Here is a 57,671-nt window from a genome sequence, read left to right as displayed (position 1 = left end):
CATGGATGGCTGATGTTAAAGATAAAGCTGGTGGTGATTACTACAATACTAACTACCCTCAGTCAACTTTCGTTTCTACACATAAGTACTTCTGTCACATGGATAGTACTGCATATATGGATTTTAACTTTAAGAATGATCATTTCCATGAATTAGAATGTTGGGAAATACCTCAAAATATAGTATTTAGAACAGCTGATAGTTATATTTCTCTACTAGAAAAACTAACAGAGTTTTTCGGTAGACAACCAGAGCTTCCGGAGTGGGTATATAACGGTCTAATTGTAGGTCTACAAAATGGTACAGAAACAGTATTAGGAAAGACTAATGATGTTATCAACAAGGGTGTAAAAGTAGCTGGTATCTGGGCTCAAGACTGGCAAGGCAAAAGAGTCACAAGTTTTGGCAAACGACTAAACTGGAACTGGCAATGGGATAAAGAAATGTATCCAAACCTAGATAAAGAAATCCCTAAGCTTAAAGAAAGAGGTATTAAATTCTTAGGTTATATTAACCCGTACCTAGTTAAAGGATATCCTTTATATAACGAAGCTTTTGAACTTAACTACTTTGCTAAATCAAAAGATGTTGGAGAATACTTAGTAGACTTTGGTGAATTCTACTGTGGTGTTGTAGATTTAACAAATCCTGAAGCGTTCGAATGGTACAAGAATAGAGTCATCAAAAAAGAGATGATTGATTTCGGTCTAGACGGTTGGATGGCAGATTTTGGTGAGTATCTACCTGTTGACTGTACTTTATATAGTGGCATAGATGCCAAAAAAGCACATAATGATTGGCCAAGACTTTGGGCTAAAGCAAACTATGAAGCGATTAAAGAAGCTGGTAAGCTTGGTGAGATCATGTTCTTCATGCGTGCTGGATTTAATGGTTTCCAACCATATAACACTCTTTTATGGGCTGGCGATCAATGTGTTGATTTTAGTCTACATGACGGTCTTGCTTCTGTTGTTCCAGCAGTATTATCAGCTGGCATGAGTGGCATGGGTCTACATCATAGTGATATCGGTGGTTACACATCTCTACACGGTTTAAAAAGAACAAAAGAGTTGTTTATGCGTTGGAGTGACATGGCAGCATTTACTTGTGTTATGAGAACACATGAAGGTAACAGACCTGATGAGAACTTCCAATTTGAACAAGATGATGAAGCTGTAGCCCATCTAGCAAAAATGGTTAAGACATATACAGCTCTTAAGCCTTACATAAAATCATTGGTAAATGAAAATCACAAAAAAGGAATACCTGTACAACGTCCTTTATTTATTCATTATGAACATGATGAAACTTGCTATGATATACAATATCAATATTTACTAGGTAAAGATTTGTTAGTAGCTCCTGTTCATAAAGAAAGTGTTGCAAACTGGGATGTATATTTACCTCAAGGTGATGACTGGGTACACATTTATTCAGATAAAGAATATAAAGGCGGTCAAAATGTAACTGTAGAAGCAAAAATTGGCTATCCTCCTATATTCTATAAAAAGGGTTCTGTTCATAGTGAGCTTTTTGCATCACTTAAAAATATAGCCTAAACCCCTTTTCTCAAAAACAACTATTTCTCTAAGTAAATTATTAACTTTTCTAGTTAGGCTCACACAACTTATTTAATTACCGATATATCAAAATATCTGAGCACACACAGAGATCTCATAGGGAATGCTAAATTAAGTTACATATATTTATTAACTTATTTCAGTGAGAAAATTAATTTATAGAAAATCTTGAATAACAAAAAGATTACATTAAATACTTTGCAAAACATAACTGATATTAAGTATTATACTTAAACAACATACATTTACACATCTAATCTTAGTTTTAAAGGGGGGTGTATCGCTAAGATCAGATGCATAAGTGCACGAGTACAAAAACAATTCTAACCTATTATAAATGACAATAAAAGAGTTAAAATAAAATTAATGATAAATTTTACTAAACTTAAGTTATTAATTATTTAACAAAAACTCTTCAGCTGTAACAACTTTAGCAACAGTAGATATACTTCTAAGGCTTTTTTCATGTCCTTCTTCAGTAGCAGCATTACAAGCATCTGAGATAACTGTTACACTATAATCTCTGTCATGTAACTCTCTCACTGAAAGCTCAACAACTTGCTCAGTAGATACACCAAAGACTATAACATTCTTAATCTTATTAGCTCTTAAAATAGCTTCACAATCTGTTGCATATACAAAACTGATTCTATGCTTTGTTATAACTATATCATCTTCTTGATAGTCTATATCTTTATGAAAATCTGTAGCCCATGTACCAAGTTGAAGAGCCTTATATTTAGGTGCTTGACTAAATATAGGAGAATCTTTTGGACATTCATGATAATCTTTGCTAAATCCTACTTTAACATGTGCAACTTTAATATCATTTTTACGAGCCCATGTTATAACCTTATTAGCATTTTGCATTGTATTACAGCTCTTAACCCTTTCTGCATTAAATGCCCCAAAAGCTCCCTTTTCATCAACTATCTCGTTAATAAAATCAGCTGCTATAACTATTGTATTCTTCATTTAAAAGTCTCCTTTATTTTTATTATTTAATATTAACTGATAATTACTCTCATATGATAAAGTACAGCAACATAAAGTAAAGCTATTTAAAGTTACATGAATGTAACTTATACATACACTATAAAGCAGCTCAATCAGATAAGCATGATATTTTATATTAGACTATAATACAGCTAAACTTAGATGTATAAATTCACACAGTATTTTTTAATTATTTTAATAGAAATAAGTTACATAGATATAAAATTAATTACTTGATAAGAACTCTTCAGCTGTAACAACTTTAGAAATGTGAGCTAAGCTCTCAAGACTCTTGTTGTGACCTTCTTCAGTACCTGCGTTACAAGCATCTGAAATAACTGTTACATTATAATCTCTATCATGTAACTCTCTTACTGAAGATTCAATAACATGCTCAGTAGATACACCAAAGACTATAACATTCTCAATCTTATTAGCTCTTAAAATAGCTTCACAATCTGTTGCATATACAAAACTAATTCTATGCTTAGTTATTACGATATCATGATCCTGAACATCTACATCTTTATGAAAATCTGTAGCCCATGTACCAAGTTGAAGAACTTTATACTCAGGTGCTTGACCAAAGATAGGTGAGTTTCTTGGACACTCATGATAGTCTTTGCTAAAACCTACTTTAACGTGAGCAACTTTAACATCATTCTTACGAGCCCATGCTATAACTTTATTAGCATTTTCGATTGTATGACAGTTTTTAACTCTCTCTGCGTTAAATGCACCAAACGCACCCTTCTCATCAACTATCTCGTTAATAAAATCAGCTGCTATAACTATTGTATTTTTCATTTTAAAGTCTCCTTTATTTTTATTATTTTTTCTTAATTACTGAGAATATACTTGCACCACAAACAATTAATATTCCCAAAACCTCAACTAGAGTTAAACTCTTATTATATATATATGCATCCATCACAGCCGCTACAACTACTGAGAAATACATACCTGGCGCCACAAAAGATGGATCTAGAGTGTATTTAAATGCTTTAACTCTAAAAAGCTGAGCGCTTACACCAAATATTACAACTCCAATGCCCGCCCAGATTAGAGGAGCACTAGTAAAACCATAATGAATACCAGCAAATGTAATATGAGTAAATGGCAAACCAATAAACATAAGTACACTTATTGCTGTAAATATCCATAGATTCATTGTAAATAAATTCTCTTTTTGACTAGCAGTATGTAATACCACTTGAGATCCAGCATTTAAAACACCAGCAACCAAAGCGCTTAATGCCCATACATCAGCATGTCCGCCTGACTTACTTCTCAGGATCAAATAAATCCCAAAGAAACTAATTATTAATAATATCCAAGTACTAATACTAATCTTAACTTTGTGAAAAACCCATCTAACAATTGGTATAAACAAAGGGCTAGTATTAAACAATAATATTGGTAACAACAATGATGAACTATGTAAACCCAAAAATAAAAAGTACTGAGCAGTAATACTCAAAACAACTCTAATTAAAATAGGCTTCCACTCAAGAGGAAGAATTCTGTCAAAAGATGAGATGCTAACAATCCACCACATTAATACAGCACTTCCAACAAAATACACTAGCATCACCGCATAGATAGAACAACTAGTCATTATAAATTTGGTACTATAACCCACTAAAGAAATAGCAGTAGCTGATAACAGCATTAATAACATAGCAATTGAATCACGCATCAATCTCATTTTTTAGATCCTAACCGTAATAAAACAATAACTAAATGATAGATCAAATTCATATAAAGTAAAACGATTTAAACTTACACTATTGTAACATTTTCTTACAATAACGCTGAAAGCTTTATAGAAGACTACTTTTACTCTTAATAAAATGTTTAGCCCTCAACAAAAAATCTCTTTAGGTATTAAACATAACAACTATAAGCGACATAAATTAAGATTTCAACAGGTCATATTCTCTAATATAAATAAGTAAAATCACTGGTTTAATAAATATCTAAAAGTAAACATAACTTACATCACTACATACACCTATTAGATTAGAGCCTTTGTACTTTTTCTATCTAATAACTTATAAAGTTTTGAACCCCATACACTTCTAACCTACTATATAAAATATTGTATATTTATTCAGAACCATTTATCATTCACATAAAGTAAGTTTAACTTACGGAAAATCATGATTAAGAGAAACGATTTACCTCCTTTAAATTCTTTACCTGTATTTGTGGCAGTAATGAAAACTAAAAGCTATACAAAAGCAGCTGAACAGTTATATATGACCCATTCGGCTGTAAGCCAATCAATAAAAAAGTTAGAAACATATTTTGATAAGAAACTTTTTCTAACACAAAAACGCAGACTTATAATTACAGATCTGGCAAAGCAATACTACTCAAGGATAGATCCTTTAATAACTGAAATATATCAATCGACCAACCTTTTTAAAGAACAACATATAAATAAAATATCAATTAACTGTCTTGCGACATTATGTGCAAATTGGCTAATACCTAGGTTTGATAACATTACTGAAGCATTTAAAGATATAGATATACAATTTATAACTAAAGGTAGAAGAGTTGACTTTGATAATGATGATATAGACCTAAGTATTGAATATGGCTCAAATGAAGAGTTTATTGATAATAATAAGCAAAAGCTAATTGATGGAGAGTTAGTTTTGATATCAAATAACAAACAAGCCGGTAAAACCCTTGAAGAAATCATTTCATCTCAAAAACTTATTTTTGTCGATGATGAGCTAAGATCTAATGACTATTTACAGTGGCTTAAGCATAATGATCTAAATGATATTGATAGCAAAAAAATAGCCTTAAAAAACTCTATACAAGCAATAAATGCATGCTCTTCAGGAGTAGGAGTTTTTGTTACAGAAAAACTTTTAGTCAAAGATCTCATTAGAAATGGACTACTCTACTTACCTGAACAAAGAAGCCTTCCCGCAAATAAGTCTTATTATTTACTATCTAGGGAACCTAATTCTAAAGCTTTTATAAAAATGAATGAACTATTACATTCATTCCTAAACGAGTAGCTTTACTTATAATTTGCAAGAAACTCTTCTCTAAACTCTGCAAATCTTCCCTCTTCTAAAGCTTTACGAATATCTTTCATAAGGTTTTGATAAAAAGTTAGATTATGAATAGTATTTAACCTTGAGCCTAGAATCTCTTTAGTCTTATCAAGATGGTGTAGATAACTTTTACTAAAGTTTTTACAAGTATAACAATCACAGTTAGGGTCTAATGCTGAAATATCTTCTTTATGCTTAGAATTTCTAATTTTAATAACACCTTCAGATGTGAAAATATGGCCATTACGCGCATTTCGTGAAGGCATAACACAGTCAAACATATCTACACCACGATATACTGCTTCAACTAAATCTTTTGGAGTCCCAACCCCCATTAGGTATCTTGGCTTATCTTCTGGCATTTGATGAGCTGTATGATCTAATATTCTAATCATATCTTCTTTTGGCTCTCCTACAGATAATCCACCTATAGCAAAACCATCAAAATCAATCTCCTTTAATGCTCTCAAAGACTCATCTCTTAGATGCTCATACATACCACCCTGGATAATACCGAATAATGCTGATGGATTATCTCCATGGGCATCTTTTGATCTTTTTGCCCAACGCATTGATAACTCCATAGAATCTTTTGCTTCTTTCTCAGTTGCTGGATATGGAGTACATTCATCAAAACACATCACAATATCAGAACCCAAATCTCTTTGAACCTGCATTGATATTTCTGGTGATAAAAATACTTTTGAACCATTTATTGGTGATTTAAAAGTCACGCCCTCTTCAGTAAGCTTACGCATTTTACCTAAACTAAATACCTGAAACCCACCTGAGTCAGTCAAAATAGGTTTATCCCAACCATTAAAACCATGTAAAGAACCATGTTTTTTAATAATGTCTGTACCAGGACGTAACCATAAATGAAACGTATTACCTAAAATAATATCAGCCCCCATCTCTTTTAACTCTACTGGAGATAATGACTTTACCGCCCCATAAGTACCTACTGGCATAAATGCTGGAGTTTGGATATCGCCTCTAGGAAAACTTATTTTTCCTCTTCTTGCTTTACCTTCTTTTTTAATTAAATCGAACTTCATTACAGTCATAAAATCAAACCTTTTGATATAAAAATTGACAAATATGTTTTTTTAAGCTATCAATCCTATAATAAAGCAACAAAAATAGCTAGCCAAGATATTGCCTAGATAGTATTATAATAATTTGTTTAGAAATTTTTTTAAAAAGAAATAAAAGGAATATTCATGATCTCTTTAAATTTTGGTGTTCTAATATTTGCATATTTATTAGGTTCAATAAATAGTGCAATTATAGTTTGTTATATTTTTAGGCTACCATCACCAAGAAGTGTTGGTTCTGGTAACCCTGGTACAACTAATGTACTAAGAATAGGAGGTAAGGTTCCTGCCGTTATTACATTAGCTTTTGATATTTTAAAAGGTTTAATTCCAGTAGTTATTGCAAAAATCCTAACTGGAAATGATTTTATAACAGCTTGTACTGCTTTGTATGCAATTCTTGGTCATGTTTTTCCAATATTCTTTGGTTTTAAAGGGGGAAAAGGTGTTGCAACACTTATAGGCACACTATTTGGCTTTAGTTGGATATTAGGTTTCATATTTGTAATCACATGGTTATGTGTAGCTGTAATAACTCGCTACTCTTCGCTATCAGCATTATTAGCTACTGTTATAGCAAGTTTATCTGTAATATTTACATCAGACTTTCAAACAGCTGCTCCATTTTTAATTATAGCTATTATTATCCTTATTAAGCATAAGGGTAATATCCAAAGGTTAATTAGTGGTCAAGAAAGTAAGATAGGTGATAAGGCTAAAGCAAAATGATACAAATTAAAAATCTAAAAAAAGAATATTATACCAATAATATAAGTAATCTTGTTCTTGATAATATTAATCTTGAAATAAAGCAAGGTGAAATTTTTGGTATAATCGGACATAGTGGTGCTGGAAAAAGTTCATTATTAAGATGCTTAAACTTACTTGAACAACCAACTGATGGCTCTATCTTCATAGCAGATGAAAATATCACTAAGAAAAATCCAAAACAGCTAAGAGAGTTTCGCAAAAAAGTTGCCATGATATTTCAACATTTCAATTTACTCTCTTCACGCAATGTCTATGAAAATATAGCTCTACCTCTTGAAATCCAAGGTGTTCCTAAAGTAGAAATTAAAAAAAGAGTACATAAACTTCTAGAGCTAGTTGAGTTGCCAAACAAAGCTACAGCATATCCCAAAGAGCTCAGTGGTGGTCAAAAACAAAAAGTTGCGATTGCTAGAGCATTAGCACTTGACCCATTAGTATTATTATCTGATGAAGCAACTTCAGCACTAGATCCAACTTCAACAAAACAGATATTAGCTCTACTTAAAAGACTAAATAAAGAGCTTGGTCTAACTATAGTTCTTATCACTCATGAAATGGATGTTGTAAGAAGAATCTGTGACAAAGTTGCTATTATTGACAAAGGTCATATTGCAGAGATGGGTAATACCCTTGATATTTTCTTAGATCCACAGACTGAAGTTACAAAATCTTTTGTTGAGACTAGTATTCATACAAAAGTGCCTGATTTCATAGCTAAAAAGCTTCATGATAACCCATATAGTAATGACCACATATATCCTGTTGTACAACTAACCTTTTATGGTGACAAAGGTAAAATGCCAATAATCGCCGAGATATCTCGCCAATTTAATGCTTCAGCAAGTATTATTCAGGCAAATATTGAGACTATCCAAGAGCAGATAGTTGGTATTGCTATTTGTCATATAACAGGTGAGCGTAAAGATTGGGAAAACGCTCTAAAATTTCTTTCAAATCAAGATGTTAATTTAAAGGTATTAGGCTATGCAACAGCAGACAATATTTAGTTTACATGAGTTTAACCAGATAGCTATATCGACATGGGAAACTATTTTTATGGTTTTCATTGCCACTTTAGTAGCTGTTATAGGTGGTATATTACTGGGTATTTTATTATATATTACTAAAGATAGTAAAAATATTTTAGTTAAAGGATTTAATAAAGGTTTTAGTGCAATAATTAATATAACAAGAAGTATTCCTTATATTATATTACTCATTTTACTATACCCTTTAACTAAGTTAATTGTCGGCACAACTATTGGCACAACTGCTTCAATAGTTCCCCTTGCTATAGCTGCTTTGCCTTTCTATGCGCGCTTAACAGAATCAGCTCTAAGAGAAGTCGATCATGGTCTTATTGAAGCTGCTAAAGCTATGGGCGCAACTAGAAACCAAATCATTTTCAAGGTCTTATTACCAGAGTCTAAAAACTTACTTATAGATGCAGCATCTTTGACTTGTATTTCGCTAATAGGTTTCTCTGCTATGGCTGGTATCGTTGGTGGTGGAGGTCTTGGTGATCTAACTTATTTCAAAGGATATAACTACGGTAATTATACATTATTACTTGGTGGTGTAGTGATGCTAGTTATACTAGTACAACTAACACAGTCTTTTGGTAATTATTTACTTGCAGCAAAGAAACTAACATCTCTTTGGATTATTACAGTTATTTTATTGATAGCTAGTGGAGCACAACTCTATGTAAATGCCTCAACTGCTATAAATCCAAACCAGATAACTATCGGTTATATAACCAGCCCTCCTCAAGATAAAATTATGCAAGAAAGTAAAAAAATTGCTAAAGAGAAATATGGTCTTGATGTTAAGCTAGTTTCATTTGGCGACTATAACCTTCCAAATAGAGCCTTAAATGATAATGAAATTCAAGCAAACGTTTTTCAACATATTCCTTTCTTAGAAAATCAAAATAAGAAATTTGGTTATCATATTGTATCTATTGGAAAAACTTTCCTTTATCCAATGGGTATATATTCAAAAAAATATAAACATCTTGATCAAGTTCCTAATGGCGCTACTATTGCCATACCTAATGATCCAACAAATCAAGGGCGCGCGCTTATGATATTACAAGATGCTGGATTACTTAAGCTTAAAAAAGGAGTTACGTGGAAAGCTACTCCAGATAGTATAGTTAGTAACCCTAAACATCTAAAAATAGTTGCTTTACAAGCAGATCAGATTCCTAATAACTTAGAAGTGGTAGCCTTAGGTGTTATAAATAATGACTATTTATCAAAAGCTGGACTTACTCACAAAGATGCTTTATTTGTAGAGCCTACTGATTCTCCATTTACTAATATTATCGCGGCAAATGCAGATCAAAAGAATAATCCTAAGCTTAAAGAATATGTTAAAGCATTCCAAAGCCCTGCTGTCAAAAAAGTAGGTGAAGAAGTATATCCTGATGGAGCTGCAATCGCTGGCTGGTAAAAATAAAATTATTATTTTATTATCTTATATTTATATGTTTTAATTACTCCTAAGTTAGAAAATAAAAAACCTATTTGTGACAACAAGTATAAATAAACAAATTGGATGTATTTTTTTAATAATTGGTACATCTTTAGGTGGTGGTATTCTTGCTATACCAATGATTCTTTCATATTTTGGCATTCTCATTGGCTGTATAGTAATGTTTCTAATGTGGCTTTTAATGACATACTCGACTCTAGCTGTAGCAGAAGCATGCTTACATTTTGAAAAAGGCATTAGTTATCTAGGACTTGCCCATAAGCTTTTTAAAAAACCTGGTATTATTTTAGTATATATTTGTGCTTTTGGTATACTTTATGGTATGCTCGCAGCTTATATATCGGCTATAGGGGCATCTTTTGAAAGCCTATTAGGTATTAATTATATAATCATAGAAATAGGTTTTGTTATTATCTTTGGAAGCTTTATTCTAAAGGGTACTGGACATGCTGAGTGGCTAAATAGATTATTCTTAACTTTAAAACTTATAATTATTTTATTTACAATTATTCAATTATTTGAATCTGTACAATTAGAGAATCTGGACAAATATGGTTTTAGCAACTTTAAAGAATTAATTATTGCTCTACCAATATTAGCAACAACATTTTCAGCTCATATAATAGTACCAACTGTTGTAAACTATGTAGGCCCTCACGCTAAAGATATTAGAAGAATTATTATAGTAGCTTCACTAATGATTCTATTAATCTATGTCTGCTGGATTGTAGCTATCTTTGGTAATATTGCTATTTATGGCGATAAAAATAGCTTTGCAACTATACTTAGTGGTTCTTTGAGTGATCAAGATAGCGTGACACAGCTTATCTATATTCTTAAGGCAAATATTAAATCTCATGAAATAATAACATTAATATATAGTTTTATATCAATATCTGTAACTACAGCATTTATTACACTTTCTTTAGCTTTAAAAGATTTAATTTTAGATAGATTTAAGATGAATAGCCTTTCAAAAATAAATAAAAACATACTTCTTGGCTTTTTACTTTTTATCTTACCAATTACTCTAAACTATTACTTTAAACAACTGTTTTTAATTGCATTATCTGTTGTAGGACTTTTCTCATTAATTATGCTTGTTTCTTGCCCTTTAAATATGGTTAGAATTTTACGTAACAAAAACTACAAGCTTATATACTCTTTTATGAAAAATAAGACTCTCAATATAGTCGCTTTAATTATTGCTATAGTTATTATAATATTCCAAATTATAAGTTATCTTTTATAAGATATTCTTTTTAGTTAAAGAAAAATATAAAATATCAGTTTAGATAAACATAAAAGTTAAGGTAATAAGGATGCAACACTCTCAAGGATTCCTAAAAAAAGTAAATGAAGCAAAAGCAAAGATACAAGAATGTACTGTTGATGATATTTATGAAATGAATCAAAATAACTCTCTCGATGGTATTTTGATAGACACTCGCGAAGAATCTGAATTTGCTAATGGTTATATACCAAATGCAATCCATATAAGTAAAGGAATTATTGAAAGTGCCATTGAATCAGCAATTCCGAATAAAAATCAAAAAATGTATTTTTATTGTGGTGGTGGTTTTAGATCTGCTTTAGTTGCTGAGACATTAAAAGAAATGGGATACGAAAATGTGGTATCAGTTGATGGTGGCTGGAGAGCATGGAATGTAAAGGGTTATCCAACTAACTCACCAAATAATGCTAGACCTGTAGAGTTTTTAAAACTTGTAAATAATGCGAAATCTCAAATCAAAGAATGTTCAGCTAGTGATTTATTTAACAAAATAGACTCAGATAAGCTTGATGGTATAATTCTTGATGTTAGAGAAGACTCTGAGTTTAATAGATTTCATATTCAAGGAGCAACACACCTAAGCAAAGGACAGATTGAAGTAAAAATTGAAAACCTAGTACCAAACAAAGATCAAAAAATGTACCTATATTGTGGTGGTGGTTTTCGTTCAGCTTTAGCAGCTCTTAGCCTACAACAAATGGGCTATACAGATGTTATTTCCGTTGCAGGTGGCATGCAAGGCTGGTTAAATAATAACTACCCTATTACACAAGGTTAAAACTATGTTTAGAATAGGTCATGGTTATGATGTCCATAAATTCACAGATCAAAAGCAAAATATCATTATTGGTGGTATAGAAATACCCTATCATCTTGGCTTAGAAGCTCATTCTGATGGTGATGTACTTATTCATGCATTATGTGATGCTATACTTGGTGCTTTAGGACTTGGAGATATTGGTAGGCACTTTCCTGATACTGATAGTCAATATAAAAACACCGATAGCAAATTCTTCCTAGCTGGAATAAAAAAAATGCTAGATGAAAAAAGCTACCATATTGGCAATATTGACTGCACTATAGTTGCTCAAGCTCCAAAGATGCTACCTCATATCGAAAATATGAAATCTTGTCTCGCTAATATGTTAGATATAGAAATCAATCAAATAAATATCAAAGCTACTACCACTGAAAAATTAGGCTTTGTTGGTAGAAAAGAAGGTATAGCTACTCATGCAGTTTGTTTGATTTATAAAAATAAATAAAAGGAAGATATTCCTATGAACAAAGCTCTTACAAAAATTATAGTTTCTTTAATACTTGGAATAGGTATATCTTTATCAGGATATTTTGTTGCTTCAAGTATTAGACATTTTCATGACTATAGCAAATTTATTTCGGTTAAGGGATTATCTGAGAAAAATGTTACTGCTAACAACGCCGTTTGGACTATTAATTATAGTGTTAACTCATCTTCGATAAAAAATCTTTATACTGAGCTTCAAAAGTCACAAGATATAATTAAAGATTTTGTAACAAGTAACGGTATATCAACTACTGCAATAACATACGGAGCAATCAACACAAGTAAAAACCAAAATGAGAAAACAAATCACTATCAATTTAATGCTTATGGAACAATAACTATAGTTACAAATAAGATTGATAGTGTTAAAAAATTATCACAAAAGACATTATCTATGATCTCAAAAGGTGTAATAATTACTGATAGTAATGTTGCTTATAACTATACTATTTTAAATACTATAAAGCCTGACATGCTCACAGACGCTATAAAAAATGCTAAAATTGCAGCTGAAAATTTTGCTACTAATTCTAATGTAAAGCTAGGCTCTTTAAAAGATGCAACACAAGGCTTATTTACAATCAAAAATAGAGATAATAGCTATGGAAACTCTGATAGCCAAAAAACTATTCGAGTTGTAGTAAATGCTAAATATCTTATAGATGAATAGTAACAATTACATAAGTAAAAATCTAAGTAATTTTTATTTTGTATCTATACATCACTATTAAGTCTTCTTCTTAATTATCCCAATTTAGAAATAAACTTATCCATTAATATTTTAAATTTTTCAAAATTTGAATCAAGTTCAGAATGACTGTAGAATCTTGCCTTATGTTTAAGAAAATTTTTCTAGATACTCAATAACATCAGGAACTTCTGCTTGGCAACATAAGATAGCCATATCATTATCTTCAAGCTTATCGATTATATATTTAACCCCTTCAAGCTCCCCATGAGAAACATATGTATTAGATATATCAAAGCCTTTGTCATCTAGATCTTTGCGGATTAATAAAGGTAACTCCATTGGTTCAGCGCCACGTAGATACATCTCTGTTTCTTTTAAAACAATAAAATCAACATTATGCTTTAGAATCACATCATTAATACTTGGTATTAAGTATTTCCGATCTCCAGTAGTACCTATCATGAGATAAGTTTTACCACCCTTATCGTATGCTTTCATCATATTCAACAAGGCATCCATACCTGCTTCATTATGAGCATAATCAACTACAGCAACTTTACTATCCCACTCAAAGATATTTGCTCGGCCTCTATTTACTTTAGTATCATTGGTATAACTTTTAAGAGCCTTAGCAACTATATCTAAATCAATACCTAACTTAAATGATAAACAAATAGCAATCATTGCATTTTCTATATTATGCTTAGCAAACCCTCTAACTGTCAAAGGAGCATCTGCTACAGATATAATGGTTGTTTTTGAACCTCCATCAACCCAAACAAAATTACCATTCTCAACAATACAAGCATAGTCAGCTTTTGCTAAATAATATTCCATATCATAATCTTGAGGGTTTTGAGTAACTACTATCTTGGCACAATCAAGAGTATCAAATCTTTCTTTCATATACGAATTATCAAGATTGATAATTGCATGAGAACCTTCACCCATAGTACGAAAAACTATAGATTTAGCCTCAGCAAGCTCTGCAACTGTTTCAATACCATCCTCACCTAGATGATCGGCAGATACATTTGTTACAGCAGCTGCATTTACAAAAGTCTCGATCAAGCCTCTTTTAAGTAGTCCTCCTCTAGCAGATTCTAATAAAGCTACTTCTACTTTCTTATTTGTTAAGACAAATTGATGTCCAGTTGGACCAGAGTAATCACCCTCATCAATTAGCTCATCATTTACCTTAACCCAGTCAGTAGAAGTATAGCCTGTAACTTTACCTGCTATTCTGCAAATATAGTCAGTAAGTCTTACTGTGGTAGTTTTGCCGTTTGTACCTGTAACTATCACAGCTGGTATATCATATATATCTTGCCATCTAATATCATCAATTGAATCTTTAGCTAAATCAAATTCATAACAACCAGTACCAGAACCTATAAAGGCTTTACCTTTATCTCTAAAGGCATTAAAACCTTTTGATTTGGCAAGCTCATATAACTTACGATATGTCAGGTTCTTATCCTCATCAATTACTGGAATAAGCTCTTTTTCAGCCTCTTCAATAGATTTAAACTTACCAGTTTCAAAGCCTTCTCGAGCAGACAGCCAAGCAAAATCTATAACATCGCACGCTGGCATTGTTATATCAACAGGAGCAATAAAAGCAAATCTAACACCATTATTAAAAAACTTATGTGTGATCTTAATTTGCTCCCATCCTAAAGCTGGTAAAATCTTTTCTGCTTCTTGATAGAATAACTTTGTTAGCTCTTCTCTATTCTCAACTAAAGGAACGTCCAAAACAGTTCCCGTTTCTTTAAAAAATAGATTAGGTCCTACAAGCCTACGTGAATAACCTTCAGGAATCATATTATACTTCTCCATTTCAGACCTAAACTAGTCGTTATCCTCTTCCTCATAAACAACTCTTATACCACTCTCATCAGCGATAATACCAGCTTTAATCACTTCTGATATCTCTTCTGATAGACTAGCATCCTGAGCTATTATAGATGCTGAAAACATTTCTTTCTTTTCAGATTTGTCTTCATCTTTATCAGTTTCATCTTGGTTTTTATTAAAGTAAATAATTTGCTTCCAAGTTCTTTTTAGTTTATCTGCAAAGATAACTACTAAATCTCCTTCTTCAGCCATAGCTAAAGCTGCATCTACAGCTTCTTTTTCAGATTCAATAGTCTCAATATTATTTGCAGAAACTCCAGAGTTGATTAAAGACTCTTTAAGAAGTCTTGGTACCTCATCAGGAGCTCTTCCTCTTAAAGTATCATCTCTCTTACAGATGAAATAATCATAATAAGGAGCTGCAGTAGCCGCTATTTCAATAATATCTTCATCTCTTCTATCACCTGGAGAAGCTAAAACACATATTTTCTTACCAGCAAACTCCATATTATCAACCATTTGGCTAACTAGCTTTATTGCAGCAGGATTATGTCCATAATCCATTAATACTTTAAATGAATGCTCCTCAAACCAGTTCATACGTCCTGGCGCTTGGTAAAATGATGTAACAAATGTTCTTAAACCATCTCTGACATCATCTAGACTCATACCCATACTATATGAGATAGCTATAGCAAACATAGCATTTTGAACATTATGAATCGCCTTGCCTTCCATTGTTGCTGGGATCAAGTGAGTCCACAACACAGGAATATGAACATGATTATCAAATATTGTAATCATATCACCATTGACACCCTTTTCAATAATACAAGCTTTACCACCAGCTCTAATATGTTGCTTAACTAAAGCATGCTCTGGGTTCATAGTTACATAGAAAATATGCTTAGCTGTAACCTTTGCTGACATCTTTAATACATTAGGATCATCAGCATTTAAAACTGCGACATCTTTTGCTGCCTGAGGAACAATACTTTTAACCTTAGCCAAATCATCTAAAGTATTTACACCTTTAAGACCTAAATGATCAGATGAGATATTTAAACAAGCACCTACATTACAGTAATCATAGCCCATACCGCTTCTAAGCAAGCCGCCTCTAGCAGTCTCTAAAATAGCCATCTCAACGGAAGGATCTTTTAAAACCATTTGAGCTGATGCTGGACCTGTAGTATCGCCAGATACAGTAAGCTTACCATTTATATAAACACCATCAGTAGTTGTCAGACCAACAACTTTACCAGCATTTTTCCACATATGAGCAACCATACGTGAAGTTGTAGTTTTACCATTTGTTCCAGTAATTGCAGCAATTGGAATTCTTGCATTACCAAACTCTTGGGGAATAAGCATATCAATAACAGCGCCAGCCACATCTCTAGGCTTACCTTCACTAGGAGCTACATGCATTCTAAAGCCAGGAGCTGCATTACATTCACATATAGCACCACCAATATCATGATATGATTGTGATATATCGTCAATAAGAAAATCTACACCTCCAACATCAAGACCTAAAGCTTTAATAGCTCTTTCTGCCATATCTTTATTATCTGGATGTACAATATCTGTTACATCTATAGCTGTACCACCTGTAGATAAATTTGCCGTAGATCTTAAGTAAAAAGTTTGTCCATCTTCTAAAATTGTATTTTCATCATAGCCGGCAGCATTTAACAATGTTTTAGCTTGATAATCAAGTTCAAGCTTTGTTAGAACTTTCTCATGTCCAACACCCCTGCGAGGATCTTCATTAACAATATCTACAAGCTCTGCTATAGTATGTTTACCATCTCCTACAACATGGCCTGGAACTCTTTTAGCAACGGCTATTAACTTACCATCAACGACTAACATTCTATGGTCAAAACCAGTTGCAAACTGTTCAAGTAAAACATATCGAGAAACTTTACTAGCTTCGACAAAAGCTTCTTTTATTTCTTCCATAGTTTTTAGGTTTATAGATATACCTCTACCATGGTTACCATCTAATGGCTTAACAACTAATGGAAAACCTAAAATTTTGGCTGCACGTAAGGCACCCTCTTCTGTCTTAACCATTCTTTGTTTTGGCATAGGAAGACCTAAACCACTTAAAATAGTATTTGTTTGCTCTTTATCGCATGATAAATCAACCGCAATACTAGTTGTCTTACCAGTAATTGTAGCTCTAATTCTTTGCTGGTATTTCCCATATCCAAACTGAACAAGAGAGTGATCATTTAAACGAATATATGGAATATCTCTTTTTTTAGCTGCTTCTACTAAAGAGCCTGTACTTGGACCAAACTCTTTACTTTGAGCAAACTTTATAAATCTAATTTTTTCATATTCAAAGTCAAACTTATCATCGCTATAGCCAACTTCTTTCTTAAGGTGCTCAGGTAGTAAAGAAAGCAATAAATCCCTAGCTAACTCCATAGCTCTTAGACCTACATCTCTTTGCTTATACTCATAAACCATATTATACTGACCTATTTCTCCCGTAGATCGAGTACGACCAAAAGTTACATCACTACCAGCTACACTTTGAAGTTCTAGAATAACATGCTCCCAGACATGTCCCATCCAAGTGCCTTCATCTTCTCTAAGTCTACGAACAAAACCACCGTGCTCTCTATAAGAACATCCATGCTCTTGGATCCCAGGTAAGCTTTCTACAAGACCATTGATAAAATCTTCACCTATCTTAGCTGAAGGCCATTCTTCTAAAACACCAAGATCTATTTCATGTCTTATAACAGGGAAATTTGCATAAATATTAGGGCCAACATACACATTAGTAGCCAGTATTTTCATTCAGGTCTCCTTAGAGTTCAATATTTCACATCAATACTATATAATCCATAATACATAAATTTTTTTTCCAAAAATAGTTAGTTTTTTATAAAACTTTAAATATTAAGGGTAACTTAAATGAAATATGATTTTGGCTTTATTGCCATTGGTGATGAAATAACAGATGGTGATATAACCAACACTAACTCAGGCTTATTTGCCCATCATCTTGTAGCTAGAGATTTTAATGTTGGATTTCACATTAGTTGTAAAGATGACTCGCAAGATATTGTATCTAGCTTAAACTTCTTAAAAAAAGATCATAAAAATATTATGACTATAGGTGGTTTAGGACCAACTGAAGATGACTTAACAACCCAAGCTATAGCTAGTTTTTTTAATAAAGATCTTATACTACATCAAGAGACTTGGCAAAAACTTGAAAAAAGAATGCTTAAAAAATATGGCAAAATCACTTTAGGAACAGAAAAACAAGCAACTTTCCCAGAATCAGCAGAGATACTTTTGAATGAAAATGGTACAGCAAATGGTTTTAAACTAAAGTTTGATGATGATAGATATATCTATGTATTTCCTGGGCCTCCTAAAGAATGTATACCAATGCTTGAAAACCTAAATTTAGATAACACTAAACATAATAAAAAGATTATTCGTAAAATATGGAATGTTCATAATATCGGTGAAAGCTTTTTAGCTGATAAGTTACAAATAATAAAAGAGGAGTATTCTTTCGTAACTTTTAAATATAGAATCACCGACTCTTTTGTAGAATTAAAATATTTCTATCCACAAGGGTGTCCCTATAGCAACAGTATTATGAGCAAGGTAGAAGAAATATTAAAAGATTATATTTAAACTAAATTTAACTGTTGTTTTTTATCTATAAACATTGCATCTACTCCCCAAGATAAAAGATTTTTAACTTGCTCATCTGTATGTACAGAATACACAAAGATCTTTCCAAACTTTTTCTTAATATAAGCTACTCTATCTTTATTTAAACACTCATAGTTTATTATCAATGCAATATAGTTATTCTTAACAAACAACTCATAAAGCTCTGTGTTTAAATACTCAAAATCCCTTTCCCAATTAGAGGTTTCAAAAAGCCTACCTTTTTTATAAACGTGATCCTGCTCTAAGGTACTCATAACGACGTTGGAAAAGCTAGAAATTAATATTTTAGCTTTTTGTTGAGGGTATTCTTTTAAAAGATCTAGGGTTTTAAGAACTAGCTTAATTTTATATTTATTACACGAGCTTGTAACTTTAAATTCTAAATTAGTAAAAATATCATTTTGACTAGCCCAGTCAAGATATTCTCTAAGAGTAAGAATTTTAGATTTTTTCCCTGTTTTAGGATGAACAAGATCTAATCCTTTTAGCTCTACAATTGTCATTTCTGTAACATTTTTTGTACAATTTGAAAGCCTTTCTGGAGTTTTATCATGAAATAAAAATAGTTCACCATCCGCACTTAGTTGAACATCTGTTTCAAACCACTTAAAGCCATAGCTTTTAGCATCTTTAAAAGATTCCATTGTATTTTCAATAAAATCTATATTATTCCCACGATGGGAAATAAACTTATCAACTTTCATAAATTTTCACATAACTTAAATAGCAATGGCGATTATACATCAAAGATAATAATTTCATAAAAGATTTTTTCTCCAAAACATTTGTTTTTTTAAAAAATGTTTATCATGCTATACTTTTAGTAATTGATAGTATTTTGATTTTGTAGTTAATGGTTGACAATCCTCATATTGATAAGAAATTAGCATCGTTACTGTTACATCGCAAACTTATAACAAGGCAACAGCTTAATGAAATTAGTTTAGATGTCTCTTTAGCTAAAGAAGGATTTCTAAACTATATTATCGAGAATGATTTTGTTAGTAGCAGAGATTTTATGATTCAGTCTGCAACGTTGTTACGCCTACAATATATTGATCTAACAGCTATTAGCATAAAGTTTATTCCTCAAAAGTTTTTTGATGTTGAGTTTTGTAGAAAAAGTATTTGTTTGCCACTATATACTAAAAAAGATACTGTCTATATTGCTATAGCTAATCCTATAGAAGGTCAACAAATACTTAAAAAACTTCGTAATAAATATGATCGTCCTTTTGTAGCTATTGTAGCAGAGCTTAATCTCATCAAAGAAAAAATTGAAGAATATGAGCAATTCTTAAAAGATGAAGGTCAAAAAGAAGATGACTCTAAACTCAATGCTCAAATGGAAGATGCCAACCTTGATATTGACTTTGTTGAAGAGGGTGAAAGAGAAGGTGATTCAATAATTGGTAGTGGAGAGGATGAGGAAGCTCCTATTATTAGATTTATCAATAATACAATTGTTGATGCTATTCAAAAAGGAGCCTCAGATATACACTTTGAACCATATGAAAAAAACTTTAGAATACGTTATAGAATAGATGGTATTCTAATTGAAACATTTAACACTACTAAAAACCTTGGACCTAAAGTAGTTTCTAGACTTAAGATTATGTCTAGTTTAGATATTGCAGAAAAGAGAATTCCTCAAGATGGTAAATTTAAAATATCACTATCACGTGAAAAAGCAATTGATTTCCGTGTTAGTACCTGTCCTATTAGTTTTGGTGAAAAAGTTGTACTACGTATTATTGACGCTAGCTCAACACAGATACCAATTGAACAACTAGGTTTCTCTGAGCATCAAAAACAGACATATTTAAAATATATCCAACAACCACAAGGCATGGTACTTGTAACAGGACCAACAGGTTCTGGTAAAACAGTAACATTATATACTGGAATTAATATCTTAAACAAACCTGAAAAAAACATATCTACCGCAGAGGATCCCGTTGAGCTTGTTGTAAAAGGTATTAACCAGGTTAATGTCAATAACAAACAAGGTTTAACTTTCGCAGCAGCCTTAAAAGCATTCCTACGTCAGGATCCAGATATCATAATGGTTGGTGAGATTAGGGATATTGAAACTGGATCAATTGCAATTAAAGCTTCACAAACAGGTCACTTAGTTATGTCAACACTACATACAAACAGTGCTCCAGAAACCCTAAACAGGCTAGTTGATATGGGTTTACCAAGATACAACATTGCAACATCTGTTACATTAATTATCGCTCAACGTCTTACTCGTAAACTATGTCCAAAATGTAAATTAAAAGATACTGAAACAGAATTTTCTTTACTTGTCGAAGATAGCGGCTTAAACGAAGATATTATTAAAAAATGCTTCGAAACATCATTTGAAAAAGTAAAAAATGCAACTATATACAAACCTAACCCAAAAGGTTGTCCTAGATGTTTTAAAGGCTATAAAGGAAGACTTGGCTTATATGAAGTAATGCCAGTTTCTAAAGAAATTTCAAAAATGATTCTAGAAGATAAAAATACAATGGAGATTGCTCAACAAGCTCAAAAGGAATGCATTGCTACAGTCAGACAGTCTGCTCTTGTCAGAGTTGCTGAAGGTCTAACATCAATGGAAGAGGCTTATCGTGTAAGTTAGAGGAAATATTATTATGCTATTTGGAAAAAAAAATAAAGAAACAATCACTATAATATCCTGGAAGTATAAAGCTAAACTTAAAAATGGTAAAGCTACTAAAGGAGAAATAGATGCTGATACAAAAGAAAAAGCTGAAATACAGCTTAGGCAAAAAGGTTACTCTAATATAAAAGTAAAAAAAATGCCTAAAGATCTTTTACCTAAAAAGATTTCTTATCAAGATATTACAGATATGACCAGACAGCTTGCGACTATGACAAAAGCAGGTATACCAATAATTAAGTCATTTGAAGTTTTTATAATGGGAGTTAAAAAACACACTAAACTAAAAGTTTTAGCATTACAGTTAAAGCAAGCTATCGAAGGTGGTGAGTCTCTTTCAAAAGCTCTATCACATTTTCCAAAAATTTTTGATAAGTTATATATAGGCCTAGTAACAGCAGGTGAGGAGTCAGGAAACTTAGATCTAATGCTTAATAAGATTGCTGAACAAAGAGAGGCTTTACAAAGTATAAAGAAAAAAGTAAAAAAAGCCCTTTCTTACCCTATTATAGTTTGTATAATTGCTGCTGGCGTAACAGGTATCTTGTTAACTTTTGCTGTACCTGCTTTCTCAGCAATGTTTATCAACTCTGGCAAGCCTCTTCCAGCAATTACTCAACTTACCGTAAATGCATCTAATTTCATGCAAGAGTCTTGGTGGAAAATTATTTTATTTATATTTATTGTAGTAACAGTATTTAAGTCTTTAAAATTTAAATATCCTAAAATACAAATTGCTCAAGATCATTTTATGCTTAAAATACCAATCATAGGTGAGGTAATCTATAAATCTGCATTAGCTAGATTTGCTAGTACATTAGAGATTACTGTACAATCTGGTATGAGCTTAACAAGAGCTCTAGACATGGTAGCTCTAGCAACAGGTAATGCAAAATACGATCAAGCTGCTATTGATATTAAAAAAAGTATTAGTGAAGGTGCTTCATTTAAAGAAGCAATCGTAGAAACTGGAAATTTCCCATTTCTAGTAGAACAAATGGTAGCCGTTGGTGAAGAATCTGGTGCATTAGAAACAATGCTTGGAAACTTAAATAGAGTATATCAAGAAGAAGTTGATACTCTTGTAGGAAGCTTAAGCTCAATGTTAGAACCAATAATTATGATTGTTCTTGGTGGTGTAGTAGGCTTCTTAGTTGTAAGTATGTATATGCCTATGTTCCAAATGGGTGACGCTATCTAGATTTTCAACTTACTTTTTATCTAAATCAACCCTAGAACTTTTTATAATGAAATATACTCTTAAAGAAAACTATATAAATTACTTGAGAAGTTTTTTAGAACTTTGCATTACCAGGAGTACGAGGAAAAGGAATAAGTTCACGAATATTTGGTACACCAGTTATATATCCTAAAAGCCTCTCAAAACCTAAACCAAAACCACTATGAGGGATAGTACCATAACGACGTAAATCACGATACCAACCTAAGGTACTAGCATCGATATTCATTTCTTCGATACGTTTATCTAAAACTTCTAAGCGCTCTTCACGCTGGCTTCCACCAATAATCTCACCAATACCTGGAACAAGAACATCCATAGCAGCAACTGTCTTTCCATCATCATTTAAACGCATATAAAAAGCTTTAATATCTTTTGGATAGTTGATAATCACAACAGGAGCATTAAAATGTTTTTCACATAAGAATCTTTCATGTTCAGATTGCAAATCAACACCCCACTCTACTGGATACTCAAATTTTTGACCAGATTGCTTTAAGATTTCTATAGCGTCTGTATACTCAACTCTAACGAATCCTTTCTCTGTAACATTTTTTAACTTGTCTAATAATCCTTTTTGTACAAATTGATTAAAGAAGTTTAAATCATCTTTACAATTACTCATTACTTTTTGAATAACTGATTTGAGCATTTCTTCAGCTAAATTAGCATCATCATTAAGATCTGCAAAAGCTATTTCAGGCTCAATCATCCAAAACTCTGCTAAATGTCTACTAGTATTTGAGTTTTCAGCTCTAAATGTAGGACCAAAAGTATAAACTTTTGATAAAGAGCAACAATAACTCTCAACGTTTAACTGCCCTGACACTGTTAAGAATGTTTCTCTACCAAAGAAATCTTCCTTAAAGTCTACTTTACCCTGTTCATCTAAAGGAGGATTTAGGCTATCAAGAGTTGATACTCTAAAAAGTTCACCAGCCCCTTCACAGTCATTAGAAGTTAAAATAGGTGTATTTACCCAAAGAAAACCTTTATCACATAAGAAATTATGAATAGCATTAGCTAATTGATTTCTAACTCTAGCTACTGCACCTATAATATTTGTTCTTGTTCGAAGATGAGCTACTTCACGTAAATGCTCCATTGTATGACGTTTTGGAGACACTGGATATGTTTCTGGACTATCTACCCAGCCATAAACCTCTACTTTTTGAGCTTGAATCTCAACACTTTGTCCCTTACCTTGTGATGCAATTAACTCACCTGTAATTGCAACTGAACAATCTTTTGTTAATTTTAAAACCTCTTCAGAGTAATTATCAACTGAATTTGGCACAATTGCTTGGATAGGATCAAAACAAGAACCATCATGAACAGCTACAAAAGAAAATCCAGCCTTTGAATCTCTACGACTACGAACCCAACCTTTTACAGTTACAATTTGTCCAATCAAATTAGGCGAATTAAATAACTCTTTATTAGAATAGTATTGTGACATTTAATTTTAAGTAAATTATTTATAAGTGGACAAATTATATAACAAGCTCATATTTTTTTACATAGTTTCACATTAGATAAGAATGAATAAAATAAATATCAACTAAATAAAGTATTATAATAGAAATGAAGTATTAGAAAAGAAAGTTGTTAAAATTATTTGTTTTGTTTTAAAGGAGCTGAAACACTAGCTTCAACACGTTGATTACGAGCATCAGATTTGCTTATACCAGGAATAGTATAAGTATACCCAAAACCTTTAGTCATTATTTTACTACTATCTAAACCTAACTCTTCCATATAGCTAGAAACAGCTTCTGCTCTTTGCTTAGAAAGTTTTTTATTATATAATGCAAACTCCTGTCCTGTTTGACCTTGAGATGCGTATCCTTTAATAGTTACAGAAGCAATATTCTTATCTTTCATATACTTAACAAAAGATGATATCGCCTCTTTACCTCTTGAATTAAGAGCAGCGCTATCATAAGCAAATTTTGTATCAAGATAAACAGTAACATTACTACCATTTACAGTGTAACATGCAACTCCATCTTTAGTTAAATTGAAGTTACCTTCACATTGTTTAATTCCTTCTGGAAGCACATATTTAGACTCATCTATTGTAGGTACTGCAGCTGTAGTTTGTGCAGCTGTTTTAGCACCATTATCTTGGATATTAGCAGTATCATTATTAGAGTTAGCTTTACCGCCAAAGAACCATGTTAAACCTGCGCCTACTACGTTAGTCCCAGCTCTACCGTTCTCACCAGAAGTATTAGGAGCCATTGTTTGGATATATCTATAATCAACACTTGCTTGAACATCTCTAGAAAGTTCAAACTTAAGACCTCCACCAGCATCCCATGCACCAGTTGCTTGACCAGCTAAATTAGCCCAACCAGCACCACCAACAGCATATGGAGTAAACATAGTACTATTACTAAAGTTAACAACACCTTCTCCTAATCCAGCAAAATCTCTACCTACTAACTGGAAATATTGAACTCCTAGATATTTATTTATATTGTAACCAAGAGTAAAGTTAGCAGCTGCGCCTGAAGGTGAATTTGGAGTTCCTGCAAGACCACTAGCTCCAACACCTAAATACCATTGACCTGTTCTATCTTGTGGTCCCCATGTATTATTTTCATTTGTTAAAGAGCTGTAAGTGTTAGCAAAAGGCTTGATGAAAGTGTTTGATTCAAATCCACTATCAGCAGTAGTTGAAGTAGCTACTGACTTATCAGTATTAGCTGACGTACTTGTATTATTAGAACTAGCTGCAAAAGACATTGTAGCTGTGCCTAATAGCACAGATGTAGCCATAACGATATTTCTTAGTTTCATCAAAAACTCCTTTCTTAAACTTGTTTTAATATTTTATAATTGAAATACACGACTTCTGTATATTACATTATTAGGGAGTTTTTTCAAGCTTTTTTTAAAGCAAATTTAAGAAACTAGTTTATGGTATTTTTCTAAAAGTTGCTCTTGAGTTTCTACTCTGTCAGGATCAGTGATTATACATCTAATAGGACAAACTTTGGTACATTGCGACTCTGGAAAATGTCCTACACACTCGGTACATTTATCTGGATCAATTTCATAATATTCTTCTCCTTGAAATATAGCTTCATTAGGACACTCTGGCTCACAGATATCACAATTTATACAATCATCAGTAATTAATAAAGCCATAACTTACCCTTTATTACTATATTTTGCTTCTATTTCTCGAAATACACACTCAGGAACAAATTCATCAACACGCGTGTAGTTATGAACCGCAACCGCTCTAACTAAAGTTGAAGATATACATGAGAATTTTTCACTTGGCGTAAAAAATATTGTTTGAATATCACTATTTAGTTTATAGTTCATACTCGACATCTGATATTCATAGTCAAAATCTGAAACTGCTCTTAACCCTCTAACAATAGCACAGGCATTATGTTTGACTGCTGTATCTACTAGCAACCCCTCAAAACTAACCACTTTAACTCTTTTATTATCATTAAAAACTTCTTTGATCATTTGCTCTCTATGTTCTAAATCAAAAAGAGTATTTTTACCATAAGCTGTTGAGACTGCTACAACTATTTCATCAAACACATTTAAAGCTCTATCAACTAGATCAATATGACCATTTGTTATAGGATCAAAAGTTCCAGGATAAATAGCTATCTTATTCATAATATAATTTAAAACAATCCTAGTTCTAGTTTTGCTTCTTCAGTCATTAGCTCTGAATTCCACGGCGGATCAAAAACCATAACCACATCAACCTTATCAACATTAGGTAACATTGCAACACGTCTTTCAACATCTGTCATAAGAACTGGACCCATACCACAGCCTGGCGCTGTAAGAGTCATATCAATAATAACATGAAAATTACCATTCTCTAGCTTTCTTGTAACAACATTATAAATCAAACCAAGATCAACAATATTTACAGGTATCTCTGGGTCATAAACTGTTTTCATCTGATCCCAGATTGCATCCATATTTATAGGATCTCCTGGCTTGATATTATATCCTTCAACAGGATATTTAACTACTTGTTTACCTATAGCATCGGCATCTTTGCCATCTAGATGAAGTAAATTACCATTTACATTTAGTGTGAAGCTACCACCTTTATCTTGAGTCACTAATGCCTCTTGGCCTGGCATAAGCTCAATTTCATTCCCAAAAGGCACAGCGATTGCTTTAACTTGCCTTCTAATTATAGTTACATCTGTTGTTTTCATTTAAATATTCCCTAAACTGTAAAACTCTCACCACATCCACAGCGCGCTGATTCGTTTGGATTTGTATATTCTAATTTATATAAACCAAAATCATGCTTAACATAATCAATCTTTAAACCATTTAAAAAGTCCATAGATTTATTAGATACAAAAAATTTCAAACCATGCTGATCAACTTCTGTTGTATTATCAGGTTGCTTTGCTACAAAATCAATATCGTATGCTAAGCCCGAACAGCCCATAATTTTTGTACCTACATATATACCTATATTTGAAGAATCTTTAGCTAAATGCTTTTCAAAATGCTTAGCTGCAGCTTGAGTAACTTCTAAAATATTACTATTAGGATCAAAAACTTCAACCATAAACTTAATCCTCTAAAATTATTATTGTTTATTTTAATTGAGATATTACTTTTTTCAATGCTTTAATAAATAAGTCTACTTCTTCAAAAGTATTATACATCCCAAAAGACATACGCACTGTTGCCGTCACACCCATTCTATAAAGCAGAGGATGAGCACAATGTTTCCCAGTTCGCACACACATACCTTTAATTGCTAAAAGCTCGCCAATGTCTCCAGCATTACATCCATCTACGACAAATGTAATAACTCCTGCTTTATGCTGAGCTTCACCAATTATTCTTAGTCCATCTATATTCTTTAACTGTTCAGTTGCATACTTTAAAAGATCTTGCTCATAACTAGCAATATTATTTATACCTACTGAGTTAACATAATCTATAGCTTGACCAAATCCTATAGTTCCAACGATATCTGGAGTTCCTGCTTCAAATTTATATGGAGGTAATGCAAATGTTGTTTTATCAATTGTTACATCATCAACCATATCACCACCATAATTATAAGGTGGTAGTTTTTTTAGTAAATCATATTTACCATATAAAACTCCAACTCCAGTTGGTCCATACAATTTATGACTTGAAAAAACAAAAAAATCACAATTCAAATCTTGCACATCGACCTTCGAATGAATAACTGCTTGCGCACCATCAACAATAGTTAATATACTTAGATTTATTTTTTTAACTTTTGTAATAATTTCTTTGACTGGATTAATCGTTCCTAGAACATTTGAACACAAAGTTATTGCTAAAACTTTTGTTCTATCTGTTATTAAAGATAGTAGGTTTTCTATATCAAGCTCACCGTTATCTTTAACTCTAGCTACTTTAAAAGTCAAACCATGATCTTCACATAACATTTGCCACGGTACAAAATTAGCATGGTGCTCCATTTCTGTTACTACAATTTCATCTCCTGCAGAGACCATAGATTTACCAATAGAGCTTGCTAAAAGATTAATTGCTTCTGTTGTACCTTTGGTTATAACAACCTCTTCTGATGATTTAGCATTGATAAAATGTTGCACTTTTAAGCGTACATTTTCATATTTATCACTAGCTTCTTGGCTAAGCGAATACACACCTCTATGAACATTTGCATAATTAAATTTATAAGCTTCAGCAACAGCATCTATAACAGCTTGAGGTTTTTGTGCTGATGCTCCAGTATCAAAAAAAACAACTGGCTTTCCATTAATAGTTTGCTTAAGAAATGGAAAATCACTTCTAACTTTTTTTACATCATACATACTTTAGATTGCCTATTTAATAATAAATCATCTAAATTATACTAAAATAGTATAATATTACTAGTGGAATAAATTTTTACTTAAGATAAAAGCTAGGATTTAAAATTAATTATTAACACACTGGGACATTTGTAGCCAGACCACCTAAAGAGGTCTCTTTATACTTACTACACATATCTAAGCCTGTCTCATACATCACTTTAATAACGTAATCCAAACCTACAAAACGCTTTTCCCCGCTGTCTAAGTGTGCCAATTTAGCAGCATTTATAGCTTGAACTGCTCCCATAGCATTACGCTCAATACATGGAATCTGCACCAAACCACCTATGGGATCACAAGTCAAACCAAGATTATGTTCCATTCCTATTTCAGCAGCTGACTCTATAGAGTCAAGATCACCACCAAGTAAAGCACAATACCCTGCTGCAGCCATAGAACAAGCAACTCCAACCTCTCCTTGGCAACCAACTTCTGCTGCTGATATTGAAGCACCAGATTTATACAAAACACCTATTGCAGCACAAACTAGAAGATACTTATTTACGACTTTCTCAAACTCACTTTGATTAATAATTTCATGAGTTTGTAAATAGTATTTAAGTACAGCAGGAATTATACCAGCAGCACCATTTGTTGGAGCTGTTACTACCCTTTCACCACATGCGTTTTGCTCATTGACAGCAATAGCGAAAGCATTTAAATAATTAAAATCTGTATTTTCTAAATTTTGAGCTTTTAATTTTTTAATCATACTAGGAGCTCTTTTTCTTACTTTAAGCCCTCCTGGTAAGGTAGTTTCAGCACAAGTTAAACCTTTTTCAATTGATGTATCCATTACATGCCAAATCTCAGCTAACTTTTTAAGAGAATCTTGTTCTCCATAAGCTACCTTTTCATTCTCAAACATTATTTCATCAATTGTTTTATTATCTCTTTGACAAAGCTCTCTTAATTCAGCCATACTTCTAAACTTATATGGTTTATTACATGGTACTTCTGTAGGAACCTCATCTTTCTTAATTTGTTTTTTATCAACGATAAAACCACCACCTATTGAAAAGTATTCTTTTTCACAAAGCAATGTTTCTCCATTAAATAAAGAAAATCTCATTCCATTAGCATGTTCTGGTAAAAACTCATCATAATGAAAAACTAAATCTTTATCATAATCAAAATCAATTCTAAACTCTTGATTTAAATCTAGTTTTTTCTGAGTTATACAATCATCATATAATTTTTTTGCTAACTCAATATCTACAGATTCTGGTAAAAAACCCATTACACCTAAGACAGCTGCATAATCTGTTTTATGACCCTTACCTGTTAATGCTAATGAACCAAACAAATCAATTTTAATTTGTGTAGTACTAGGCAATTTATCTTTGTACAGATTAACAAAGTCACAGCCAGCTCGCATTGGTCCTATTGTATGAGACGAAGACGGGCCAACCCCTATAGAAAAAAGTTCAAAAGTACTTTCCATTAAAATCTCCCAAAAAGATATGAATTTTTGAAAACTGCAAAACAACTATTTATATCTCATTTTAATCTTTTTTCTCTAATTTTCCAATCAGGCATATAGCTCTCTATATAATTATAAAACTCTTTTGAATGATTTGGGTGTGTCAAATGGGCAATCTCATGTAAAACAACATACTCTATTGCTTCAATATCTCTTAAAATTAGGTTAAAATTTAAATTAATAGTTTTCTTAATATAATTACAAGAACCCCAACGTGTTTTTGTCTTTTTTATAGTAACTCTTTGTATTTCTTGATTTGTTATTTTCAAAAATTTTGCCACAAGATTATTTAATATAATATCAGCTCGATCCCTATAAAACTCTTCTAATAACTGTAACTTAAACTCTCTGTTACCTATAACACTTGGATTTAGTAAAAATTCAAAATGATCCTCATGCTCATAAATTAGATTCTGCTTTGAAGGTATTGATTTCACAAGATATTCTCGACCTAAAAAATAAATATTAGAATCATCTTCTAATAGATATTGAGTATAATCATACTTCTTATTAGCTGATAATCTTTTACTATGTTTTTCTATCCATGATTTTTTTGATTCAAGCAGTGCAAAAATTTCTTTTTTAGTTACACCTTTTGGAGAAGTTACTGTAACTAGGCCCTCTTTATTTAAAGAAATCTTTAGATTTTTAACATTTTTATAAACTATATCAACTTTATAGTTCATTATTAATCAAAACTATATGTTTGGTAGGAGCCTAAAACCTTAAGAAAAGTACTTTTCTTGAGAACTTCTAATAAAGTTTTTTGAATATGCTCATCATCTTCAGAGCCTTCAAAATCAACAAAAAATAAATAATCCCAAGCTCTGTCTCTAGATGGCCGTGACTCTATTTTTGTCAAATTAATATTATATTTTCCAAAGATATTTAGAGTGTTAACTAAAGCATTTGGCTTTTCTTCAACAGAAAATATAAGAGTCGTTTTATATTTATTACTATCAGAGTTAACTGTAATTGAGTCATAGCCCATTAAAAAGAAACGCGTATAATTAAAATGCTCATCCTCAAACTGATTTTGGAAAATTCTTAATCCATAAGTCTTAGCAGCAAGCTCCCCTGCTATAGCAAGATGATTTTTTTGCTTAGTTTCAAAAATATGCTTCGCTGCTCCTGCTGTATCAACAAATGCTTCTGGCATTAATTTTAATCTTTTTAAACTTTTAGTACATTGAGATAGTGCTTGAGGATGGGAAATTACACTCTTTACATCTGCGATTTCTGTATCTGGCAATCCCATAAGACAGTGTTTAATTTTTAAAACTATTTCGGCTTTTACCTTTAAACTACTTTTAATCAGCTCATCATATGCTGGAACTACTGAGCCTCCTAAAGAGTTTTCTATAGGAAGCATCACAAAATTTGATTTGCCTGCAATAGTATGTTCAATAGCATCTGCAAAAGAATGGCATGGTATAGTTTGGAAGTTTTTTACGCCTTGCTGATTTAGAAAATTAGTTATAGCCTGCTCGGAATATGCTCCATGCTCACCTTGGAATGAAACTTTAATCATAAAAATATTTTAGATAATTATTTAATAAATAATAATACAGTCATTTGAAAATTATTAAAACAATAACCTATGCAACTAAATAAACAAAATATAGATTAGTGGGCATTTTGCTGATGTAGTGCCGCTTCTATACCTTGCTGTATTTCATCTGCTGTTAGGCAATATTGTTTAGCGATAATACAAGTAATAAAACTAATAATTAACAAAACAGCTGCTGCTGAATAAAAGTCTAAAATTCCTATCCCACCAAAATTACTCAAATATGACACTATTGATACAGCGACAATATAGAACCAAAACCAGATAGACTGCTTAAAGTGCCAAGAGATTTTTTCTGATTTATCAGCTCCAAAGTTTCTATATGCTCCAAGCATAAAGATAGCTATACAAATAGCTATGCCTGATTTAGATACGATATCCCAACCACTCCACAAGAAGACTAATGTAGATGAGAAAACACCTAATAAAGATATTAAAAATACTCCTTTTAATTTAAAAGGTCTATGAATGTTTGGAAGTCTATGTCTCATAGCTAAAGTTGAAGTGGCACCTGTTAAATATGTTAAAGATATTAATGAAGTTAAAAATGTTGTCATTGTTTGCCATCCTGGGAATGGTGCAAACATTATCATAGCAATCAAAAAATTTAAAATAATTGCATAAAGAGGCTTATTTGTAACAGGGTTTAATTTATTCAATACTTTTGGCATATAGCCATTTGATACCATTGCATTTAATGAGTTTAAGGCCACACAAAAATATAGTAACCCAGCAACTAATGGAAATAATATCGCTCCAAAATACAAAAAGTACATAATCCAAGTCTGACCTAAATCTTGAGCAATTAAAGCAAATGCTCCAAAGCTAGAGTTACCTTTAGGGAAAAGATATTGCACTCCCCATTGATTACCATGTAAATATTTAGAAGCTATTGTTACATATGCAATTTGTAAAAACAAAAAAATAAACAAGCAAGTGACTATTGTTCCTATAGTCGCTATAGGGATAGCTTTTGAAGGATTCTTTGTATTACCAGCCATTTCAACAATAGTTTTAAAACCTACAAAGGCATAACCAATACCACCTAAAGATATCGCTGAAAATACTCCATTCATTCCATATGGCATAAATTTGAAACTATGTTCAACTGTTTTTGAACTTAGTTGAGGTAATGTATAGCATAAAGCTAATAAAGATCCTCCAATAATTATTGGAACAACAACTTTAAATAAAGTAATTATATTATTGATCTTTACTAACCATCTTAATGAATAAAAGTTGAAAGCACAAAACATTAACAATAGTAATATAGCTAATGGAGTTCCATACCCTGATAGAGCACCTGTTTTGACATTTATTAAACTAGGATAAAAAACTGCCAAATATTGTATTACAGCTTGCACTTCTATAGGAGCTAAAACTAGATAAGAAATCCATGTAATCCATGCAAAGATATAGCTTAGTAATGTACCATGAGTTATATGAGGTATTCTAGATGAAGACCCTTGCACAGGAACAATAGTACAGCTTTCTGCAAATGTTAATGCGATAAAAACCATCAAAACTGCACCAATAATCCAAGATAATATCGAAGCTGGACCAGCATACTCAGAAGTGTATTGTGCTGAAAACATCCAGCCAGAACCCATAATAGTCCCTATACCTATTGCTATAAGGCTACCTACAGTTAGCTTATTTTTTGCCATAAAACAAATATTTTTTTATACCGTAACTTTCAGTTTATGTTCAGAGTAATTAAAAGTAAAGTTTTATAATGACTTGAGGCTAGGTTTCTTTTCTAAGAATTCTTTGATTTAAAGTAGCGATAATGTCGTATTCTATAGTTTGTAAGTTTTTGGCTATAGCTTTAGCACTATTTAACCTTTCAGGCTTATTTGATATAAGCTCTACTCTGTCACCGACTTCAAAACTTTGATCATTACTACCTAGAGATATTGCTAATGCATCCATATTTACTCTACCAATTATAGGATAATAGCTATCTTGAATATAAACAAAACCATTGTTTCCAAGAGTCCGAGGGAAGCCATCTCCATAACCCACTGGAAGTATAGCTATATGCTCACCTTTTTTGCCAACATAACTTATAGAGTATCCAACCTCAAATATTTTATCTAACTTTATTAGCTTCACTATTTGTGTAACCAAGCTTGCAACCGGCTTAATAGCTTCTAATTGTTTAGAAACATTAAAATCAGGTAAAAAGCCATAACTTAATATCCCCGGTCTAACCATATCAAAAGCTATATTATTCTGACCTATACATCCATATGAGTTTGCTAAGTGACAAATGATTTGGTTATTTATAGCTTTTACAAATTGTTGAATTTCTATAAACCTATTTATTTGTACTTGATTAAATGAGTTATTTTTTTCATCAGCACAAGCTAAATGACTATATACTCCTTCTAGATCAATATATTTAGATCTTTGAACTTTATCTACTATATCGGCAATATGCTCGCTATTTATTCCTAGCATATTCATGCCCGTATTGGCAAAGATATGTACTTTAGCTTTTTTAGAGTTCTGCTTTGCATAATATTCTATTTCTGCAATATCACTAAATCTATGAATACTGAGTCTAATTTCTTTGTCTATTAACTCTTTAAGATAGCAAGTTTCAATAGTTCCAAATATTAGTATAGGTGTATTCAAACAATTTTTATAAACCTCTAAAGCCTCACTAGCACATGCAGTAGCATAAAAATCAACTAGATCTTTTGTATTCTTGACAACAATATTTAAATCGTGGCCGTAAGCATTAGCCTTGACTGGTAGACACAGTTTCGTCTGTGTGTATCTTTTTATTATAGAAATATTATTTCTTAATGTAGCTATATCTAACTCAAGAAAATTTATATCCATCTAAAAATCACCTAAATATTAAATTTATGCTTCATGTTATCCATAAAATGACCTATATCTAAACTAGATAAAAAGTTTTGTAGACGTGTTCCACAACTTCCATCATAAATCATAATAACAAAACTAAACACAACTACATCAACTAGAGAAATTTGATCATTAAAGAAATGTTTTTTACCATTTAAAAAACCTGATATTGCTAATAAGTTCTCCTCAGCCTTAGAGTAAATCTCATCATTTGTCAAATTAACAACTCCAACTGCTTTAAGCTGGCGTAATGTATTTCTTTTAGCTACAGGATAAATAATACTAGCCATTGCCTTAGGTAGCTTTGTAGCTTCTATGAAATCTTTTTTCCAATTAAAATTACTTTTATCTGCCCAACGACTATATACTCCAACCCAATATAAGCTATCTTCACATAATCGAATAAAAGCTGTCGAAATAGCTTTTTGTTCTAAGCTCAAATGATCATCTATACCTGCTTGATTTTGCTGCTCAAGCATTTTAATTATAAGATTACTATCAGCAAACTTCTTACCCATAGTTTCTATATATGGCATTTTACCTGTTGGAGATTTATTAAACTCTAAGTTAAAGTGATTTTTATAGTTAATATCCATAGTTTTAAAATAAAGTTCTAATTTCAAACAAAATGGACTACAACTATAGTTTCTATCTTTTAAAGGGGGTAACTGTTGTAAATGAATCATATACGTTCCTAATTATCAAAATCTATAATATTATTTGCTGGCTTATGTGATGAGTTCTCTTGCTCAGATATAATGTTTTCTTTAACAATATCTGCCTTTTCAAAATTTGATATCACAACTTCATCAAGCCTACCGTTTCTTATAACTATATACCCTCTATATCTCTCATCACAGGTTGCTGTATTATAGTCAAACGAATACACTCTATAAAACACTATTTTCTTATTTTCAAATTTCACAGTAATCTTACGTAAGCATACTGTATCATCTAATAAGTCTAGATTATGCTTTTGCGACGAACGCTCAGCAACCCCTATAGCATATTCTTTATTTTTCATAAAATTACGCCATACAAAAAAACATATTGCTAAAAAAATTATTGTATATAAAGCTACCGACATACTATTTAAGTTAAAATATCAATTAATAGATTATTATATGGTAAAATCTATCCGTTATAAAATATAAGAACGAAGATACTTTGAAAAATTTAAAATATTTCTACGGATCAATTATCGTAACCGCTATTGGTATAGTCCTTGGAGAGTGTTTATATCCTTCGATACCTTTAGCTACAACATATACAGTATTAATATTAGCCGCACTAGAGATATCACTAAGTTTTGACAATGCTATTATAAATGCAAAAGTGCTTGGTCAAATGTCAAAGAAATGGCAAAAAATTTTTATTTATCTAGGAATTCCTATCGCAGTATTTGGAATGCGTCTAATATTTCCTATATTATTAGTAACTCTTTCCAGTGGTGCTCACTTTATAAATGTAATACACCTAGCATTAAATGACCCCGAAAAATACCAACAAATATTAGAACATTCTATGCCATATATTTGTAGTTTTGGTGGTAGCTTCCTACTTATGGTATTTTTAAACTTTTTCCTTAGTGAAAATGAAGGACATCACTGGATACCTCTAATTGAAAATAACCAATTAACAAACAAAGTTCGCCAATATAATGGCGGCTACATTTTCTTTGCAGTTGTTATTGGTCTTATTGTAATTTATATTGCAGATACTCCATATCAAGGAGAGCTAGCTATAGCATATCTCTTAGGTATAATTGTTCATGAAGGCTTAGGCCTACTTAACTCATTCTTTGATTCAGCTAAAGTTAGTACCCTAGATGTGGCTCGTAATGGTTTGATGGGCTTTATTTATCTAGAGATAATTGATGCATCTTTTAGCTTTGATGGAGTTGTTGGAGCTTTTGCTATTAGTACAAATATCATCATAATAATGATAGGCCTTGGTATTGGTGCTATGTTTGTTAGATCTTTAACTATACTTTTTGTTGAGAAAAAAACGTTAGCCAAATACATATACCTTGAACATGGCGCTCATTACGCAATAGGCTTTTTGGCTGCAATACTACTATTAAAAATATTTATTAATATTCCAGAATGGTTTAGTGGCTCTATAGGTATAGTGATATTAGCAATAGCATTTATTCACTCAATTCTTAATAATAGAAAAATATCTAACTAAATTTTTTTGACTTAAAAAATATACTTGATATAAAACTAATAACTAAAACAAAAGTTATAAGAGACAATCCACCATCATACCTATGCCATAAGTTATTGATACTATCATCATATAACCAACGCATATAGTTTGCACTAAATAAAACATAAAACCTATCTTCAGCTACAGTAGTGTGATCAACAATAAATCCAATTAATGGCTGTAAAATGAGGCCATTAAACAAATGTGCAATTGTTAAAATAAGTGAGTTAGCTAACATTCGACTACTTAAACTACTAACTGTCAAGCGAATCTCTTCATAGGCCAAAATTGTACTACCACATCCTACTCCAAATATAAAATTTACTATATAGCTTATTTCTAAGCGATAATATTCAGAAAAAGGAACATATAAAATTAGAATAATAGACAAAAGAGCTATAAAACTAAAACCTATTGCTACAAGCTGGTTTGAATACCTAGATGACAACCACCCCGCTAAAGGCGCTCCCACGGCCATTCCTATTGGTATCATTCCATTAAGACTAATAGCATTTTCATGACTAATGCCAAAAGTATCCATCTGATAACTTACATTAAATAAGTCTGAAAATGTTAAAATACCACTTAATAATCCTATAAAAAATAATACAGAAAACCAAAAACTTCTTTTAGTAAAAATCTCTTTTAACATCTGAAATAGTGATTTTTCACCTTGTTTGCTTTTGGTAACTTGCTGTTTTGAGACATTTTTATCGAATAAAGCCATAAGAAGAATTCCAACAATAAACAATAGTATTGCTAAAATAGTAAAACTAAAGTTATATGAGTGTCCAGATAGGAAACTCCCTGAAACCATGCCCATTGTTCCTACTAGAATATTTGCCACACATAGACTAATAGATACAAAAAGTACAAACCTCTCCTCTGGAAAGCTTGATTGAATCGTATAAATGACACTTAAAAACGCACACCCCAAACCTAAACCTAATAACACTCTAGATAATAATAGAACTTCAAAAGCCGATGTATTAGCAAAAATGACACATCCTAAAGCAGAAACTATAGCAGATCCTCCTAAAAATAATCGCGGAGAAGTTTTGTCAATAAGAATTCCAGCAAAAAGTTGGGATAATGAAAAGACTATAAAAAAAGTTCCTGAAATTATAGATAATTCAGTAGCTGATAAATGATTATTATACTGAATATCAGAGCCATATATTCCAAAAAGAACAGCTACAAAAATACTCAAAATAAAGAACACTTCTGTTATAGCCCAAAGAAAACTTTTCTTAAAAACACTCATATAGTCTTTCCATATTCATTTTTTATAATTGTTTACTTAATTGCATTGAAACATTTTTGCCTGTGTACGGTAAAGCAAACGTGGTTCATCTCCATAGCCTCCCATAGAACGATGATATACTAAAGTACTATCCCAAATCAATGTATCACCTGGCTCCCAATTATGGATATATCTATTTTCTGGACTATCAAAGCGACTCATAAGGTACTCTCTTATTTGATGCCATAATGAATTAGATAAGCCATTGATCTCTGCGACTTTCATACTTCCTAGATACAAACTAGGAGTACCTGTAACAGGGTGAGTTTGTATACAGTTATGAATCACCTCATCAATTTTATTGGCGGTTTCAGTATCAAAATCAGGTATATTTTTTGGAGTTATTTTTAACTTGTTAGTGTCAAAAAACTCTTTTAACCATTGTGGAATTACCTTTAAAATTCTTTGACCATCTAAGAATCCTGTTTCCCCTCCAATATTTGGTACGGTATGAGCATGCAAAAAGTTCCATACGTATATACCCTTACCAGGCCTAAAGTCACCATCTTGATACCAGCATTCAGTACCTTTATGATTTTTAATCAGGTTTCCATTTTTATCAATATTTGAAATTTTTACTACTGTTTTTAGGTCTCGAATCTGATTATTAAATGCCAAGCCTTCTGATAAAGTTATAGTCTCACCAAACTTATTTGTTATCTCGTGAAGATCTGCTGGAGTAAGTTTTTTGCCTTTAATATTAACAATACTATTTTTAGAAACTGCTTGAATTATTTTACCTACAGACTCTTGATTTATTTCGGTTAAATTAATATCTTTACCCATAGATGTTTGCTTAATTTTGTTCTCCGCTTTATTCATTTTTTGCTCCTTTTTGTGGTGTTTCTGTGAATATAATAAGCTCAATACTAAAATTAATAAATTGGCGCAATCATAAACACTGACGTGCATAAATGCACATTCCACAATAAGGAAATAATAAATTACAAAATTATAATAAAGATTTAAGTTGATTTATATTATTAGAATGATATTTAGCAACCTCAATAACTTTCTGTCTTTGAACATGTTCTACATAAGCAATAAACTTATTAGCAAAGCCAGCCTCATATAGTTGGTAATCAGTATAACCGTCTCCTACTACAATAACTTCACCGTTAATTAAGTCTTTAGCCTTTTCAAATGCTTTTAGTTTAGAATCACAAGCGCCATTAGAGTTATCAAGAGATACAAAACTATCGTTCTCATCCCAGCTAATATCAACCGCAAAGATATTTTGTCGAGCAATCCCTAGATAATCCGCAAAAGGCTCTATACTCTCAGTTAATCCCCCGCTAAATATCCAAATCTGATAACCATTATGTTTTAATATATCAACTAGCTCTGACATTCCTTGAGTTAGTAGATTTGGACAATATTTATCTGCAAAATCTCTTATACTTTGTTTAGTCGGACTTGCTATAGCTAACCTTCTTTCTAGAGATTCTCTAAAATCAAGATCTCCTTGCATACCTAAATTTGTGATATTTTCAATTTCTAGTAGCTTCTCTGGAAAGCCTTTTAATAGAGGTTCTAAAATTAGTTCTAATGATTCTTTTTTTATCAAAGTCGAGTCAAAATCAAATATTATATTTTTCATAAAAATTTCTACTTTAAGTAAATCCCATGTAGTGCTGGTGGAATTTGGATTGGCAAATATGCTTTATACACTAGACTTAAATCAGTCGCATTTAAATAGACAATATAACTTAATTTTTTACTACTATCGATTACATTAGCAAAGATTAAACCATCATCTTCGCTCTTTGCTTCTGGATTAGCAATAAAAATAGGTTCTGAAACATAATCATTCCCAAAATCATACTCAGAAACACCATTATTATATAAATCTATTTTTATTATACTGTTAAAAAACTCGGCTTGATCTTTACGATTTGCTAAATACATAAACTGATAATTTTTAGTCAGAAACTTCTCATTGATTCTCGCAAACTCAGCGTTTTTATCTGCAATTATTACTTTATCAGCTAAATTATTTTCAAGGTCTATAATCACCCTACTAACTTGCATTTCAAGCTTACAATCATCATTATTTATATTTTCAAAATAAAACTTTTTGTAAGGCTCTAGATTATCTGTATATTCTATAAAATCTAAATTAATTTTTTGGTCTTTTTCAAAAGCATTTGCAGTATGCAACATAACAAAACTAGGAGCATCAATAAGTTTTGTTTCGTGTGTATTTCTATTTACTATTAGTAACTGACATTTTGCATTATTATCATGAGATATAACTTCTGAAATTGGTTTAGATAGAAAGTCTATCGGGTTAGCTCTTAAAGGACCTAAATATAGCATAACGTAATTTTTTGTTAAAAATAAAGTATGATTATAAATAAACCGCTGATTAGAAAACTGGTGTAATATTTCTCTTTCACAACTATCTTTTGAGACTTTATAAAGACTGTATTTGCAATCTTTAGAAATATCAACGACGAAATTAAACTGCTCTTTTGTAACTGGATCAAACTGTGGGTGAGCGCAACTAAACTGTCCTTTAAGACCATCAGTGAATTTAAACTCTTTTAAAGTTTTGAGCTCTTTTCTATCAAACTCAAGCATAGTAGTAACTTCGCTAGTAGTTAGTAATTTATTTTTTATATTAAGAATATTTACATTAAAGCTTGGCTTTTCTGTTTGTAACCCAAAAATTGTCTTTATTATAGCTGTTATTTTTTTAAACTTTGAAGGTACCATAGTACCAAACTCATCGTACTTCATTCTGCCTTTTTTTGCGGCTAAATATTGCTCTGATTTTAAGTACTTATTTGAAAAATGAACCCCTTTTGAATCATTTTTAAAGCTATATAACATAGCTAAACCATCAAACCAATGATTTAACTTTATCTTGCCATACTCAAACTTAGCGGGACCAACTCGCAATATCTGCCCACTAAACCAACCTGGCAAGTTAGATATTTCAGGCTTTAATTCATAATTTGAGAATTCTTGATTAACACTAGCAAATACCGAAGCTAATTTACCCATAATGCCTCACAAACAAAATATCAATATAATATTTATTATACCTACTTATAATTTTTTATTGTCTGAATAGCATTTTTTTAGAAAAAATAAGTCAATATTGGGTAGTTTTTGTAATATCTATAGATCATTAAGATCTTTATTTTTCCATACAAGCACTTTATCCATACCAAAAGCTCTATTCAATCTTGGAATAGCATCTTTCAAATACTCCAAAGCTTTTTCTTTATCATGCTCACTTGAGTTTGCATCTTCTAAAATTTGTGCATTTTTAATAGCTGCTGCTATAGTGCCTTTACGTATAAATACCTCGTTAAAGACTGCACCATCTTCTTCATCCTTAATAAGTTGCTCAGGAGTTACATAGTTACTATTTTTCATAATTATCTCTCTTAAGTTTATTAATTATTTATAACTTATTGAATTACTTTCACTTTTCTTAAAGCTATAATAAAATTTGATTACTTTTATATAATCCTATAATTTAATTATATATATTAAAACTAATTGCTCTAGCAACTCTTATTTAAACTAATATTTGCATCTAAAAATGAAATATTTAGGCACTGATTATCAATAAAAATAGTTAACTATTAAAATTTACTTTTTTTCTATCAAAAAATTGCTTATCATTAAGCACCTTTATTAAACTATAGAATCTAAAGATGCAAAGATCTTCAAAAAAACCTTTGGTTTCTATAAAAAACCTATCAAAACAATTCGACGATGGGCATCTAGCTGTTGACTCTGTCAACCTGGAGGTTTATCCAAAGGAGTTTTTTTCGCTACTTGGAGGTTCAGGTAGCGGGAAAAGTACTCTTCTAAGAATGTTAGCGGGTTTTGAAAAACCAACTGATGGCAAAATTATTATTGATGGTGTAGATATGTCAAATACACCTCCATATAAAAGACCTGTAAACATGATGTTTCAGTCATATGCCCTATTCCCTCATATGACTATAAAACAAAACATTATGTTTGGACTAAAACAAGAAAAATCTCTAAATAAAGAAGATATTGAAAAAGCTACAGATAGAGCTCTTAAAATTATAAAAATGGATCATCTAGCAAAAAGAAAGCCTCATCAACTATCCGGTGGTCAGCGTCAACGTGTCGCTCTAGCTAGATGTCTAGCAAAAAGACCAAAGTTGATTTTACTTGATGAGCCATTATCAGCTCTAGATAAAAACCTTCGTGATCAAATGCAGTTTGAACTTGTTGATATTCAAGAACAAACTGGGAGTACCTTCATAATGGTAACTCATGATCAAGAAGAAGCTATGACTATGTCTACACGGATAGGTATAATGTCTGATGGCTGGCTAGAACAAGTTAGTACTCCTTCTGAAATATATGAATTTCCCAAGAGTAAATTTGTTGCTAACTTTATTGGTAAAAGTACTATATTTGAAGGACGTGTTGAAGAGGTTGATAGAACACGTAGTGTCATAACTTCAGAACAAGCTGGCACTTCTTTTGTATTACGTAGAAACATAGAAGCCATTGAAGATCAAGAAATCTGGATTGGTCTAAGACCAGAAAAGATAGTTATCAGCAAGGAAAAACCTGAAGATTATGATCCTCGAAACCCTGTCAACTGTATTAAGGGTATAGTTGAGGATATCGCTTATATGGGTGGTTTATCTACTTATCATGTGAGAACTACTAATGGCTATATAGTAAAATCTACAGACTTTAATATAGAAAGAAATGCTGATCACCCTTCATGGGATGATGAAGTATATCTTACTTGGGAATCACAAAATATCATGGTGCTGTACTCATAATGCAAAACTTAGAAAAAAGCTTTAGACATACTTTAGTTTATCTAATACCTTTTGTATGGTTTGTAATATTTTTACTTGTGCCATTTTTGTTTGTAGTTGGGATAAGCTTTACATTACCAGCAGATGGTACTCCTCCAGTAACCCCACTATTAGCATATAAACAAGCTACCATACATTTAACCTTTTACTTAAGTAATTATATTGAACTAATTCATTATAACTTAGTATTTATATCTCTACTTAAATCATTTAAGGTTGCTTTGATAACAACAGCTTTATGTATTTTAATTGGCTATCCTATGGCTCTAGCTCTCTCAAGAGCAAAGAAAAATATACAGCCTTTCTTTCTAATACTAATAGTTATACCATACTGGACATCTTTCTTACTTAGAGCTTATGCATGGGTAACCTTACTTGGTAATCATACTTTTAACAAGTTTTTAATGAGTTTAGGTTTGCCTAGTATGGCTTTACTTTATAATGATTTTTCAATGTACTTAGGTATGGTGTATTGCTACTTACCATTTTTAGTATTGCCTCTATATAGCACTTTGATAAAAATTGATCCTAGCTTATATGATGCAGCTGAAGATTTAGGTTCTAAGCCTATGAATTCATTCTTTAAAATCACACTACCTTTATCTATGCCAGGACTAATCGCTGGAAGCTTACTTATATTTATTCCTGCAATTGGTGAAGTTGTTGTACCTCAGATTATGGGCGGTATGGGCTCTCTAATGATTGGTAATGTTATTTGGGAAGAATTTTTCACTTCTAATAACTGGGGAATGGCTGCAGCAATATCTGTGGTATTAATAGTTGTACTAGTCTTACCTATTTTATGGATGCAACGCATTCAGACAAAAAGAACTTTTGTATAAAGGAGAATAAGCAATGAAAAAACTTACATTTAGTAATATTATGCTTATTTTAGGTTTAATATTCTTATATATACCTCTAATTATATTAGTTACTTTCTCATTTAGTAACTCTCAGATAATTAGCCTATGGGGCGGTTTTACATTTAATTGGTATCATGAACTTATACATGATCAAGATATTATTAGTGCTACATTTACTAGTTTAAAAATTGCTGTTATAACATCAATTATATCAACTATACTAGGCACTATAGTTGCATATGCTATGACTAGATTTAAATTCTTTAGATCTAGAACTTTCTTATATGGTCTTGTTGCAACTCCTCTGGTACTACCTGATATTATTCTTGGTGTTGCTTTACTATTAATGTTCTCAACACTTCAGCATCTAATTGGTTGGCCTCATGAACGTGGTACAACTACAGTTGTAATAGCTCATGTAACTATGTGTACAGCTTATGTTACAATAGTAATGCAATCTAGAATAGCTAGTGTGGATATTTCCTTAGAAGAAGCTGCTTTAGACCTAGGCGCAGGTCCCATAAAAACATTTTTCTCAATTACTTTACCTCAACTACTTCCAGCTATAATAACATCGATATTATTAACCTTTACACTATCAATAGATGATCTTGTTGTTACTGAGTTTGTTGCAGGAAGTGATAATCCTACGCTGCCTATGTATATTTACTCAACTGTTAAAAATGGTCCAACACCAGAGATAAACGCTCTAGCAACTATAATGATTAGTATAATTATCATAGGTGTTTTAGCTGGCATGTTTATATCAATGAAATTTCAAAAGAAGAAAAACTAAAATATAAAATTACTCAAAGAGCATCATTATAATAGATAAGATAAGTAATACTCCTAAGGCTATGTTAAATATTCTTAGATGCTTTTCATCACTTAAAATTCTTTTTACAAAATTTCCTCCAAATAACCAAAAAGCTGTACAGAAAAATGAAACGACCATAACAATAGCTGATATTACAATCACTTGTGAAAATAAGCTCACATTCGTATTAATTATAGTATAAGCAGATATAACACTAATAGCCATCACCCACGCCTTAGCATTTACCCACTGGAATAATACAGCATGCTTAAAGCTTATAGGCTTACTCTCTTTTTCTGCATTAAAGCTAGTAGATGATGAAATTATTTTAAATGCCAACCACACCATATAAATTCCACCTATAGTTTTTATGACTAGATGAATTGTTGGATGGTTTATAAAGATAGATTCTAAGCCTGTACCAATAACCAAGACCATCAAAGGAAACCCAAGACATACTCCAATATAATGAGGAAAAGTCCTTCTAACACCAAACTTAATTGATGAAATTAATAACATCAAATTATTTGGACCAGGAGTAACTATGGTTGAAATACAGAATAAAAATAAAGGTATATAATAATGCATCTGCTAGAATCTTTTATTATTTAAGACTTTTAATTATAACTGGAAAAGAAAAAGCTACAATGATTTTTTAAAAAAATAAAAAGCTTAAACTAATTTATTTTTAATAGCTTTATATTTTTTCTAATCTAGGAGGATTCTAATTTATATGATTCATACTATTAAGTCTTCTAGTTTCAACCTGATTATTAGGAATTATAATAGCAATAACTAAGCCAATAACCCCTAAAATAACCATAAGTAAACATAACCCCTCCATAGCAGATAAATAACCCATTACAATAGTTGCTATCATTGGAGCAAACCCTGATAATGAAGCCCCAAAACCAAAACCTATTGAGCAACCTGTTGCCCTAACTCTAGGTGGGAATATCTCGGTATAATAAGGTGTTGAAACACCTTGAATCACAGCTGTTAATACTGCCATTAAAATAACCATTACTCCGATAAAAATTATATTATCAGTTTGCATATATATAATTATAGGGACTGATAATATAAGCAAAACTAAATATCCTAAAATATGAGTAATCTTTCTACCATATATATCTGATAAATACCCAAATACGGGCATTACAATACACATCGCTATGATACTTAAAGTATTAATAGCTAAAGCTGTTGATAAACTCAAGCCTAGCTGTCTTTCCATATATGTCACCATATATGTCACATCTAAATAATAAAGCATGGTTGCAGTTGTTGATAATACTAGTATTAAAAACAATCTCCATTTATAATGCTTAAATAATTCTTTTATTGGTTTTATTTCAAGATTTGTATTTTGTTCTTCTTCTACCTCTTCTTGAATTTTTTCATTTTCACGGAAAAATAAATACAACAACAATAAAACAAAACCTAACGCAAAAGGTATACGCCAAGAGTAATATTGCCACTCTTGGGGCAATAGATTAATACTTAAAAAGCTCACAAAAGATGCTATTAAGAAGCCAATTACTGAAGTTGAATATGCCATAGCTAGGCTAAACCCTCTATGCGTTTGGTCATCATCTTCAGATGTTATTGTCATAAGATTTCCAAACTGTCCTCCAGCGGATAATCCTTGAACAACTCGTACTATGACTAGTAAAATTGGAGCCCATATACCGAGGGTTTTATAGCCAGGTAAAAATGCCATAACAATTGTTGGTATTGCCATCATAATAATAGCAATATTCATAGAATAATAGCGTCCTAACTTATCTCCTAATCGACCAAAAAATATTGATCCAACAGGTCTTGCTATAAACCCTGCAGCAAATGCTCCAAAAGTAGCTATTAAAGCTACAAAAGCATCTTGATGTGGAAAGAATTGAACTGATATTATAGTGGCAAAATATCCATATAATGAAAAATCATACCACTCAATAATATTACCAAACGAATTTTTGAAAGTTGTTTTTATTTGATTAAACATAACCTGATTAATAATGGCCTACATAAAAAAGATAATTTGACCAATTATAAAAAGCTACTCCTTTTTGATTTTACTAAAATATGTAACTTATACCTTACATATATAAAATTCAAATATCAAATTAGCTAATACAGCACATTGTAATGGTAATATACCATTAATAGATAAGAGCTATGAAAAAATGATAAATTAAAAATTGAATATTGGAAATACTGGTAAGAATCCATTTTTAGCAAAATTAAGCAAGCCAATTTGTAGACCTGTGACATGCCCAGAAAAATTAAGCAAGCCAAATTGGAACAGTGTTGTATGACCTGCTATATTAACAAAACCTATGTCTGCACTTGAATTTTTTGAAGATATATTTACAGCAGACCAGTTTAATCCAGTAGTATCTGTAGTCAAATTTACTAAACCAAAGTTTGCACCGAAAATATTATTTACAATATTAACCCCTCCAAAATTTGCTCCTAAATCATCACCTTGGTGCCAGTTTAGTATACCAAATGAAGCTCCTGTAAATTTCTCTCTAACTCTGTTGGCACCAAAAAACACATCATACTCAAGCCCTGTAAAATTATCGACATCAGAAAGACCTAATACAGAAAAATTTACACCTTTAACATTAGCACTTTTACCATAAAGCAAATTTACCCTAGCTCCCGTAACATCCGGATTCCTAGGAAAATTTTTAAAGACCGATAACTGTACCGGCACTGAATCATTGCTTACGTTTGAACTAGGATCTGCATATACAAATGCACTTAGCGTAAATATTACAGTAATTGAAGTTATAATTTTTAAAAAGATATTTTTCATAATTATAAACACCTAAGCATTTTATTAATACTTACAGTTATAGATAATTAGAAAGATTATTGCAAGAAAATTAGTTAGAAAGATAAATATTATTCGTCGATTGAAACGAACTTACGGCTTAATGCACCACCAGTATGGAACTTAACAGTACCATCTTTAAGAGCAAATAAAGTATGATCTTTACCACAGCCTACGTTTACGCCTGGATGAGTTTTAGTACCTCTTTGACGCAGAATAATTGTACCTGCTTTTACAAACTCACCACCATATCTTTTAACACCTAAATACTTAGGGTTTGAATCTCTTCCGTTTCTAGTACTACCACCAGCTTTCTTATGAGCCATTTGTATACTCCTTAAATATTCTTAATAAAATTATAAACTAATAGATGAAACTTTTACCGCTGTAAAATACTGACGGTGACCTTGTTGCTTCATGCTGTGCTTACGACGACGGAACTTCATAATTTTTACTTTCTTGTTACGTCCTTGTTCTACAACTTCAGCTACAACTTTAGCACCTTCTACAACAGGAGCGCCTATTTTAACTTCGCCTTCTGCAGTTTGTCCCATTAAAACTGTATCAAATTCTACTTTCTCACCAATACCAAGATCAAACTTTTCAAGCTTAATTACTTCGCCTTCTTTTACCTTGTATTGCTTACCGCCATTTTTAATTATCGCGTACATATTAACTCCATTTATTAGATTTTAAATTCTCAGAACTGCCTATATTTGATATAAACTTCTGACTTTTTGTTATTATTCCAATTCGCCTAGATAAAAACTAGACACTGTATTATAACAAAAAATATAGTAATGACAAACATTAGATTGATCTTTTTGACGTTTTAGTTAAAAATACATGAATTAAAATAGCTCCAATTAAAACAACAGCTGCTACCATATATAATGCTAAAGATATTGAAGCTGTTGAGTCGATAATATATCCCACTAGATATGGTGTTACAAAACCAGAAAGATTACCTACCGAATTAATTATTGCGATTGCAATTGCTGCCGCCATACCGCTCAATATTGCTGCTGGTAAACTCCAAAATAATGGAATTAAAGTCAATATACCTGCAGTTGCTAATGACATAAACAGTAGTGCTAAATAAGTATTACCACCAAATAGTCCTATTCCAATAAAGCCTACAGCAGCCATCACACTTACTCCAATCAAATGAAATCTTCTTTCTTTAAAATAATCAGAGCTTGCCCCAACAACTATCATTACAATTACAGCGAATATATATGGTACTGCAGATATCACACCAATCATAAAAATATTTGTTATTCCAGAATCCTCAATCAGGGTTGGTAAATAAAAACTAATAGCATACAAGCCTGTAATTCCACAGAAATAAATCAAGGATAACCACCATACTCTAATGTCTAAGAATATAGCCATTTTTTTATATGACTGATGACTTAGCTGATCCTGTTCTAGTTGATTATTTAAATAATCTCGATCTTGCTGAGTTAACCATTTTGCTTTATCAATTGAGCTTAAAATTTTTGGTGCTAAAAAGCCCAAAATAATTGTAGGAATGCCCTCTATTAAAAACAGCATTCTCCAGCCATCATAATGATACTGGTTAAAAATATCCATTATAAAGCCAGAGATTGGACCACCTAATATACCTGAAATAGCTGTAGCACTAAAAAATATAGCTGTCACTTTTGCTCTTTTATACGAAGGATACCATTCAGATAGATAGTAAATAACTCCTGGGAAAAAACCTGCTTCTGCTAAACCTAAAGTAAATCTTAAGACATAGTACTCATTAGCTGAATTAATAAACATAGTACAAGCAGATAGAATGCCCCAAACCACCATTAAAAAACCTAACCACCTACTTGGGCCAATCTTAACTAAAAGATAATTACTAGGAACTTCAAAGATAAAGTACCCGATAAAGAAGATACCTGCTCCAAAACCATAAACTGTTTCTGATAGTGATAAATCAGAAACCATCTGTATTTTAGCAAATGATACATTCACCCTGTCCAAATATGCTAATGTATAGCAAATTAAAAGAAATGGCATAATCCGCCAGCTAACTTTTTTATAAATACTATCGTTCATAATTCAGATATTTAATTATTATTAAGTAGTAAATTTAATTATATGAAATATTCAACAAATAAAATACAATAGTTTTAGCTACTTAAATCATTATAAGATAACTCTATGAAAATTATAATCGCTCCTGATTCTTTTAAAGAATCTTTATCTGCTAATGAAGTCTGCAATGCTATAGAGAAAGGCTTTAAAAAAGTAATTCCTACAGCACAATATATTAAAATACCTGTTGCAGATGGAGGAGAAGGATCTCTTGATGCTATATCAAAAAACTTAATTTCGTCTGAGAGAGTCAATATTAAAGTCAAAGCCCATCTTGGTAACATCATCTTGGCTAATTACCTAATTAGTAAAGATACAGCAATTATAGAATTAGCCCAGTGTTGCGGCTTAAATTTATACGCCAAGAATCAGCGAAATCCTCTAAAAGCAAACACATATGGCTTTGGTCAAATTATTAAAGATGCTTTAGATAAAGGAATTAGAAAGTTTACTCTAACTTTAGGTGGTAGTGGAACTAATGATGCTGGTATTGGCTTATTACAAGCACTAGGGGTAAACTTTCTTAACGATAAAAATAAAGCAATCACAGATTGCTGCCCAGATAATTTATCTAGCATAGAAAGTATTGATTTAAGTGACTTTGATAGTCGAATCAAAGACTCAGAATTTAATATAGCTTGTGATGTAAATAATATTCTATGTGGTAAAAATGGCGCAACTCATACTTTTGGAAAACAGAAAGGGCTCGCTGATAACCAACTAGATGAAGTAGATAAAAAGATAAAAGTATTTGCAAAGCTATGTGAAGAAAAATTAAATAAAAATTACGAAAATATTGCTGGTGTTGGAGCCGCAGGTGGTGTTGGCTTTGCTTTAGCAACTTTTCTTGATGCAAAGCTTGTCTCTGGAGCAGAGCTCATTTTAGAGACTATCCAATTTGATAGATATCTAAATAATGCAGATATAGTCATAGTCGGTGAAGGCAAGATGGATAAGCAAAGCTTATATGGAAAAATTCCTATTACCGTTGCTCAAAAAGCTAAAAACCATGATGTCAAAAAAGTAATCGCAATAGTTGGTAGCTATGAACTTAAAGATGCTGATTTAAATAACTCAGCTATAGATGCTATATTTTCATGTATAACTCACTATACAGACTTAGAAACTATCCTTAATAGTGCAGCTGATAATATTGAGCAAACAGCTACGAATATAGCCAAGATTATTATCTAATAGTTTAGAGATTTACTTTTAGCTAAAATAAACAAGCATTTTATTTTAAAACAACTACGTCACACTTAGAATTATTTACGATATAGTCAGCAACAGAACCTATTCTCGTGAATAAATTATGCTTATGCCCATTTAGACAAATCATATCAACATTTAATTCATTAGCCTTATCTAGGATAGATGCTCTGATATCAGTAGATATATCAATAATTAAATTATCTTCACTTAATCCATGATTAGAAAGTATAGGTAAAAGCTTTTCCTTTGCATTATTAATCATTTGCTCCTGAATATCCTCTTCTTTAGAAAGATTATAAGAAAAGTATGCAGGATATGTACTAACTAGTGATTGAATATAATGTGCTATAGTAAGCTTAGTATTATTTTGTTTTGCTGAGTCTATAACTTTCTGAATAGCTTCTTCAATATTTTTATCTGAAACATCTATTGCATATAAAACGTGATTATATTTAAACACTTTATTCACCTTCTTAAGTTCATTTAGATTTACAACTAGTATTCAACAATTTAGCCAATAATCAATGGCAAATAAATTGCTTTATACTTTCTTAACCCAGTTGACTCATCTTTAATTACTCAGCCAATAGTATTAGTTATCCTCAAATGTCAAAAGTAAACTCCTAAAGATTTTTTAACTAACACTATTACACTGTTTTATTAAAAACTAAATAAATTTAAATTCTGATAAATACCCTCAACTGGGCTATATTAAAAATATTAGATAAACCGACTATATAATTCAAATTATCTTCAGCAATATTTACATACTTAGAAAATGATACTTTAGAACATGGGTTAGACTTTATAAATTATTAGTTTTGACATAAACTTCATGCCATAAAACTATCTTATTTTCACTGTTATACTTTAACCATAATATTGCCTCAAAAGTATCTACAGAACCATCAGCTCGAGTAACTTTTACCAGCATAGGTAATACAACTGATTTATCATCAACAATTGTATCTTTAACAACATAATCAATATCTTTTATTGTTGCTCTAAACCCTTGTAAAAACTCTAAGTATGCTTGATGATCAACGTTAAAATAGCTTCTACTATTAGCAAAAACATCAAACCTATCTGCAAAAACTTGTGATATCTTTTCAATGCTAAGATCGCTATTATATGTTAAGTATTTCCTATTCCACTCTAATAGCTTATTTGTTAATTCAATCATAAATCACCCTCTTTTTTATAACACCAGCAATCTACCAAATGATCATTGACTAATCCTGTAGCTTGCATATAGGCATAAATAATTGTCGGTCCTACAAAGCTCATACCTCGCTTATTTAGGTCTTTTGAAATTTTTTCACTAATATTAGTATATGCTGGTACATCTTTATGAGATTGCCAGCTATTTTTTATTGGTTTATGATTTACAAATGACCATAAATAGTTACTAAAGCTCTCAAATTCTTTTTGGATCTTAAGAAACACTTGAGCATTCTTCCTAGTAGAATAGATCTTTAATTTATTACGGATAATTTTAGGGTTTGATCGTAAAGAGTCTAGCTCTGCATCCGACATATTAGCAACTTTTATAGGATCAAAATTATAGAAAGCATCCCTATAGCCCTGACGTTTTTTTAGTATAGTTTCCCAATTTAAACCAGCCTGAGCTCCTTCTAATATAAGAAGTTCAAAAAGCTCTCTATCATTATACTTAGCAATACCCCACTCAGTATCATGATATTCAGCGTAGATTTCTTGGCCTTTTCTATCACCAAAACAACGATTTTTGATTTCCAAACTATCACTTAAAATTTCAGATATCCATACCTAGATTATAGACTATCTTATATATAAAAGAATAAATTTATCTATTAGCTATTAAGGTTTGGGTAAATCCAGGAGGCAACTGTGTCTTAATATACTTTAGAAACTTTTCACTAATAACTTCCTGGAGATTCTCTTCTTTATAAGGAGGAATTTCAAGATTTTGATGTTCTTCGACTAATTTTGGCCAATTAGGGTTACCTATAGCAGCCCTTCCTAAGGTTACAAAGTCTAAACCTAAATCAATAGCTTGTTGTGCTTGTTTTGGAGTATAGATACCTCCACCAGCCATAAGTACTACATTTGATCCTAATCTATCACGAACATAACTAACTATAGATTTTGAATCAGCCTGAGAGCCATTAGTAGATGTTGAAACATCCACTAATGATAGGTTAATAAAATCTGCTCCTAATTTAGTTAAAGAGTTTGCTATACTTATCATTTCATCAAGATCTAGACCATCACCCATTGGAGATAATTTAACTCCAATAATAAAATCTTCTGGAACACAAGATCTACAAGCTCTCACAACATCTAGCAACAGTTTAGAACGACCTTTCAAATCTCCCCCATACTCATCATTACGTAGATTTGTTGTAGTACTAATAAACTGTGTAAACAGGTATCCATTAGCTGCGTGAATTTCAACTCCTGAGAATCCTGCTTGGTAAGCTCTTTTAGCTGCATCTGCAAAATCTTTTACCAAGTATGCTATCTATATAGCTTTAAGAGATCTTGGAGCTTCAAAATCTGGAACTGGTAAATGAAACTCACTCGCACTAGTTGGTTGAACTCCAGTTATGCTTTGAGGAGATCGCGAGCCTCCGTGAAATAATTGAACTATACCAATAGCAGCATGTGATTTAATCATACTTGCTAATTTCTTTAACTCAGGAAGAAACTTATCATCATAAATAGCCATTTGTCCTTCCCAACTTTGCCCTGTTTTTGATACATGACTAGCACATGTGATAATCGTGCCAAAGCCACCTTTAGCTAGTTTTTCTAACCATGAATATTCTTCATAGCTTACAACACCATCATGACAGCTTTGCATTGTTGTCATAGCTGAAACAACAAACCTATTTTTTACTACTAACTTATCTTTAAAATAAGGTGGTGAAAATTTGTACATTTTATAACCCTTAGTACTTTACTTAACTTTATATGCTTATAATTTATAGGAGTTTTTATGTTAGAAAAAGCTGATGATTTCGAAAAGAGTATTCGATTTTTTTATATAGTTTAAATTAAATATTTAGCGCTTCTTATGTAATAATTACTACTAATAAACTCAGTAAAATAGTCATAGTACTGCCATGAATGATACATTATTCCCATATCGCGTATTTCAAATCTTAGCTAAGACAAATAGTTTTACAAAAACAGCTCAGATCTTAAACCTTGCAAACTCATCAGTCTCAAGGACAATTCAGCAGCTTGAGCAAGAGCTAAATATTGAACTAGTCCAACGTAGCACACGACACATAAAACTTACTAATGCTGGAGTTATATTTCTTGAAGCGATTAATGCTATTTTAAATCAATTTGATAATACAAAAAAAAGGCTTCTAGACAATACCAACTCTTCTAGCGGTATTGTGAAAATCACTTCACCTTGGTATTTTGCACATGAATATATTGCTCCTATAATAAAAGATTTTGAAAAACAATATCCTCAAATTAAGATTATTGTAGATTGCACTTCTGAGTGGCTTAACTTAGAAACATCAAGCTACGATATATTTATTCGTGCTGGAAAAATTCATGATTCAAACTTTTTAGTAAAAAGACTTTTTTCATATGATTATCGTTTAGTTGCATCACCTGAGTATATTAGAGAACATCCAGAGATTATTTCTGCTGAACAACTAAAACAACATAATTTATTAGTGCTTAAACTAAGTAGTGCTTATCATACGTGGCTATTAAAATGTAATGACCTTGAGACTCGCCTAAATCCTAGTGAGTATTCAAATCTAGAAAGCAATAGTACTGAATTAATTTTTAAATCAGCACTAAATGGTGCTGGTATAGCACTACTCCCAAAACCTCTTGTTGAACCATATATAGAAAATAAACAGCTAATTAGCATACTTGATGACTATCAAGTCACGGCAAACCACTTTGAAAACAACGTATATTTACTTTATAACAAACAAAGCTTGCTACTTAAAAAGAATAAAATTGTTATTGATTATCTATATAAAAGAATTAGAAACTCTTAATAAAAATAATATTGAAAAATTAAAAGAAATACTACCAAAAAATAATTTATATTTAGTTAACCTCAGTTAGGAATTAAAAGCATTGTAAATTAAAGGTTTGAGATGTTTTTTTAGGTTAAAATAAGCGAAAAACCTTTAAACTCTGACAATAATGATAGATCAACTTATTTCAACCTTTTGCCGTATAGACGACTTTTTTATTATTTATCATAAAGAATTACAAAGCAAGTCAATTGATTACAAAAAGAAAAAGGCTGGTTTAAAACGAAGTTTATCTTTAAGTGAAATAATGACTATTTTGATTATGTACCAAGCAGTTAAATATAAAGATTTTAAAACTTATTATATCGAGTTTATAAAAATCTACTGGAAACAGTACTTTCCTACAGCTCCATCATATAATCGTTTTGTAGAATTAATAGATATAGCAATGTCATCTTTAATAGCCTTTATATCAAATAACCATGGCAAACATACAGATTTATATTTTATAGATGCTACTAAGCTACCTGTTTGTCATAATCTAAGAGAGTCAAGACATAAGGTGTTTAAGGGTTTAGCTGCTAAAGGTAAGACTAGTACTGGATGGTTCTTTGGCTTTAAGCTTCATCTATTAACTAGTCATATTGGTGAAATTGTCAGTTTCAATATTAGCCCGAAAAATAAAGATGATAGGAGTTTTTTAACTAAATTATGCAAAGGACTTAAAGGATTGGTATTTGGTGATAGAGGTTATATCTCTAAAGATAAAACTCAAATACTTGAGCGACAAGGATTAAAGCTTATAACTACACTAAAGAAGAATATGAAAAAAGTTCCTAGAACTAGGTTTGAAAAGCTATGTTATCTAAGAGGTCGATCATTGAGACTATTTTTGATTATCTCAAAAATAATCTGACTTTGTGGCATACTAGGCATAGATCTGTAAACAATGCTTTTACTCATCTATGGCTGCTCTAGCTCTGTTCATTATTAGCCCAATTAAAATCAATAACTACAAGTATTTAGATATGAAATAATTATCGAACTGAGGTTAAATAAGTATTTTCTACCCTGTACCTTCATTAATGTTCATATAAAATATTATTCCATAATTTTATCATTTACTCGGTTATAAAATAAAATATGAAACAATTATCTCAATTAGATATATTATCTTTTGCTATTGATTTACAAGCTTATCTAACACTTAGATCATCTGAAGGTAATAAAAAAACTATCTTTGGTAAATATAATAAAACTGATAAATTAGATGCTTCTAAAAAATTACTAGCTTTGCTAGAAGGTAAAGACATTAGTTTTACTGATAATGAAATATCAATCATAAGGAATGGTAGACTTGGAAATCTTTGTAGAAAGTTTGCTAAAAAACATGGTTTTACAACATTGAGAGAATTTCTTAAAAGTATTGAGTTTAAAGATTACACAAGTAAAAATATATCTCATGATTTAAAGGTTGATACTAATAAATGTACTGAATTTCTTAGTAATGAAATTAAAAATAACAACTACACAATTAAAGATGATTTATGGAAAAATGCAAAAACAGTGCAAGCTGATCAAACTTTTCTAACTAAAATTAATGGGCTTATAGATTTATGCTATAAATTTTGCAAGGATCAAGTTGATGATGAAATTTTTACTAAAACACCTTTTCATAAATGGACTTTAATGGATAGGTATAATAACCCTCCAGTTATGGAGTTTTATGTTTTGGGAAATTTTTATTATGTATCTGATAGAGTTCCTAGTAATGGCGAGTTAAGATCAGATAATTTTTTAAATATTATGAAAAAAAATCCTAATTTGAATATCACTTCTTTGATAGAGGAATATCCTTTTGATTTAATTTTCATGATTTCAGAGTGTCAGCAAATAGTAACTAAATTAAAGGAAATGGAAATGGAAACTAAAAATTCAGATAAGAATAAAAATTTGAGGGCATTAATATTTAAAAAATATTATGGATATTAGGTTCCATAAACAAAATTTTTGCATAAAGATGTTAAGTGTATTTAAATGGTTTTGCGAAACAAATAACACACTTAACATCTATGGAATATTATATATCAGAATCAAATTGGTCAACAATTTTAACTTTTCTTAGAAATCAAAAAGGCTTACATACAAAAAATAAAGTTAAGCTTAGAAAATTTATAGAAGCAGTTTTTTTATATTCTAAAAACAGGTGCCCAATGGAAATATCTTCATAAAGAGTATGGTAATAGTAGAGCTATCCATAAACGTTATAAATATTGGGCTGACAAAGGAATTTGGAATAATCTAATGATCCATGTTTCAGATGTTGATTCACTATCTGTCAAAGCACATGCATGTGCTAGTGGCTATGAAATAAATGGTAATCAAACTAATGCATTAGGTAGAAGTGTTGGAGGTCTAACAACAAAGATCCATACTCTCACTGATGCTTTAGGTAATCCTGTAAGGTTTATAGTAACTGCTGGTAATGTTCATGATATTTTACCTTCGCAACAACTTTTACAAGGAATAACAAATGCTTATATTCTTGCTGATAAAGCATATTTTTCTGAAGAGAACATAAGATTCCTTAAGAAAAATAAAGATAAGCCTGTGATTCCTGCTAGAGAAAACTATACTAAAAATCATGATATCGATTGACATATATATAAAGAAAGACATTTGATTGAGAACTTTTTCTCTAAAATTAAGCATTTTAGAAGGGTTTTCTCTAGATTTGATAAAACTTGCTCTGCTTTTCTTGGCTTTGTGGCTTTAGCTAGCACATTTATTTGGCTTAGATAATTTTTTGTTCATGGAACCTAATCTTACCTATTGACGCTAGCGAAAAGTTTTAGTTTTGATAAAATTGTTTTGATAATTTT

At 31.3% G+C, this 57,671-nt stretch carries 55 protein-coding genes and 3 pseudogenes (1 of these 58 running past the window's edge); 22 read left to right on the top strand and 36 right to left on the bottom strand.

All coding sequences use genetic code 11. The annotated features are described in order from the left end of the window. On the top strand, nt 1–1,559 hold the 3' portion of the coding sequence (locus tag F3D62_RS07995) for an alpha-glucosidase (protein ID WP_150467729.1). 451 nt of this gene lie to the left of the window's left edge; only the last 1,559 of its 2,010 coding nucleotides appear in the window; its start codon lies beyond the left edge, outside the window; the stop codon is at nt 1,557–1,559. A 414-nt stretch (nt 1,560–1,973) separates the two neighbouring features. Here the strand turns inward: F3D62_RS07995 and F3D62_RS07990 are convergent, their stop codons facing one another. The 3 genes from F3D62_RS07990 to F3D62_RS07980 all read right to left on the bottom strand — a co-directional run bounded on the left by F3D62_RS07990 (nt 1,974) and on the right by F3D62_RS07980 (nt 4,284). Further along, nucleotides 1,974–2,555: a cysteine hydrolase family protein gene (locus tag F3D62_RS07990; protein ID WP_150467728.1), complete on the bottom strand. Its 582-nt coding sequence runs from the start codon at nt 2,553–2,555 to the stop codon at nt 1,974–1,976. A 246-nt stretch (nt 2,556–2,801) separates the two neighbouring features. Then, entirely contained in the window at nt 2,802–3,383 is a 582-nt protein-coding gene (locus F3D62_RS07985; RefSeq protein WP_150467727.1) for a cysteine hydrolase family protein, read from the bottom strand. 22 nt (nt 3,384–3,405) lie between these two features. Then, nucleotides 3,406–4,284, bottom strand: coding sequence for a DMT family transporter (locus F3D62_RS07980; RefSeq protein ID WP_150467726.1), 879 nt, complete (start codon nt 4,282–4,284; stop codon nt 3,406–3,408). A gap of 454 nt (nt 4,285–4,738) precedes the next feature. Between F3D62_RS07980 and F3D62_RS07975 the strand changes: the two genes are divergently transcribed. Further along, the gene (locus F3D62_RS07975) at nt 4,739–5,617 is read left to right on the top strand and encodes a LysR family transcriptional regulator (protein ID WP_150467725.1); all 879 of its coding nucleotides are present in this window, start codon (nt 4,739–4,741) and stop codon (nt 5,615–5,617) included. Between the two features lie 2 nt (nt 5,618–5,619). Here F3D62_RS07975 and tgt read toward each other — a convergent pair whose 3' ends face one another. Continuing rightward, the gene (gene tgt / locus F3D62_RS07970) at nt 5,620–6,723 is read right to left on the bottom strand and encodes a tRNA guanosine(34) transglycosylase Tgt (protein WP_150467724.1); all 1,104 of its coding nucleotides are present in this window, start codon (nt 6,721–6,723) and stop codon (nt 5,620–5,622) included. Nucleotides 6,724–6,879: 156 nt separating this feature from the next. Between tgt and plsY the strand changes: the two genes are divergently transcribed. From plsY to F3D62_RS07935, 7 genes are all read left to right on the top strand, one after another. Next, entirely contained in the window at nt 6,880–7,482 is a 603-nt protein-coding gene (gene plsY, locus F3D62_RS07965) for a glycerol-3-phosphate 1-O-acyltransferase PlsY (RefSeq protein WP_150467723.1), read from the top strand. After that, the gene (locus F3D62_RS07960; protein ID WP_150467722.1) at nt 7,479–8,531 is read left to right on the top strand and encodes a methionine ABC transporter ATP-binding protein; all 1,053 of its coding nucleotides are present in this window, start codon (nt 7,479–7,481) and stop codon (nt 8,529–8,531) included. Before plsY ends, F3D62_RS07960 begins: the two co-directional genes overlap by 4 nt. Further along, complete coding sequence (locus tag F3D62_RS07955; RefSeq protein ID WP_150467721.1) at nt 8,509–9,981, top strand: MetQ/NlpA family ABC transporter substrate-binding protein; 1,473 nt, start codon at nt 8,509–8,511, stop codon at nt 9,979–9,981. The genes F3D62_RS07960 and F3D62_RS07955 overlap by 23 nt, the downstream gene beginning before the upstream one ends. Nucleotides 9,982–10,057: 76 nt before the next feature. Further along, nucleotides 10,058–11,275, top strand: a complete 1,218-nt coding sequence (locus F3D62_RS07950) for an aromatic amino acid transport family protein (protein WP_150467720.1) — start codon at nt 10,058–10,060, stop codon at nt 11,273–11,275. Nucleotides 11,276–11,345: 70 nt separating this feature from the next. Beyond that, nucleotides 11,346–12,095, top strand: coding sequence for a rhodanese-like domain-containing protein (locus F3D62_RS07945; protein ID WP_150467719.1), 750 nt, complete (start codon nt 11,346–11,348; stop codon nt 12,093–12,095). Between the two features lie 4 nt (nt 12,096–12,099). Further along, on the top strand, nt 12,100–12,582 hold the full coding sequence (gene ispF, locus F3D62_RS07940; protein ID WP_150467718.1) for a 2-C-methyl-D-erythritol 2,4-cyclodiphosphate synthase: 483 nt from the start codon (nt 12,100–12,102) through the stop codon (nt 12,580–12,582). Between the two features lie 15 nt (nt 12,583–12,597). Further along, nucleotides 12,598–13,293 carry an SIMPL domain-containing protein gene (locus tag F3D62_RS07935; RefSeq protein WP_150467717.1) on the top strand — a complete coding sequence of 232 codons (696 nt, stop codon included), beginning with the start codon at nt 12,598–12,600 and terminating at the stop codon, nt 13,291–13,293. Between the two features lie 168 nt (nt 13,294–13,461). On the opposite strand, the gene F3D62_RS07930 is transcribed toward F3D62_RS07935, so the two are convergent. Together F3D62_RS07930 and cphA are read right to left on the bottom strand one after the other, a co-directional pair. After that, a complete protein-coding gene (locus tag F3D62_RS07930) occupies nt 13,462–15,141 on the bottom strand; it encodes a Mur ligase family protein (protein WP_150467755.1) in 1,680 nt (559 codons plus the stop codon). 27 nt (nt 15,142–15,168) lie between these two features. Next, nucleotides 15,169–17,994, bottom strand: a complete 2,826-nt coding sequence (cphA, locus tag F3D62_RS07925; RefSeq protein ID WP_150467716.1) for a cyanophycin synthetase — start codon at nt 17,992–17,994, stop codon at nt 15,169–15,171. Nucleotides 17,995–18,111: 117 nt separating this feature from the next. On the opposite strand from cphA, the gene F3D62_RS07920 reads away from it, so the two are divergent. Beyond that, the gene (locus F3D62_RS07920) at nt 18,112–18,849 is read left to right on the top strand and encodes a competence/damage-inducible protein A (RefSeq protein ID WP_150467715.1); all 738 of its coding nucleotides are present in this window, start codon (nt 18,112–18,114) and stop codon (nt 18,847–18,849) included. Here the strand turns inward: F3D62_RS07920 and F3D62_RS07915 are convergent. After that, on the bottom strand, nt 18,846–19,595 hold the full coding sequence (locus F3D62_RS07915; protein ID WP_150467714.1) for a glycerophosphodiester phosphodiesterase family protein: 750 nt from the start codon (nt 19,593–19,595) through the stop codon (nt 18,846–18,848). The genes F3D62_RS07920 and F3D62_RS07915 overlap by 4 nt on opposite strands. A 149-nt stretch (nt 19,596–19,744) precedes the next feature. On the opposite strand from F3D62_RS07915, the gene pilB reads away from it, so the two are divergent. Then, a complete protein-coding gene (gene pilB, locus F3D62_RS07910) occupies nt 19,745–21,520 on the top strand; it encodes a type IV-A pilus assembly ATPase PilB (RefSeq protein ID WP_150467713.1) in 1,776 nt (591 codons plus the stop codon). Between the two features lie 13 nt (nt 21,521–21,533). Further along, nucleotides 21,534–22,763: a type II secretion system F family protein gene (locus F3D62_RS07905; RefSeq protein WP_150467712.1), complete on the top strand. Its 1,230-nt coding sequence runs from the start codon at nt 21,534–21,536 to the stop codon at nt 22,761–22,763. Nucleotides 22,764–22,857: 94 nt separating this feature from the next. Here the strand turns inward: F3D62_RS07905 and asnS are convergent, their stop codons facing one another. The 14 genes from asnS to F3D62_RS07835 form a co-directional block, all read right to left on the bottom strand. Beyond that, complete coding sequence (gene asnS, locus F3D62_RS07900) at nt 22,858–24,261, bottom strand: asparagine--tRNA ligase (RefSeq protein ID WP_150467711.1); 1,404 nt, start codon at nt 24,259–24,261, stop codon at nt 22,858–22,860. Between the two features lie 155 nt (nt 24,262–24,416). Then, a complete protein-coding gene (locus F3D62_RS07895; RefSeq protein WP_191092567.1) occupies nt 24,417–25,607 on the bottom strand; it encodes an OmpA family protein in 1,191 nt (396 codons plus the stop codon). 105 nt (nt 25,608–25,712) lie between these two features. Next, nucleotides 25,713–25,958 (bottom strand): YfhL family 4Fe-4S dicluster ferredoxin, encoded by a 246-nt coding sequence (locus tag F3D62_RS07890; protein ID WP_150467709.1) that lies wholly within the window; start codon nt 25,956–25,958, stop codon nt 25,713–25,715. A gap of 3 nt (nt 25,959–25,961) precedes the next feature. Then, nucleotides 25,962–26,453: a pantetheine-phosphate adenylyltransferase gene (gene coaD / locus F3D62_RS07885; protein ID WP_150467708.1), complete on the bottom strand. Its 492-nt coding sequence runs from the start codon at nt 26,451–26,453 to the stop codon at nt 25,962–25,964. 8 nt (nt 26,454–26,461) lie between these two features. Continuing rightward, nucleotides 26,462–27,013, bottom strand: coding sequence for a putative Fe-S cluster assembly protein SufT (gene sufT / locus F3D62_RS07880; RefSeq protein WP_150467707.1), 552 nt, complete (start codon nt 27,011–27,013; stop codon nt 26,462–26,464). 11 nt (nt 27,014–27,024) lie between these two features. Further along, nucleotides 27,025–27,378, bottom strand: coding sequence for a HesB/IscA family protein (locus tag F3D62_RS07875; protein ID WP_150467706.1), 354 nt, complete (start codon nt 27,376–27,378; stop codon nt 27,025–27,027). Nucleotides 27,379–27,406: 28 nt separating this feature from the next. After that, nucleotides 27,407–28,630, bottom strand: a complete 1,224-nt coding sequence (locus F3D62_RS07870) for an aminotransferase class V-fold PLP-dependent enzyme (protein WP_150467705.1) — start codon at nt 28,628–28,630, stop codon at nt 27,407–27,409. A gap of 112 nt (nt 28,631–28,742) precedes the next feature. After that, nucleotides 28,743–30,116 carry an L-serine ammonia-lyase gene (locus F3D62_RS07865; RefSeq protein WP_150467704.1) on the bottom strand — a complete coding sequence of 458 codons (1,374 nt, stop codon included), beginning with the start codon at nt 30,114–30,116 and terminating at the stop codon, nt 28,743–28,745. A gap of 56 nt (nt 30,117–30,172) precedes the next feature. Then, nucleotides 30,173–30,841, bottom strand: coding sequence for a M48 family metallopeptidase (locus F3D62_RS07860; protein WP_150467703.1), 669 nt, complete (start codon nt 30,839–30,841; stop codon nt 30,173–30,175). A 2-nt stretch (nt 30,842–30,843) separates the two neighbouring features. Beyond that, nucleotides 30,844–31,686: a prephenate dehydratase gene (pheA, locus tag F3D62_RS07855; protein WP_150467702.1), complete on the bottom strand. Its 843-nt coding sequence runs from the start codon at nt 31,684–31,686 to the stop codon at nt 30,844–30,846. 95 nt (nt 31,687–31,781) lie between these two features. Beyond that, nucleotides 31,782–33,392: an APC family permease gene (locus tag F3D62_RS07850; RefSeq protein WP_150467701.1), complete on the bottom strand. Its 1,611-nt coding sequence runs from the start codon at nt 33,390–33,392 to the stop codon at nt 31,782–31,784. 79 nt (nt 33,393–33,471) lie between these two features. Beyond that, nucleotides 33,472–34,575 (bottom strand): alanine racemase, encoded by a 1,104-nt coding sequence (gene alr / locus F3D62_RS07845; protein WP_224732658.1) that lies wholly within the window; start codon nt 34,573–34,575, stop codon nt 33,472–33,474. Nucleotides 34,576–34,586: 11 nt separating this feature from the next. Beyond that, nucleotides 34,587–35,288, bottom strand: a complete 702-nt coding sequence (locus tag F3D62_RS07840; protein ID WP_150467700.1) for a glutathione S-transferase family protein — start codon at nt 35,286–35,288, stop codon at nt 34,587–34,589. Nucleotides 35,289–35,296: 8 nt separating this feature from the next. Continuing rightward, nucleotides 35,297–35,689 carry a DUF3301 domain-containing protein gene (locus tag F3D62_RS07835; RefSeq protein WP_150467699.1) on the bottom strand — a complete coding sequence of 131 codons (393 nt, stop codon included), beginning with the start codon at nt 35,687–35,689 and terminating at the stop codon, nt 35,297–35,299. An 80-nt stretch (nt 35,690–35,769) separates the two neighbouring features. On the opposite strand from F3D62_RS07835, the gene F3D62_RS07830 reads away from it, so the two are divergent. Beyond that, nucleotides 35,770–36,792, top strand: coding sequence for a DUF475 domain-containing protein (locus tag F3D62_RS07830; RefSeq protein WP_150467698.1), 1,023 nt, complete (start codon nt 35,770–35,772; stop codon nt 36,790–36,792). On the opposite strand, the gene F3D62_RS07825 is transcribed toward F3D62_RS07830, so the two are convergent. The 5 genes from F3D62_RS07825 to F3D62_RS07805 all read right to left on the bottom strand — a co-directional run bounded on the left by F3D62_RS07825 (nt 36,785) and on the right by F3D62_RS07805 (nt 41,503). Continuing rightward, on the bottom strand, nt 36,785–38,077 hold the full coding sequence (locus tag F3D62_RS07825) for an MFS transporter (protein ID WP_150467697.1): 1,293 nt from the start codon (nt 38,075–38,077) through the stop codon (nt 36,785–36,787). The two genes, F3D62_RS07830 and F3D62_RS07825, sit on opposite strands and share 8 nt — an antisense overlap. A 36-nt stretch (nt 38,078–38,113) precedes the next feature. Continuing rightward, nucleotides 38,114–38,938: a TauD/TfdA dioxygenase family protein gene (locus F3D62_RS07820; protein ID WP_191092566.1), complete on the bottom strand. Its 825-nt coding sequence runs from the start codon at nt 38,936–38,938 to the stop codon at nt 38,114–38,116. A gap of 130 nt (nt 38,939–39,068) precedes the next feature. After that, complete coding sequence (locus tag F3D62_RS07815) at nt 39,069–39,716, bottom strand: HAD-IB family phosphatase (protein WP_150467695.1); 648 nt, start codon at nt 39,714–39,716, stop codon at nt 39,069–39,071. Nucleotides 39,717–39,724: 8 nt separating this feature from the next. Beyond that, nucleotides 39,725–41,125, bottom strand: coding sequence for a carotenoid oxygenase family protein (locus F3D62_RS07810; RefSeq protein WP_150467694.1), 1,401 nt, complete (start codon nt 41,123–41,125; stop codon nt 39,725–39,727). A gap of 117 nt (nt 41,126–41,242) precedes the next feature. Continuing rightward, nucleotides 41,243–41,503: a hypothetical protein gene (locus F3D62_RS07805; protein WP_150467693.1), complete on the bottom strand. Its 261-nt coding sequence runs from the start codon at nt 41,501–41,503 to the stop codon at nt 41,243–41,245. Nucleotides 41,504–41,787: 284 nt separating this feature from the next. Between F3D62_RS07805 and F3D62_RS07800 the strand changes: the two genes are divergently transcribed. Genes F3D62_RS07800 through F3D62_RS07790 form a run of 3 tightly spaced genes read left to right on the top strand, consistent with a single transcriptional unit; the run spans nt 41,788 to nt 44,607 of the window. Further along, nucleotides 41,788–42,909, top strand: coding sequence for an ABC transporter ATP-binding protein (locus F3D62_RS07800; RefSeq protein WP_150467692.1), 1,122 nt, complete (start codon nt 41,788–41,790; stop codon nt 42,907–42,909). Beyond that, entirely contained in the window at nt 42,909–43,790 is an 882-nt protein-coding gene (locus F3D62_RS07795) for an ABC transporter permease (RefSeq protein ID WP_191092565.1), read from the top strand. The genes F3D62_RS07800 and F3D62_RS07795 overlap by 1 nt, the downstream gene beginning before the upstream one ends. 13 nt (nt 43,791–43,803) lie before the next feature. Next, nucleotides 43,804–44,607 carry an ABC transporter permease gene (locus F3D62_RS07790; protein ID WP_150467690.1) on the top strand — a complete coding sequence of 268 codons (804 nt, stop codon included), beginning with the start codon at nt 43,804–43,806 and terminating at the stop codon, nt 44,605–44,607. Nucleotides 44,608–44,616: 9 nt separating this feature from the next. On the opposite strand, the gene F3D62_RS07785 is transcribed toward F3D62_RS07790, so the two are convergent. The 6 genes from F3D62_RS07785 to F3D62_RS07760 form a co-directional block, all read right to left on the bottom strand. Continuing rightward, nucleotides 44,617–45,216: a LysE family translocator gene (locus F3D62_RS07785; protein WP_150467689.1), complete on the bottom strand. Its 600-nt coding sequence runs from the start codon at nt 45,214–45,216 to the stop codon at nt 44,617–44,619. 136 nt (nt 45,217–45,352) lie between these two features. Then, nucleotides 45,353–46,630: an MFS transporter gene (locus F3D62_RS07780; RefSeq protein ID WP_150467688.1), complete on the bottom strand. Its 1,278-nt coding sequence runs from the start codon at nt 46,628–46,630 to the stop codon at nt 45,353–45,355. 189 nt (nt 46,631–46,819) lie between these two features. Further along, the gene (locus F3D62_RS07775; RefSeq protein WP_224732657.1) at nt 46,820–47,449 is read right to left on the bottom strand and encodes an LA_2272 family surface repeat-containing protein; all 630 of its coding nucleotides are present in this window, start codon (nt 47,447–47,449) and stop codon (nt 46,820–46,822) included. Between the two features lie 89 nt (nt 47,450–47,538). Continuing rightward, nucleotides 47,539–47,793 (bottom strand): 50S ribosomal protein L27, encoded by a 255-nt coding sequence (gene rpmA, locus F3D62_RS07770; RefSeq protein WP_072711881.1) that lies wholly within the window; start codon nt 47,791–47,793, stop codon nt 47,539–47,541. A 30-nt stretch (nt 47,794–47,823) separates the two neighbouring features. Beyond that, nucleotides 47,824–48,138, bottom strand: a complete 315-nt coding sequence (rplU, locus tag F3D62_RS07765; RefSeq protein ID WP_150467687.1) for a 50S ribosomal protein L21 — start codon at nt 48,136–48,138, stop codon at nt 47,824–47,826. 139 nt (nt 48,139–48,277) lie between these two features. Continuing rightward, on the bottom strand, nt 48,278–49,540 hold the full coding sequence (locus tag F3D62_RS07760; RefSeq protein WP_150467686.1) for an MFS transporter: 1,263 nt from the start codon (nt 49,538–49,540) through the stop codon (nt 48,278–48,280). Between the two features lie 105 nt (nt 49,541–49,645). On the opposite strand from F3D62_RS07760, the gene F3D62_RS07755 reads away from it, so the two are divergent. Continuing rightward, nucleotides 49,646–50,773: a glycerate kinase gene (locus F3D62_RS07755; protein ID WP_150467685.1), complete on the top strand. Its 1,128-nt coding sequence runs from the start codon at nt 49,646–49,648 to the stop codon at nt 50,771–50,773. Between the two features lie 40 nt (nt 50,774–50,813). Here F3D62_RS07755 and F3D62_RS07750 read toward each other — a convergent pair whose 3' ends face one another. The 4 genes and pseudogenes from F3D62_RS07750 to F3D62_RS12940 form a co-directional block, all read right to left on the bottom strand. Next, a complete protein-coding gene (locus tag F3D62_RS07750) occupies nt 50,814–51,251 on the bottom strand; it encodes a universal stress protein (RefSeq protein WP_191092564.1) in 438 nt (145 codons plus the stop codon). A 345-nt stretch (nt 51,252–51,596) separates the two neighbouring features. Next, entirely contained in the window at nt 51,597–51,974 is a 378-nt protein-coding gene (locus tag F3D62_RS07745) for a hypothetical protein (RefSeq protein ID WP_150467683.1), read from the bottom strand. Further along, nucleotides 51,971–52,549, bottom strand: coding sequence for a DNA-3-methyladenine glycosylase I (locus F3D62_RS07740; protein WP_150467682.1), 579 nt, complete (start codon nt 52,547–52,549; stop codon nt 51,971–51,973). Before F3D62_RS07740 ends, F3D62_RS07745 begins: the two co-directional genes overlap by 4 nt. A 67-nt stretch (nt 52,550–52,616) precedes the next feature. Continuing rightward, nucleotides 52,617–53,714 (bottom strand): annotated as a pseudogene (locus F3D62_RS12940) (NADH:flavin oxidoreductase). Between the two features lie 184 nt (nt 53,715–53,898). On the opposite strand from F3D62_RS12940, the gene F3D62_RS07725 reads away from it, so the two are divergent. From F3D62_RS07725 to F3D62_RS07710, 5 genes and pseudogenes are all read left to right on the top strand, one after another. After that, nucleotides 53,899–54,807, top strand: coding sequence for a LysR family transcriptional regulator (locus tag F3D62_RS07725; RefSeq protein WP_150467679.1), 909 nt, complete (start codon nt 53,899–53,901; stop codon nt 54,805–54,807). Nucleotides 54,808–54,958: 151 nt separating this feature from the next. Next, nucleotides 54,959–55,674 (top strand): annotated as a pseudogene (locus tag F3D62_RS07720) (IS982 family transposase); the annotation flags it as partial. 3 nt (nt 55,675–55,677) lie between these two features. Beyond that, a complete protein-coding gene (locus tag F3D62_RS13240; RefSeq protein WP_411961318.1) occupies nt 55,678–55,767 on the top strand; it encodes a hypothetical protein in 90 nt (29 codons plus the stop codon). A gap of 165 nt (nt 55,768–55,932) precedes the next feature. Beyond that, nucleotides 55,933–56,781 carry a hypothetical protein gene (locus tag F3D62_RS07715; protein WP_150467678.1) on the top strand — a complete coding sequence of 283 codons (849 nt, stop codon included), beginning with the start codon at nt 55,933–55,935 and terminating at the stop codon, nt 56,779–56,781. Nucleotides 56,782–56,861: 80 nt separating this feature from the next. After that, nucleotides 56,862–57,591: pseudogene (locus F3D62_RS07710) on the top strand (IS5 family transposase). Nucleotides 57,592–57,671: the final 80 nt, after the last annotated feature.

Origin of the sequence: Francisella sp. SYW-9, assembly GCF_008711465.1 — a bacterium.
Taxonomy (GTDB): domain Bacteria; phylum Pseudomonadota; class Gammaproteobacteria; order Francisellales; family Francisellaceae; genus Francisella.
This window is presented reverse-complemented; position numbering and strand designations above follow the sequence as displayed.

What these genes read in the sequence shown, in the direction of transcription:
- F3D62_RS07905 (WP_150467712.1), top strand. Translation starts at nt 21,534, where the DNA reads ATGCTATTTGGAAAAAAAAATAAAGAAACAATCACTATAATATCCTGG.
- F3D62_RS07780 (WP_150467688.1), bottom strand. Translation starts at nt 46,630, where the DNA reads ATGTTTAATCAAATAAAAACAACTTTCAAAAATTCGTTTGGTAATATT.
- F3D62_RS07895 (WP_191092567.1), bottom strand. Translation starts at nt 25,607, where the DNA reads ATGAAACTAAGAAATATCGTTATGGCTACATCTGTGCTATTAGGCACA.
- F3D62_RS07890 (WP_150467709.1), bottom strand. Translation starts at nt 25,958, where the DNA reads ATGGCTTTATTAATTACTGATGATTGTATAAATTGTGATATCTGTGAG.
- alr (WP_224732658.1), bottom strand. Translation starts at nt 34,575, where the DNA reads ATGGATATAAATTTTCTTGAGTTAGATATAGCTACATTAAGAAATAAT.
- F3D62_RS07745 (WP_150467683.1), bottom strand. Translation starts at nt 51,974, where the DNA reads ATGATTGAATTAACAAATAAGCTATTAGAGTGGAATAGGAAATACTTA.
- F3D62_RS07790 (WP_150467690.1), top strand. Translation starts at nt 43,804, where the DNA reads ATGAAAAAACTTACATTTAGTAATATTATGCTTATTTTAGGTTTAATA.
- F3D62_RS07775 (WP_224732657.1), bottom strand. Translation starts at nt 47,449, where the DNA reads ATGAAAAATATCTTTTTAAAAATTATAACTTCAATTACTGTAATATTT.
- F3D62_RS07850 (WP_150467701.1), bottom strand. Translation starts at nt 33,392, where the DNA reads ATGGCAAAAAATAAGCTAACTGTAGGTAGCCTTATAGCAATAGGTATA.
- F3D62_RS07860 (WP_150467703.1), bottom strand. Translation starts at nt 30,841, where the DNA reads ATGAACTATAAAGTTGATATAGTTTATAAAAATGTTAAAAATCTAAAG.
- F3D62_RS07835 (WP_150467699.1), bottom strand. Translation starts at nt 35,689, where the DNA reads ATGTCGGTAGCTTTATATACAATAATTTTTTTAGCAATATGTTTTTTT.
- F3D62_RS07800 (WP_150467692.1), top strand. Translation starts at nt 41,788, where the DNA reads ATGCAAAGATCTTCAAAAAAACCTTTGGTTTCTATAAAAAACCTATCA.
- F3D62_RS07975 (WP_150467725.1), top strand. Translation starts at nt 4,739, where the DNA reads ATGATTAAGAGAAACGATTTACCTCCTTTAAATTCTTTACCTGTATTT.
- F3D62_RS07715 (WP_150467678.1), top strand. Translation starts at nt 55,933, where the DNA reads ATGAAACAATTATCTCAATTAGATATATTATCTTTTGCTATTGATTTA.
- F3D62_RS07955 (WP_150467721.1), top strand. Translation starts at nt 8,509, where the DNA reads ATGCAACAGCAGACAATATTTAGTTTACATGAGTTTAACCAGATAGCT.
- sufT (WP_150467707.1), bottom strand. Translation starts at nt 27,013, where the DNA reads ATGAAAACAACAGATGTAACTATAATTAGAAGGCAAGTTAAAGCAATC.
- tgt (WP_150467724.1), bottom strand. Translation starts at nt 6,723, where the DNA reads ATGACTGTAATGAAGTTCGATTTAATTAAAAAAGAAGGTAAAGCAAGA.
- F3D62_RS07980 (WP_150467726.1), bottom strand. Translation starts at nt 4,284, where the DNA reads ATGAGATTGATGCGTGATTCAATTGCTATGTTATTAATGCTGTTATCA.
- F3D62_RS07865 (WP_150467704.1), bottom strand. Translation starts at nt 30,116, where the DNA reads ATGGAAAGTACTTTTGAACTTTTTTCTATAGGGGTTGGCCCGTCTTCG.
- F3D62_RS07920 (WP_150467715.1), top strand. Translation starts at nt 18,112, where the DNA reads ATGAAATATGATTTTGGCTTTATTGCCATTGGTGATGAAATAACAGAT.
- asnS (WP_150467711.1), bottom strand. Translation starts at nt 24,261, where the DNA reads ATGTCACAATACTATTCTAATAAAGAGTTATTTAATTCGCCTAATTTG.
- F3D62_RS07820 (WP_191092566.1), bottom strand. Translation starts at nt 38,938, where the DNA reads ATGAATAAAGCGGAGAACAAAATTAAGCAAACATCTATGGGTAAAGAT.
- F3D62_RS07935 (WP_150467717.1), top strand. Translation starts at nt 12,598, where the DNA reads ATGAACAAAGCTCTTACAAAAATTATAGTTTCTTTAATACTTGGAATA.
- cphA (WP_150467716.1), bottom strand. Translation starts at nt 17,994, where the DNA reads ATGAAAATACTGGCTACTAATGTGTATGTTGGCCCTAATATTTATGCA.
- F3D62_RS07815 (WP_150467695.1), bottom strand. Translation starts at nt 39,716, where the DNA reads ATGAAAAATATAATATTTGATTTTGACTCGACTTTGATAAAAAAAGAA.
- F3D62_RS07960 (WP_150467722.1), top strand. Translation starts at nt 7,479, where the DNA reads ATGATACAAATTAAAAATCTAAAAAAAGAATATTATACCAATAATATA.
- rplU (WP_150467687.1), bottom strand. Translation starts at nt 48,138, where the DNA reads ATGTACGCGATAATTAAAAATGGCGGTAAGCAATACAAGGTAAAAGAA.
- F3D62_RS07805 (WP_150467693.1), bottom strand. Translation starts at nt 41,503, where the DNA reads ATGAAAAATAGTAACTATGTAACTCCTGAGCAACTTATTAAGGATGAA.
- F3D62_RS07875 (WP_150467706.1), bottom strand. Translation starts at nt 27,378, where the DNA reads ATGGTTGAAGTTTTTGATCCTAATAGTAATATTTTAGAAGTTACTCAA.
- F3D62_RS07930 (WP_150467755.1), bottom strand. Translation starts at nt 15,141, where the DNA reads ATGATTCCTGAAGGTTATTCACGTAGGCTTGTAGGACCTAATCTATTT.
- F3D62_RS07985 (WP_150467727.1), bottom strand. Translation starts at nt 3,383, where the DNA reads ATGAAAAATACAATAGTTATAGCAGCTGATTTTATTAACGAGATAGTT.
- F3D62_RS07760 (WP_150467686.1), bottom strand. Translation starts at nt 49,540, where the DNA reads ATGAACGATAGTATTTATAAAAAAGTTAGCTGGCGGATTATGCCATTT.
- ispF (WP_150467718.1), top strand. Translation starts at nt 12,100, where the DNA reads ATGTTTAGAATAGGTCATGGTTATGATGTCCATAAATTCACAGATCAA.
- F3D62_RS07990 (WP_150467728.1), bottom strand. Translation starts at nt 2,555, where the DNA reads ATGAAGAATACAATAGTTATAGCAGCTGATTTTATTAACGAGATAGTT.
- rpmA (WP_072711881.1), bottom strand. Translation starts at nt 47,793, where the DNA reads ATGGCTCATAAGAAAGCTGGTGGTAGTACTAGAAACGGAAGAGATTCA.
- F3D62_RS07840 (WP_150467700.1), bottom strand. Translation starts at nt 35,288, where the DNA reads ATGATTCATTTACAACAGTTACCCCCTTTAAAAGATAGAAACTATAGT.
- coaD (WP_150467708.1), bottom strand. Translation starts at nt 26,453, where the DNA reads ATGAATAAGATAGCTATTTATCCTGGAACTTTTGATCCTATAACAAAT.
- F3D62_RS07785 (WP_150467689.1), bottom strand. Translation starts at nt 45,216, where the DNA reads ATGCATTATTATATACCTTTATTTTTATTCTGTATTTCAACCATAGTT.
- F3D62_RS07825 (WP_150467697.1), bottom strand. Translation starts at nt 38,077, where the DNA reads ATGAGTGTTTTTAAGAAAAGTTTTCTTTGGGCTATAACAGAAGTGTTC.
- F3D62_RS07795 (WP_191092565.1), top strand. Translation starts at nt 42,909, where the DNA reads ATGCAAAACTTAGAAAAAAGCTTTAGACATACTTTAGTTTATCTAATA.
- F3D62_RS07870 (WP_150467705.1), bottom strand. Translation starts at nt 28,630, where the DNA reads ATGTATGATGTAAAAAAAGTTAGAAGTGATTTTCCATTTCTTAAGCAA.
- F3D62_RS07725 (WP_150467679.1), top strand. Translation starts at nt 53,899, where the DNA reads ATGAATGATACATTATTCCCATATCGCGTATTTCAAATCTTAGCTAAG.
- pheA (WP_150467702.1), bottom strand. Translation starts at nt 31,686, where the DNA reads ATGATTAAAGTTTCATTCCAAGGTGAGCATGGAGCATATTCCGAGCAG.
- plsY (WP_150467723.1), top strand. Translation starts at nt 6,880, where the DNA reads ATGATCTCTTTAAATTTTGGTGTTCTAATATTTGCATATTTATTAGGT.
- pilB (WP_150467713.1), top strand. Translation starts at nt 19,745, where the DNA reads ATGGTTGACAATCCTCATATTGATAAGAAATTAGCATCGTTACTGTTA.
- F3D62_RS07915 (WP_150467714.1), bottom strand. Translation starts at nt 19,595, where the DNA reads ATGAAAGTTGATAAGTTTATTTCCCATCGTGGGAATAATATAGATTTT.
- F3D62_RS07755 (WP_150467685.1), top strand. Translation starts at nt 49,646, where the DNA reads ATGAAAATTATAATCGCTCCTGATTCTTTTAAAGAATCTTTATCTGCT.
- F3D62_RS07945 (WP_150467719.1), top strand. Translation starts at nt 11,346, where the DNA reads ATGCAACACTCTCAAGGATTCCTAAAAAAAGTAAATGAAGCAAAAGCA.
- F3D62_RS07810 (WP_150467694.1), bottom strand. Translation starts at nt 41,125, where the DNA reads ATGGGTAAATTAGCTTCGGTATTTGCTAGTGTTAATCAAGAATTCTCA.